47 protein-coding genes (1 of these 47 running past the window's edge) are annotated in these 57,671 nt (G+C 41.2%); 30 read left to right on the top strand and 17 right to left on the bottom strand.

What is annotated here, in order from left to right:
* Both QM629_RS05495 and QM629_RS05490 read left to right on the top strand, forming a co-directional pair.
* A protein-coding gene (locus QM629_RS05495) for a TIGR00266 family protein (RefSeq protein ID WP_415158016.1) crosses the window boundary here: on the top strand, nt 1–58 show its 3' portion. Its footprint begins 737 nt before the window's first position; 58 of the gene's 795 nt are visible here — the last part of the coding sequence; its start codon lies off the left edge, out of view; its stop codon occupies nt 56–58.
* Between the two features lie 83 nt (nt 59–141).
* The gene (locus tag QM629_RS05490) at nt 142–423 is read left to right on the top strand and encodes an acylphosphatase (RefSeq protein WP_415158014.1); all 282 of its coding nucleotides are present in this window, start codon (nt 142–144) and stop codon (nt 421–423) included.
* 57 nt (nt 424–480) lie between these two features.
* Here QM629_RS05490 and mnmA read toward each other — a convergent pair whose 3' ends face one another.
* Nucleotides 481–1,611, bottom strand: a complete 1,131-nt coding sequence (gene mnmA, locus QM629_RS05485) for a tRNA 2-thiouridine(34) synthase MnmA (RefSeq protein WP_415158012.1) — start codon at nt 1,609–1,611, stop codon at nt 481–483.
* A 181-nt stretch (nt 1,612–1,792) separates the two neighbouring features.
* Between mnmA and QM629_RS05480 the strand changes: the two genes are divergently transcribed.
* The 3 genes from QM629_RS05480 (at nt 1,793) to QM629_RS05470 (ending at nt 3,085) form a co-directional block, all read left to right on the top strand.
* Complete coding sequence (locus QM629_RS05480; protein WP_415158010.1) at nt 1,793–2,017, top strand: hypothetical protein; 225 nt, start codon at nt 1,793–1,795, stop codon at nt 2,015–2,017.
* Entirely contained in the window at nt 2,004–2,174 is a 171-nt protein-coding gene (locus QM629_RS05475) for a hypothetical protein (protein ID WP_415158008.1), read from the top strand. Before QM629_RS05480 ends, QM629_RS05475 begins: the two co-directional genes overlap by 14 nt.
* Nucleotides 2,175–2,455: 281 nt before the next feature.
* Nucleotides 2,456–3,085 carry a hypothetical protein gene (locus QM629_RS05470; protein WP_415158006.1) on the top strand — a complete coding sequence of 210 codons (630 nt, stop codon included), beginning with the start codon at nt 2,456–2,458 and terminating at the stop codon, nt 3,083–3,085.
* On the opposite strand, the gene QM629_RS05465 is transcribed toward QM629_RS05470, so the two are convergent.
* The gene (locus QM629_RS05465) at nt 3,042–3,578 is read right to left on the bottom strand and encodes a TIGR00730 family Rossman fold protein (protein ID WP_415158004.1); all 537 of its coding nucleotides are present in this window, start codon (nt 3,576–3,578) and stop codon (nt 3,042–3,044) included. The two genes, QM629_RS05470 and QM629_RS05465, sit on opposite strands and share 44 nt — an antisense overlap.
* Before the next feature lie 285 nt (nt 3,579–3,863).
* Here QM629_RS05465 and QM629_RS05460 point away from each other — a divergent pair, with 285 nt between their 5' ends.
* Entirely contained in the window at nt 3,864–6,446 is a 2,583-nt protein-coding gene (locus tag QM629_RS05460; RefSeq protein WP_415158002.1) for a hypothetical protein, read from the top strand.
* Nucleotides 6,447–6,652: 206 nt separating this feature from the next.
* Here QM629_RS05460 and QM629_RS05455 read toward each other — a convergent pair whose 3' ends face one another.
* Both QM629_RS05455 and QM629_RS05450 read right to left on the bottom strand, forming a co-directional pair.
* A complete protein-coding gene (locus QM629_RS05455) occupies nt 6,653–6,874 on the bottom strand; it encodes a type II toxin-antitoxin system HicA family toxin (RefSeq protein ID WP_415158000.1) in 222 nt (73 codons plus the stop codon).
* Entirely contained in the window at nt 6,861–7,094 is a 234-nt protein-coding gene (locus QM629_RS05450) for a type II toxin-antitoxin system HicB family antitoxin (RefSeq protein ID WP_415157998.1), read from the bottom strand. The genes QM629_RS05455 and QM629_RS05450 overlap by 14 nt, the downstream gene beginning before the upstream one ends.
* A 113-nt stretch (nt 7,095–7,207) precedes the next feature.
* On the opposite strand from QM629_RS05450, the gene QM629_RS05445 reads away from it, so the two are divergent.
* Both QM629_RS05445 and QM629_RS05440 read left to right on the top strand, forming a co-directional pair.
* Complete coding sequence (locus QM629_RS05445; RefSeq protein WP_415157996.1) at nt 7,208–8,605, top strand: dihydroorotase; 1,398 nt, start codon at nt 7,208–7,210, stop codon at nt 8,603–8,605.
* Between the two features lie 180 nt (nt 8,606–8,785).
* Nucleotides 8,786–10,105: a MutS-related protein gene (locus tag QM629_RS05440; RefSeq protein ID WP_415157994.1), complete on the top strand. Its 1,320-nt coding sequence runs from the start codon at nt 8,786–8,788 to the stop codon at nt 10,103–10,105.
* Nucleotides 10,106–10,500: 395 nt separating this feature from the next.
* On the opposite strand, the gene bshC is transcribed toward QM629_RS05440, so the two are convergent.
* From bshC to QM629_RS05425, 3 genes are all read right to left on the bottom strand, one after another.
* Nucleotides 10,501–12,090 (bottom strand): bacillithiol biosynthesis cysteine-adding enzyme BshC, encoded by a 1,590-nt coding sequence (gene bshC / locus QM629_RS05435; RefSeq protein ID WP_415157992.1) that lies wholly within the window; start codon nt 12,088–12,090, stop codon nt 10,501–10,503.
* Between the two features lie 19 nt (nt 12,091–12,109).
* A complete protein-coding gene (gene rimO, locus QM629_RS05430) occupies nt 12,110–13,441 on the bottom strand; it encodes a 30S ribosomal protein S12 methylthiotransferase RimO (protein WP_415157990.1) in 1,332 nt (443 codons plus the stop codon).
* A gap of 142 nt (nt 13,442–13,583) precedes the next feature.
* The gene (locus QM629_RS05425) at nt 13,584–16,142 is read right to left on the bottom strand and encodes a glycoside hydrolase family 38 C-terminal domain-containing protein (RefSeq protein WP_415157988.1); all 2,559 of its coding nucleotides are present in this window, start codon (nt 16,140–16,142) and stop codon (nt 13,584–13,586) included.
* A gap of 199 nt (nt 16,143–16,341) precedes the next feature.
* On the opposite strand from QM629_RS05425, the gene QM629_RS05420 reads away from it, so the two are divergent.
* A complete protein-coding gene (locus QM629_RS05420) occupies nt 16,342–17,457 on the top strand; it encodes a glycoside hydrolase family 130 protein (protein WP_415157986.1) in 1,116 nt (371 codons plus the stop codon).
* A 227-nt stretch (nt 17,458–17,684) separates the two neighbouring features.
* Here the strand turns inward: QM629_RS05420 and QM629_RS05415 are convergent, their stop codons facing one another.
* A complete protein-coding gene (locus QM629_RS05415; protein ID WP_415157984.1) occupies nt 17,685–18,575 on the bottom strand; it encodes a cyanophycinase in 891 nt (296 codons plus the stop codon).
* Nucleotides 18,576–19,063: 488 nt separating this feature from the next.
* Here QM629_RS05415 and QM629_RS05410 point away from each other — a divergent pair, with 488 nt between their 5' ends.
* The 5 genes from QM629_RS05410 (at nt 19,064) to QM629_RS05390 (ending at nt 23,384) form a co-directional block, all read left to right on the top strand.
* Complete coding sequence (locus tag QM629_RS05410) at nt 19,064–20,062, top strand: AAA family ATPase (RefSeq protein ID WP_415157982.1); 999 nt, start codon at nt 19,064–19,066, stop codon at nt 20,060–20,062.
* Nucleotides 20,063–20,123: 61 nt separating this feature from the next.
* Entirely contained in the window at nt 20,124–20,492 is a 369-nt protein-coding gene (locus QM629_RS05405; protein ID WP_415157980.1) for a four helix bundle protein, read from the top strand.
* 33 nt (nt 20,493–20,525) lie between these two features.
* On the top strand, nt 20,526–21,392 hold the full coding sequence (locus QM629_RS05400) for a DUF58 domain-containing protein (protein ID WP_415157978.1): 867 nt from the start codon (nt 20,526–20,528) through the stop codon (nt 21,390–21,392).
* Nucleotides 21,393–21,451: 59 nt separating this feature from the next.
* Nucleotides 21,452–22,405, top strand: a complete 954-nt coding sequence (locus tag QM629_RS05395) for a hypothetical protein (protein WP_415157976.1) — start codon at nt 21,452–21,454, stop codon at nt 22,403–22,405.
* The gene (locus QM629_RS05390; RefSeq protein ID WP_415157974.1) at nt 22,377–23,384 is read left to right on the top strand and encodes a vWA domain-containing protein; all 1,008 of its coding nucleotides are present in this window, start codon (nt 22,377–22,379) and stop codon (nt 23,382–23,384) included. The genes QM629_RS05395 and QM629_RS05390 overlap by 29 nt, the downstream gene beginning before the upstream one ends.
* Here QM629_RS05390 and QM629_RS05385 read toward each other — a convergent pair.
* Nucleotides 23,381–24,118, bottom strand: coding sequence for an SRPBCC family protein (locus QM629_RS05385; protein ID WP_415157972.1), 738 nt, complete (start codon nt 24,116–24,118; stop codon nt 23,381–23,383). The two genes, QM629_RS05390 and QM629_RS05385, sit on opposite strands and share 4 nt — an antisense overlap.
* 77 nt (nt 24,119–24,195) lie before the next feature.
* Here QM629_RS05385 and rsgA point away from each other — a divergent pair, with 77 nt between their 5' ends.
* Nucleotides 24,196–25,122, top strand: coding sequence for a ribosome small subunit-dependent GTPase A (rsgA, locus tag QM629_RS05380; protein ID WP_415157970.1), 927 nt, complete (start codon nt 24,196–24,198; stop codon nt 25,120–25,122).
* On the opposite strand, the gene QM629_RS05375 is transcribed toward rsgA, so the two are convergent.
* From QM629_RS05375 to QM629_RS05365, 3 genes are all read right to left on the bottom strand, one after another.
* Nucleotides 25,119–25,394 carry a hypothetical protein gene (locus QM629_RS05375; protein ID WP_415157968.1) on the bottom strand — a complete coding sequence of 92 codons (276 nt, stop codon included), beginning with the start codon at nt 25,392–25,394 and terminating at the stop codon, nt 25,119–25,121. The two genes, rsgA and QM629_RS05375, sit on opposite strands and share 4 nt — an antisense overlap.
* A 208-nt stretch (nt 25,395–25,602) precedes the next feature.
* Nucleotides 25,603–26,133, bottom strand: coding sequence for a gamma carbonic anhydrase family protein (locus QM629_RS05370; RefSeq protein WP_415157966.1), 531 nt, complete (start codon nt 26,131–26,133; stop codon nt 25,603–25,605).
* Between the two features lie 51 nt (nt 26,134–26,184).
* Nucleotides 26,185–26,562, bottom strand: a complete 378-nt coding sequence (locus tag QM629_RS05365) for a GtrA family protein (RefSeq protein WP_415157964.1) — start codon at nt 26,560–26,562, stop codon at nt 26,185–26,187.
* A gap of 99 nt (nt 26,563–26,661) precedes the next feature.
* Here QM629_RS05365 and map point away from each other — a divergent pair, with 99 nt between their 5' ends.
* The gene (map, locus tag QM629_RS05360) at nt 26,662–27,489 is read left to right on the top strand and encodes a type I methionyl aminopeptidase (RefSeq protein ID WP_415157962.1); all 828 of its coding nucleotides are present in this window, start codon (nt 26,662–26,664) and stop codon (nt 27,487–27,489) included.
* 172 nt (nt 27,490–27,661) lie between these two features.
* Nucleotides 27,662–29,770: a polyphosphate kinase 1 gene (ppk1, locus tag QM629_RS05355; RefSeq protein WP_415157960.1), complete on the top strand. Its 2,109-nt coding sequence runs from the start codon at nt 27,662–27,664 to the stop codon at nt 29,768–29,770.
* Between the two features lie 8 nt (nt 29,771–29,778).
* Here ppk1 and QM629_RS05350 read toward each other — a convergent pair whose 3' ends face one another.
* Nucleotides 29,779–31,197 (bottom strand): exopolysaccharide biosynthesis polyprenyl glycosylphosphotransferase, encoded by a 1,419-nt coding sequence (locus QM629_RS05350; protein WP_415157958.1) that lies wholly within the window; start codon nt 31,195–31,197, stop codon nt 29,779–29,781.
* A 324-nt stretch (nt 31,198–31,521) separates the two neighbouring features.
* Between QM629_RS05350 and QM629_RS05345 the strand changes: the two genes are divergently transcribed.
* The 13 genes from QM629_RS05345 (at nt 31,522) to QM629_RS05285 (ending at nt 48,270) form a co-directional block, all read left to right on the top strand.
* Nucleotides 31,522–32,322, top strand: coding sequence for a polysaccharide biosynthesis/export family protein (locus tag QM629_RS05345; protein WP_415157956.1), 801 nt, complete (start codon nt 31,522–31,524; stop codon nt 32,320–32,322).
* A 39-nt stretch (nt 32,323–32,361) separates the two neighbouring features.
* On the top strand, nt 32,362–34,755 hold the full coding sequence (locus QM629_RS05340; RefSeq protein WP_415157954.1) for a GumC family protein: 2,394 nt from the start codon (nt 32,362–32,364) through the stop codon (nt 34,753–34,755).
* 97 nt (nt 34,756–34,852) lie between these two features.
* Nucleotides 34,853–36,304, top strand: coding sequence for an oligosaccharide flippase family protein (locus QM629_RS05335; protein WP_415157952.1), 1,452 nt, complete (start codon nt 34,853–34,855; stop codon nt 36,302–36,304).
* A gap of 61 nt (nt 36,305–36,365) precedes the next feature.
* On the top strand, nt 36,366–37,595 hold the full coding sequence (locus QM629_RS05330; RefSeq protein WP_415157951.1) for an O-antigen ligase family protein: 1,230 nt from the start codon (nt 36,366–36,368) through the stop codon (nt 37,593–37,595).
* Nucleotides 37,596–38,696 (top strand): acyltransferase family protein, encoded by a 1,101-nt coding sequence (locus QM629_RS05325; RefSeq protein ID WP_415157949.1) that lies wholly within the window; start codon nt 37,596–37,598, stop codon nt 38,694–38,696. It begins immediately after the preceding gene.
* Nucleotides 38,697–38,754: 58 nt separating this feature from the next.
* Nucleotides 38,755–39,789, top strand: a complete 1,035-nt coding sequence (locus tag QM629_RS05320; protein ID WP_415157947.1) for a glycosyltransferase — start codon at nt 38,755–38,757, stop codon at nt 39,787–39,789.
* Nucleotides 39,790–39,803: 14 nt separating this feature from the next.
* Nucleotides 39,804–41,066 (top strand): nucleotide sugar dehydrogenase, encoded by a 1,263-nt coding sequence (locus QM629_RS05315; RefSeq protein WP_415157945.1) that lies wholly within the window; start codon nt 39,804–39,806, stop codon nt 41,064–41,066.
* A gap of 91 nt (nt 41,067–41,157) precedes the next feature.
* Nucleotides 41,158–42,210: an NAD-dependent epimerase gene (locus QM629_RS05310; RefSeq protein WP_415157943.1), complete on the top strand. Its 1,053-nt coding sequence runs from the start codon at nt 41,158–41,160 to the stop codon at nt 42,208–42,210.
* 126 nt (nt 42,211–42,336) lie between these two features.
* Nucleotides 42,337–43,434 carry a glycosyltransferase gene (locus QM629_RS05305; protein ID WP_415157941.1) on the top strand — a complete coding sequence of 366 codons (1,098 nt, stop codon included), beginning with the start codon at nt 42,337–42,339 and terminating at the stop codon, nt 43,432–43,434.
* A 136-nt stretch (nt 43,435–43,570) separates the two neighbouring features.
* On the top strand, nt 43,571–44,746 hold the full coding sequence (locus tag QM629_RS05300; protein WP_415157939.1) for a glycosyltransferase family 4 protein: 1,176 nt from the start codon (nt 43,571–43,573) through the stop codon (nt 44,744–44,746).
* Between the two features lie 130 nt (nt 44,747–44,876).
* Nucleotides 44,877–45,641: a WecB/TagA/CpsF family glycosyltransferase gene (locus tag QM629_RS05295; RefSeq protein ID WP_415157937.1), complete on the top strand. Its 765-nt coding sequence runs from the start codon at nt 44,877–44,879 to the stop codon at nt 45,639–45,641.
* Nucleotides 45,641–46,897, top strand: coding sequence for a hypothetical protein (locus tag QM629_RS05290; RefSeq protein WP_415157935.1), 1,257 nt, complete (start codon nt 45,641–45,643; stop codon nt 46,895–46,897). The genes QM629_RS05295 and QM629_RS05290 overlap by 1 nt, the downstream gene beginning before the upstream one ends.
* A complete protein-coding gene (locus QM629_RS05285; RefSeq protein ID WP_415157933.1) occupies nt 46,894–48,270 on the top strand; it encodes an endo-1,4-beta-xylanase in 1,377 nt (458 codons plus the stop codon). Before QM629_RS05290 ends, QM629_RS05285 begins: the two co-directional genes overlap by 4 nt.
* 25 nt (nt 48,271–48,295) lie before the next feature.
* Here QM629_RS05285 and QM629_RS05280 read toward each other — a convergent pair whose 3' ends face one another.
* The 4 genes from QM629_RS05280 to QM629_RS05265 all read right to left on the bottom strand — a co-directional run bounded on the left by QM629_RS05280 (nt 48,296) and on the right by QM629_RS05265 (nt 57,452).
* Complete coding sequence (locus QM629_RS05280; protein WP_415157931.1) at nt 48,296–49,642, bottom strand: alpha-L-fucosidase; 1,347 nt, start codon at nt 49,640–49,642, stop codon at nt 48,296–48,298.
* Nucleotides 49,643–50,350: 708 nt separating this feature from the next.
* A complete protein-coding gene (gene smc, locus QM629_RS05275) occupies nt 50,351–53,872 on the bottom strand; it encodes a chromosome segregation protein SMC (protein WP_415157929.1) in 3,522 nt (1,173 codons plus the stop codon).
* Nucleotides 53,873–54,377: 505 nt separating this feature from the next.
* Nucleotides 54,378–55,892, bottom strand: coding sequence for an O-antigen ligase family protein (locus QM629_RS05270; RefSeq protein ID WP_415157927.1), 1,515 nt, complete (start codon nt 55,890–55,892; stop codon nt 54,378–54,380).
* A gap of 69 nt (nt 55,893–55,961) precedes the next feature.
* Nucleotides 55,962–57,452 carry an oligosaccharide flippase family protein gene (locus QM629_RS05265; protein WP_415157925.1) on the bottom strand — a complete coding sequence of 497 codons (1,491 nt, stop codon included), beginning with the start codon at nt 57,450–57,452 and terminating at the stop codon, nt 55,962–55,964.
* Between the last annotated feature and the right edge of the window lie 219 nt (nt 57,453–57,671).

Genomic DNA, 57,671 nt, shown 5'->3' with positions numbered 1-57,671 from the left:
GGAAGAAGGCAGCATCCTGGGAAGGTTTGGCAATATGCTTGATGGTGATGGATATTGATCAGGCGTCCGAAAGTCCGGAAGAAAATCATCTTTACTGACCTTCGGGACTTTACTGGCTTTCCCGTTTAAATTCACTCTACTATGAGCGCAACGGCAAAACATATTACGGTTAAGGGCAAAGTACAGGGTGTATTCTTCAGAAAATACACCAAACAAAAAGCAACGGAGCTCGGTTTGAAGGGCTGGGTAAAAAACACAAAAGAAGGCAGTGTTGAAATATTAGCCCAAGGAGATGCAAATGCCGTTAATGCATTAATTGAATGGTGCTATCAAGGCTCTCCAAAATCCAGTGTAGAAAAAGTGGAAAGCTGTAATGCGGAAGCTGACACAAACCTTACAGGTTTTTCAGTGCATTACTACTAACCCTGTTGCACAGCAAATAGTATTATCGTGTACGCTCTTTCTAAAAAAGCAGCGGCGTTAAATAACTCCCTTCAGGGCCTGGGCTTTTCCGTCCCAACCTCCTTGTATAATCCCGCCGCCAATCACATCATCGCCTTCATAGAAAACGGCGCTCTGGCCGGGCGCAATGCTCTTTACATGATCGTAAAAACGAACGCGGATGCGGCTGCCATCGTTATACAAATTACTCAGCGCGCCTTTATCCTTATAACGGATTTTGGTAAAGGCTTCCCTCCCATCTTCAATGCCATCGTATTTAAGCCAGTTCATGTTAGCCACCGTCATTTCGGTTTGCTGCAAATCTTCTTCCTCACCCAGCACCACTGTATTGGTCGCAGGTTCAATCGCTGTTACGTAAACGGGCCTGCCCAGTGCAATATCCAAACCTTTGCGCTGCCCGATGGTATAAAAAGGATAACCCTTATGCTTGCCTAGTTTCAAACCATTCTTATCAACAAACCAGCCGCCGCTCACTTCTGCTTCAAGGCCCTGAACGCGGTGTTTTAAAAAGCCCCGGTAGTCGTTATCCGGCACAAAACAAATTTCATAGCTCTCGGTTTTTTTGGCCAGTTCAGGATAGCCATAATCATGCGCCATCTGCCGTATTTCTGTTTTACGATATTTTCCCAATGGAAGAATGGTGCGGCTTAATAAATCCTGCTGCAAACCCCATAGCACATAGCTCTGGTCTTTCCCTTCATCCAAACCTTTGCTTATATAAAACCTGCCGTTTTCATGCTGATGAATATTGGCATAATGGCCGGTGGCAATAAAATCACATCCCAGTGCATCGGCGCGCTTCAGTAAAGCGCGCCACTTAATATGCGTATTGCACATTACACAAGGATTGGGCGTTCGGCCGGCGAGGTATTCTTCCACAAAATTGTCAATAACAAAATCGCCGAACTCTTCGCGTATATCCAAAATAAAATGCGGAAAACCATTTTGCACGGCCGCAGCGCGGGCATCGTTAAAACTGTCGAGGTTACAGCAACCTGTTTCTTTGCTGCTGGCGCCGCTGCTGGCATAATCCCATGTTTTCATGGTGATGCCCACCACTTCATATCCTTCACTATGAAGCATCAGCGCTGTAACGGTACTGTCAATACCGCCGCTCATTGCAACTAAAACTTTTCCTTTCCTGCTCATATTGCCCCCATCCCCGCCGCGGCGGGAGTTTTACAAAATTTAAAAGACCGCAAATATACGATGGTTTAAAAAGATGCAACGGATTTTGGAGGATGCAGGTTTGATTGCCGGGTTTTTAGGAATTTGCTGAATAACATCACGAAAAAATACATACAAAAACATAACTTTGATAAAATAATTTATGGCTGATTCAATATATCATATCAAAATAAAAAAAGAATATGCATCTGCTATTATTGAAGATTTAAAACAAGTTGATGCAATAGAAATTTTTGAAGAACCAATTGCCGATTGGCAAAAGAAAGAATCTTTAAAAAGATTAAAAGAAATGAAACAAGATCCTTCAACAGCTATTTCAGAAGAAGCGTTTTTTAATGCCATTGAAAAGTTAGATGAAGAAGTATAAAATACTTTTTTCTCGCGGTGCACTTAATGACCTTAAGGAAGCAAAATACTGGTACAACACTCAACAAAAAGGTTTAGGCAAACGTCTGGTAAATGATGTAAAAGAAGCTGCCTCAGCAATTAAACGCGCAACCCATACCATTCTTCCATTAGCTTGAAAATATAAGAGCTTCTGCCTTCCTGCCAATAAAATCTTAAAGCATATCAAAATTCTTAATGTTTAAAATTTCTGTTTCATCTTTACGTTTTACATCAAACAAAGCAATGAAACCGAGCATGATAATTTTTCTCACACAGGGGAATGTGCATAGCGAGGTTCCATGAGACAACTGAAAAAACAAATATGCACGAATGAAACGCCCATGTAAAATATATTCTTCACACAGGGGAATGTACATCAGGGCGTTCCATGAGGCCATTGAAAATCAAACTTGTACGAATGAAAAAGACGGTTTTAATTACAATCGCCCTGGCAAGCCTTACTGCAGTAAAGGCACAATACAACAGGTATAACAACGATAATGATTACAGCGATAATGGCGGCGGTTTTAAAAAAGAAAACGTGTTTATTGGGGGAAGCCTTTCGCTGGGTTTTGGCTCTGGCAGCTTTGCCGTGGGCGGCAATCCTGAAATAGGTTATTCATTTAATAAATGGCTTGATGCAGGCGTTGTTCTTAATTTAAATTATGCATCTCAGAAAGATTACTATTACGATGTAAGATATTCCAGCTTTAACTACGGCGCCGGGGTTTTTGCCAGGGCATGGTTTCTGCCTTTTTTATTTGCACAGGCCCAGCCGGAATTAAACTGGATATCTTATAACACTAAATACAGCGACCTGGTTGATAAACAAACTGTAAATGCGCCAAGTTTAATTGGCGGGATAGGATATGGGCAGAGAATTGTGGGGCAGGGAAGTTATTTTTTAATGCTGGGCGTAGATTTAATTTCTGATAAAAATTCTCCTTATGTTGATTATTACGGCCATGCACAACCCATCATTCGCGGCGGCTTTGATATTTATCTCAAGCCATCAAGGAAACCAGCTCATTCGGGCCCGATATTGTAAAGAAGCTTTCCTGCCAGGGCAAATATAAAAAACCTTCCTGCTGCATCCGTTCCAGATGCGCCAGCAGGTTGTTATAGTAACCATCTGAATTAAGCAGGATGATGGCTTTATCATGAATGCTCAGGTTGTTCCAGGTTATCATTTCAAACAATTCATCCAGCGTACCAAAACCACCGGGCAGTATTATAGCGGCCTCGCATAATTCAAACATCTTTTTCTTGCGTTCATGCATGGTTTCTACAATATGCAGGGTTTCAAGTTCCGTATGTATATCTTCCTTTTCATTCAATAAAGCAGGAATAACGCCAACCACCTTTCCATTATTTTTTATAGCTGAATTAGCTACCATCCCCATCAGTCCTTTCCTCCCGCCGCCATAAACCAATTGTATATTTTTTTGGGCGAGCAGCAAGCCAACCTGTTCTGCATGCTGTGCAAACAGGTTATTATTTCCAAACTTGGAGCCGCAGAAAACGGCAACAGATTTCCACATAATTCATTTTTTACATTGTTCCCCGGATAAAATATTTTCTCTTGGGCTAAAGCCCTTTATGGACTTTCTTTTCGCTAACCCCAGGCTTAAGCCTGGGGTTATATATCTGAAACCTTACACGATGGGCTTTAGCCCAGGTTATCCGGACAACAATAATTTTTTTAACTTAAAAAGCCTATGTAGGTAAACTAAATTTTTAGTTTTAATTTTGTTTGACTGATCCTAAAATTATATTTTTAAAATTGATGCTTCCCGACAAACACACATCTCTTAAAACAATTTACAATGCCTGAAAAAATAACAATCCGCTTCCACACTGCATTGCTTGTATCCTTCCTTGTTTTTTTGTGCGGCAAGGTAACGAATGCGCAGCATGCTGATTTTAATTCAGCCAATATTTACCAGAAACTTAATGCGCTGAATACATTCGGCAGCATCCTGTACATAGGCGTAACGCCTGCTGATAAGAACATTCCGCTGCTTAATTATTTTTCCAGACAAAAAAATTACAGAACAGGTTTTATAAGTCTTACAAGGGGAGAAAACCTGAAAAATAAATATGGAACGGAAGATGGTTTTGAATTAGGGCTGATACATGTTGCGGAAGGCATTCAGCAATATAAATTTGATGGCATTGAAAACTTCTACACTACGGCTTATGATGCCGGCACTTCGGGTAATGAAGAACAATTATACCGCGGTTGGGACACGCTGAAAATATTGAGCGATATTGTTTGGATAATAAGAAACTTTAAACCGGATATTATCATTACCCCGTTTTCATCAAATGATACCACGCTAAATGCGGAACAAAAAATAACGGCATCTTTAATACAAAGCGCCTTTATTATGGCTGCAGATGCCGCCGCATTTACCGACCAGCTTGCGTACGGCGCAACGCGCTGGAAAACGCTGAGGTTATTCTGCGATAATTCCAACAACGAAAACAACAATAATAATATCACCTCAATCAATACCAATACTTTTAATGCGCTAACGGGCCAAACAACAACTGAAATAGCAAATGCATCTTTACAATACCAGAAAAGTATTTACGGCAACAATTATACAATAGATGCTGCAGGCATACAACTAAAGCTGCTGGCCGGGGATAATACTTTTACAGATATTATGGACGGTGTTGAACAAAATCATCTATACTTAAATGACACGATCATTAACCTGCTGCAGCCACTTGTTAAAAACATAATTGCCGGCTATAATTTTCCTGAGCCGGAACAATCTGTTACACATCTGGTTAAACTGTATGAAACATTATTAAATGCCAATTCAAACAACAACTGGAAAAGCAGGAAGCTGAATGAAATACAAAACTTAATTCTTTTATGCAGCGGCATTTCGCTTAAAGCTTACAGCAACCAGCCATTTGCCGTGCCAGGCGATAGCTTAAATGTTCAGTTATCTGTGAATAAACGGTCGCCGGTTGATGTGCAGTTAAGTGAAATAATATATCCAGGCTACGACGTTCAAAAAACCAATCTTGCAATCCCGTTTTTAACAGATACAGTTTTTAACAGAATGGTTGTTGTCAATAAAAACAAAGAAGCAACACAGCCTTACTGGTTAAGAAATTCGGCAGGCAGTGAATACATGTATAATGTGAACGACCAGTATTTAATTGGAGAAGATGAAGACGAACCTGATTATAAATTAAGCGCATTGCTTAAAATTGATACTACTTATTTAGATGTTACAATGCCCGTGGAATATGTTGCAGCAAAAGGTAACGGGGCAAATAAGCCTTCTCAAAATGTATTCACTAACCTGCCGGTTATCGTATCCTTATCGCCCAATATTATTTTAACCAATGTAAAGCCAGGCAATGATTTTACAAACAACCTGCAGATAGCTGTAAAATTCAGGTCAAATATTTCAAGGGATTCTGTAAAACTGAAGCTGAAGATTTATGAGCCCGGGTTTACCATAGCGGCGGGGGATGAAACTGTAAAACAGGTTCCCCGCAAAACTGTTTTTGAAACAGACAGTATAATGAATTTATATGCAGGTGAATCTTATTCCATAAATATTCCGTTGAACGACCTTGATCTTAATAAAGATTCTGCCGCCACTTTAAATGTTATCATCAATGCGAATATAAACGGAACGGAGAATGCCTATTCATCTACGCTGAAAACAATCAGGTATGAATATTTGCCTGATATAACTTATTTCTACAGCGACCGTACTAAAATAATTCCCGATGAAATTAAAACAACGGGTGGGGAAATCGGGTATTTATCCGGCGGCAGCGATTGGATACCTTACAGTTTAAAACAACTGGGATATAAAGTGAAGCTGTTAACAGCCGGTGATTTTTATGCTGATAGTTTAAACAAGCTGGCGGCAATAGTTATAAGCCCATACATGCAGGATGTACAACATGCGTTAATGAACAAATACGACAGCATGGTTGCTTATGTGAACAAGGGTGGCAAACTGGTATTTCTAAACAGCCGCAATGAAATGAATTTAAACGGGCCTTTCAAATTAGTTTCAACTTCGTTGAAGCTGCCTTCTTTAAATTCGGAAATAACCTTTACGCAGCAGGCGCCGGGCTTATTCCTCTTTCCAAACAAAATCGAAACAACGGATTTCAGGTTATGGCAAAGTAATTTAACCGAATTTGCTTTTTATACAGATGATACAGGTTTTCAAATGCCGCTATCCATTAATTATGATAACAAATACACTGCAAATAATTCAATCGCTATAAAAAAATACGGCAAAGGCTATTTTATTTTTTCGGGGCTTTCATTGCCGTCGCAATTATCATCGGGCGTTGCAAGCGCTTACAAATTATTGCCCAATATGATTACGTTTTCAGAGAACCAGTCAGGAGCCTTTTAGTGGCGGGCCAGTGTCAGACAAGGTTGTATCAGCGCTTTTTTTTAATGCTGCCTGGCGCTGCATCTGTTGCCACATTTTAAACATGGCATCATTGTCCAAAACAGTTCGCTCCAATCGTTCAGAGATTGGTTTTGAAAGCCATATCTCCAATTGTAATTGTTTTATATGTTCGGGAGTATTCTGCATTATAGCTGACAAACCGGCTGTTAATTTTCAAATTCCCCTCTTGCAATTTCTGATTGCCTGATGATTGATTGCAATGTTCCTATCCTGATTTCAGCGTGATTAGGAACAGGCACTGTAATGGTTCTGTTATCAACTATCCTTTGCATAATTATATGGCTTCCTTTTTGACGCACTTGCATAAAACCATGCGCCAAAAGTATCTTGCAAACTTCTTTCCCGGAAAGTATTTTAAGCCTGCCCAACTGCTATTTGCATATTAGTGATAAAAACATCAGTTTTCAATCTTAAGGCAATCTCTTCTTTAGACGCATGTTCTAAAAATAATTCAATCGCTTCCTTCAAATTCGATTTTGCATCTTCTACCGTATCACCCTGGCTTGCAATATCCAATTCCGGGCATGACGCCACAAAACCATCATTCTCTTTTTCTATGATTGCCGTAAAATTTTGAATATTATTCATTGTGGATTCATTTTTATAAAAATACAAAATCCTGAACGTTGCAGAATGAAATATGATTTTTCACAATCAATCAACCCAGGGATGTTTAATTTGCAGCAAACATTCATCACACAATGAATTATCTTATTAAGAACGCAACGGTTGTAAACGAAAACAAAATATTCCAAAGCGATCTATTAATTAAAGACGGGAGAATTGAAAAGATAGCCCCATCCATCAGCCTTAAACATATCATAAAGGAAATTGACGCCACCGGCCTGCATGTATTGCCCGGCGCTATTGATGATCAGGTGCATTTTCGCGAACCGGGATTAACACATAAAGCAACTATTTACACAGAATCGAGGGCTGCAGTAGCCGGCGGTGTTACCAGCTTTATGGAAATGCCCAACACACAGCCGCCTGCTTTTACGCAACAGCTATTAGAAGACAAGTACAACACCGCCAAACATACGTCGCTTGCCAACTATTCTTTTTTCATGGGCACCAGCAATGATAATTATGATGAAGTGATGCGCTGCAATGAAAAGCGAAAAAACATTTGCGGCGTAAAAATTTTCATGGGCTCATCCACCGGGAATTTACTGGTGGACAGTCCGATTGCCCTCGACAAAATATTCGGTAATTCAGAACTATTAATCGCCACGCATTGCGAAGATGAAAAGATTATTAAAGAAAACTATGCAAGGCTGAAAGCGGAAAAAGGCACACTTCAACCTCTCGATCACCCCATCATAAGAAATGAAGAAGCCTGTTTTGAATCGTCGTTCCGGGCTATACAGTTTGCCAAAAAATACGGCAGCCGTTTGCATATCCTGCATATAAGCACCGAAAAAGAATTGCAGTTATTTACCAATCTTATTCCTTTAAAAGAGAAGAAAATAACAGCAGAAGTTTGTGTGCACCACCTGCATTTTACAAGCGATGATTACGAACGGCTCGGCAATCAAATCAAGTGTAATCCCGCTATAAAATCATCCAACAATAAAGCAGCATTATGGCCTGCCTTGCTGGATGACAGGCTTGATGTAATTGCCACCGATCACGCCCCGCATACATTAGAAGAAAAAGGCTTTTACAGAAATGATGAAGGGCTGTTGGCTCCCTCTCCTTTGGAGAGGGCTGGGGTGAGGTCTTATTACGAAAAAGCGCATGCCGGCCTGCCATTGGTACAGCATTCATCAATGCTGATGCTGCATTATTATAAAGAAGGAAAAATAAAGCTGGAAAAAATCGTTGAAAAGATGAGCCATGCCGTGGCCACCTGTTTTCAAATTGAAGACAGGGGCTTTATACGCGAAGGTTATTTTGCAGACCTTGTGCTGGTTGACCTGAACAAGCCTTTCACCATAAGTAAAGAAAACATTTTATACAAATGCGGCTGGAGCCCGCTGGAAGGCTTTACATTTCCATCATTAGTTACGCATACTTTTATAAATGGCAACTTAATTTATGAAAATGGTGTGTTTGATGAATCTAATAAGGGAATGAGATTAAGATTTATTCGTTAGTTGATAAGTTGATTGGTTCCTTATGATTAATTGCTTGCCAGTCAAACTATTCAACGAATCAACTTCTCAACATGCTAAGCGGCTGATTTAGCGTGAGGTGGATATGAACTTTCGGGTTAAATAATATTGAAGACTAAAAATATTTTTTTAATTATAAATAACTCCCTTTAGGGCCGGGGCATGCAGATAGACAAAACAACACGCTACGATCTCTCTATATTTGATCATAATGAGGAACAATCTTTATTACATCATCTTAATTTCTGCAAAACCAGCAATGGCAGGATATGGCTGGAACATTACCTTAAGACAACGCTTTCATCTATCAAAGAAATTGAAGAACGCCAGCAGGTGCTGCAACAGATAATTTCCGTGCACAACCAATGGCCTGAAACCATAACAAATGGTTCTGTATTGATGATTGAAAAATTTTATGAATCGCGTATTGATAATATTCCTAAAAGCACCGATATAATCAGCAGTAATTTTTACAAGATTGTTAATGCGCAGGATTTTTCATTGCTTCGCTATTCGGTTTCGCATTTCATAGATTTTCTGCAGGGCATGCATGCCATTTATAACCTGCTCAATAAACCAAACAATCCTGCAAGCCTTTCCGTGCTGATGGAAAGAACAAGAATGCTGCTGTCAAAACCCGTAACACAGGAAATTATTCAATATAAAAAAGAAAAAAAGCTATCCTTATCCACCATTCTTAAATTCGGTCATTTTATACGTTTTCATTACAAGCAGGATGCACAGGAGCTTATCGAGATATACAGCAGGCTCGATGCTTTATACAGCCTTGCCACTGCCTGCATACAATATCAATTTACTTTTCCGCAGTTTACACAGGATATTGCCCCGCATTTTGAAGCCACGCAATTATATCACCCGTTATTGCCCAACCCGGTTGCATATAATATTGCTTTAACGCAGCAGCAAAATTTTTTATTTCTCACCGGCGCTAACATGGCCGGCAAAAGCACCTTCATAAAAGCGGTTGGTATAAGCGTTTACCTGGCGCATATTGGCATGGGCGTGCCGGCAAAACAGTTGCAGCTTAATTTCTTTGACGGGCTTATCAGCAATATTCATGTGATTGATAACATTATAAAAGGCGAGAGCTATTTCTTTAACGAAGTGCAGCGCATCCGCAAGACCATTGAACAAATAACCGACGGCAAAAACTGGCTGGTGCTGATTGATGAATTGTTTAAAGGCACCAATGTGCAGGACGCCATGAAATGCAGCACTACGGTGATTGAAGGGTTGCTTAAAATTCATAATGCTTTATTTATTCTCTCTACGCATTTATACGAAATTGGCGATGGGTTGAAACAATATCCGAATATACTTTTCCGCTATTTTGAAACAGAAGTAAAGGATGAACAGCTTTACTTTAATTATAAGTTGAAGGAAGGCATCAGCAACGACCGTCTCGGTTATTTAATATTGAAAAAAGAAGGCGTGGTGGATAGGCTGAAAAACCTTTCCTAAAGAGAAGACATTGAAATAAAAATATAAATAATTTTTTAAAATAAGAAACCGTCCACTGGGCGCATTTCAAATTTCACTTCATACGCGGCACTCCGGTCGGTGAGACACCGACCGGTAGCGGGTTCTACAGGTGGGTGGACACCCACCTGAGAAAATTTAAAATTCACCCATTGGAAATGTGTAGCCTTTTACTGTACTTGCATAACCGATGAGGTAAGATGCATCCAAATTCACTTATTTAGGTGAAATAACAAAAAGCTTCTAATCCATATTTGTGGCTTTTTAGAGGCTTTTTTAATTTTTAGTTTGCGAATTTGGGGGTTTTTAAGCCCCGGCTGTTTTTTCTTTAATCCTGAACCTGGTTTCCTTCACTGCCATTTAAATTGTATCCTGCATTATCGCACCAGTATGGTAAACTGCGCATCAAAACTTTTGGAAGCGTCATACACATCTTTAAAGAAAGATTTTGACACCGCATAGAACCCGGAAAAATTTTCCACGCGCTCCTGAAGGTTGTTGCTTGGAAAAAGCAGCTTTTTTATTTTCTGCAGTTGCGCCTGGTCTGTTACATATTTCCGCTTTTCTGACCGCAACATTTTCTTTTCAAGCCCGGCGAGCCCTTTAAGCGATTTGGCCTTTAATGCCGTAATATGTTGCATAAGGGTGCTGTCTATTTTAGAGGCAATTCCTGAAATTTCATTATACAAGAGGTCGGTTTGCGTAAACTCTGCCTCGAGACTGGTAACATTGCTGCTGTGCTCCTGCACAAAACGTTTCATTAAAGCATGCTCGTCTGAGAAGAGGTCTTCCATAACAAAATTCATCCTGCTTATTTTACCGGCTGTTTTTTCATCAGCCAATAAAAATGAATTGCGCAGCGCCAGCATGGGGTATGGAATAGCTGCCGCTTCAAACACAGCTTTTAATTCAAGCCAGTAAGCCAGCTCACCGCCGCCGCCAGCAAAAATAATATTGGGCAAAATAGTTTCCTGCAATGCGCCGCGCAGGATAACATTGGGGCTGAAGCGCTCAGGATGCTCGTCAAGCTCTTTTAATATTTCTTCCAGCGACCATACTAACCTTAAACCTTCCACCTTAAACCTTTCACCTTCCATCTCAATCCGTTCCCGCTTATCGCCGGTTAAATAAAAAAGATTAATCTCCCTGCCCCTTGCCTGCACTTTATAATGTTCGCTCAGTTTTTTGATGGTTTCCGTAACAGCTTTATGCGAAAACTGTTCTTTCAGCTCTTTTTCAATAACGGGCTGAAACAGTTTCTTGAAAGCCGCATTATCCGGAATTAAAACTACCAGGCCATACCCGCCAAACAAAGCATTTAACAAATGCAGCGTAGCCTGCTGGATGGTTGATTTTTCTTTGTATGCCGCACGGAAAATGCCCATCAATTCCCTGCCATGCGGCAATACGCTCAACTGACCTTCCATTTCATTCAATACCTGCAGCAAAGCTTTATCCACATACATTCTGCCAACAGCGCCGGTTTGTTTGGTTTGCCAGGCATACTTTACCTGATTAATGGTAATATTGTTCAGCTCATCAAGATCGGCGTCTTCACTGCCCATAAAATATACCGGCACAAAATGCTTTCCTTTTTCGGCGGCATTTAATTCTTCCGCGATCTTAATTACATGAAAAATTTTATAGATAACGTATAAAGGCCCGGTAAAAATATTAGGCTGGTGTGCCGTGGTAACCGTAAATGTATTTTCGTTTAACAGCGATTGGATATTGGCCACTGTTTTATCGTCAACCGTTAAGCCTTCGTATTGTTTCTGCAGCTCATTCACCAAAACCTGCCGGTGCCCAAAATCTTTTTTCCGGCTGATGGCAGCCGGAACATTTTCCAGTTGCGGGCGAAGGTTGTAAAAAGGCTGCAGGGCTTCAGCATTGTTTAAATAATCAATAACGAGCTTAGAAAAATATCCTGTGCTTTCGTAAGAAATATAACTACAGTGTGTATCCATTGCCATGCAAATTAAAGCGCTAAACAACATGTTCCGTTACCGGCTGTATAACTTCGCCCTCCAGATCGTAATCAAAGGCATTGGTGATCTTCACCTGCACAAACTGGCCCGGCTGTAATTTCCTGCCTGAATGAATGATCACTTCATTATCCACTTCCACGCTGTCAAATTCTGTGCGGCCCAGGTAGCGGCCGGCTTCTTTTCTGTCTATAATAACCCTGAACGTTTTGTTTACTTTTTCTGCATTCTTTTCATAGCTTATCTCCTGCTGCACCTCCATTATTTCTTCTGCACGGTTTTGTTTTTCGGCAGCCGGCACATCATCCGCCATATTATAACCGGTGGTGCCTTCTTCATGCGAATAGGTAAAAATGCCTACCCTGTCGAAACGCTGTTCCTGCAGGAACGATTTCAGTTCTTCCACATCATCCTTTGTTTCGCCGGGAAAACCGGCAATAAGTGTGGTGCGCAAACAGATACCCGGCACTTTATCGCGAATTGTATTTAGTGTTTCAACAATTTCAGCCTTGGTGCTTTGGCGTTTCATCAGTTGCAGCATGCGGTCGCTGGCATGCTGCAAAGGCATGTCAAGGTAATTGCAGATGTTTTCGCGTTCGCGCATAACATCCAGCACTTCAAACGGGAATTTGTTGGGATAAGCATAATGCAGGCGTATCCATTCCAAACCTTGTACATCGCTTAGTTTTTTCAGCAGGTCGGCCAGCATGCGTTTTTTATAAATATCCAAACCATAATAAGTAAGCTCCTGCGCAATCAGCATAATTTCTTTCACGCCGCGTTTTACCAACCCTTCCGCTTCGGCCACCACTGCTTCCATGGTTTTGCTGATGTGCTTGCCGCGCATTAAAGGAATGGCGCAGAAAGCGCAGGTGCGGTTGCAGCCTTCGCTTATCTTTAAATAGGCATAGTGCCTGGGCGTGCTTAATAAGCGTTCGCCAAGCAATTCCTTTTTATAATCGGCGTTAAATGCTTTTAGGATCAAAGGCAATTCAAGCGTACCGAACCAGGAATCCACCCCGGGAATCTCGGATTCAAGGTCGTTGCGGTAGCGTTCGCTCAGGCAGCCGGTAACATAAACTTTATCAAGCTTGCCGCGTTTTTTTAAATCCACCTGGGCAAGAATGGTATTGATGCTTTCTTCTTTGGCCTTATCAATAAAGCCGCAGGTATTCACCACCACGATATTGTGGTCGAGACGGGCATTTTCATGCACCACGTTTATTGCATTGGCTTTTAGCTGGCCGCTCAATACCTCGCTGTCCACCAGGTTTTTGCTGCAGCCCAGTGTAATAATGTTTACCTTATCGGGTTTTAACGTTCTTGCCTTCATAATAAAGTGTGCAAAGGTAAAGCAGGGAAATTTATGGAGGAGGATATTAACAGGATGGGGCGCCCCCATCCCCTAAAGGGGGAGAAACAAATTTGGAATGCACTCTGTGCATTGAGCCATTACAACCAAGTTTTACTATACATTAGCCCGGCTTAGCATTCACCAGCTTAATTGTTTTAAACCCAAACAAGGGAACATTGCATTCAAAACCAGCCTTCTGGCCCTTTTTAAATTTAACGACTGAAGTTATACTGCCGTTCAATTCCACAAACTGCAGTTCATCAGCATAGCAATTCAGCGTAATGGCATGCTTTGTTTGGCTTGCATGGTTATTCACCAGCCTTACATACAGATCATTGTCTTTATAATACATAGCTGTAATAGCCAGGCCGCTATCCATGCGTTCCACAAAAGCATTGGCTGCCTTATCAGCGCCGGCGGTGGCTGTAATAACAGGCTGGTTCCATTTCATAACTTCATCGTTTAAATCTGCATCATTCCATTTGCCTCTGTGCGGTAGTAATGCATAATGAATATCTGTTGGTTCGTCCACACCATAATTCCTTTCCCATAAGCCAATGCCCGCATATTGAATGGTTAACGCCAAAGGAAAAATTTCGCCATGCGAATAGCTGGTTACATGGTCTGAAAATAAAGCCATGCCGTATTCATTATCGCCATCCGTTACATCAACCCAGTTATCAATAATATTGTTCTTAATGCTGTCCCAGCTATTATAAAATGTATTGGGAAACCGGCTTTCCGTTACATCAAGCGGGGCGTCTTTATATAGTTCCTGATTATGTAAGTTCAATGGAAAAACAGCTATCAGCTTGCTGCTGTCATTATAAAAAGCTTTATGGCGGTCTGTTGAATAATAACCACCAAGCTGCCGGTAATCTTCGCCAATACCAATTCCTTTCTTATAATCTATGTGCAAACTGCAGTCAATCCGTTCCCGGCCTTTTGCCAGTTGTATGGTTTGAACAAAATGGTTTTCGCCTATCATGCCTTTAACCTGCAGTTGTATTTGCAGCGGGCCGTTTTCAAGCATAGTGATCACAGGCGGCTTGCCTGTGCTTTTTTCATATCCGCCGCCGTTATAAAAATGCCCGCGCAACGCATTAAAATCGCCTGCGCCTTCCGCAACAAAATTTTTATTGCCAAGCCTTTTTGCGATGAGCTGCCTGATGTTGCCCTGCCGTGCATCAATCACCAGTTTATACAAATCAGTCTCCATTATAAAGTTCCCTTCTTTATCATTGAATATAGAAGCACCTTTGGCTGATGCCTGGGGCACATCATTAACCAGGGTATAACCTGCATAACCTAATGCAGGCATATTTGCTTCAAACAATATTGTTTTTGATGCATCTGTATTATGCACAATTTGCGAAGAGAGAACCCTGCCTTTATATTTTACACCAACTGTTCCGGAAATACCCGGAGGAAGCTGTGCGCTTATGATTTCATTCCTGTTCAGGGCAGTTGTATTCAATGCCAGTATAGTCTGTTGCCTGTTGTTTGATTGGGTTGCGCTCAGGGCTGAAAGCGACCGCTGAATAATTCTATTGCTGATCATAATGGAGCTGTCTGTCCATTCTTTTACATTACCTGCCCAGGTTTTGCCGTTATGCCAGTTATATGGAACGATCCAGCAGTCGTGATGCTGGGATAGCAATAAAGTTCGCCATGCTTCATTCAATTCTTTCTCCGGGTAAGGCTGGCTGGCATACAGCTTTGCCAGAGCCGCCGTTTTTTCAGCCATGGTTATTTTATTTTCGGCACTGCGCACTTCCTGCGCAATGCGTTGCAAAACCTGCGAGCCCCACACAAGACTTACCTGTATATCTTCCTGCGATAACCGCCAGTCTTCAATGTTCTTTTTATTTTCTATCTGTTTAAAATAATTGCGCCATGTGGTGTATTGCGTTAATGACGACCTGTGGTTATCGAGCCAGGGCCCATTTTTCCAGCCTGCGTCCTGGAAACACATGCCAACAGGATTTTGTATGCCCTGCCGGGCAGCCGCATTGATATAAGCCGTTGAATTATCCCAGGCTGTTGTTTGCCAGGTTGAATTCTTCTGTAAACTTTCAGATGCGTAGCGCGGCACGGCTGTTATGCTGCTGCCATCAGGGCCTGTCCAGTTAAGCGATTCACCGCCATAAGCCCGCACATAGCCTCCCCAGCAGGTGTTTGGATTTTTTAATGAAGCATATTTAAAACCCAGCGATTTCAATATGCCCGGCAAAGCGCTTGTAAAGCATGGTTCTTCTGATGCGTAAGTAGTACATTTTATGGAAGGAAAATGCTGATGCAGCTTTTGCATGCCATACTGAAACTGCCTGATGATGCTTTCTGCAGAAATATTATACAAATAGCTTTGCGCATACGTGGGATTAACGTATTCGATTGAAACATCATCGGCAGAGTCGTTGATGATTTCTTTTATGGCAGCATACCCTGCGGGGTCTTTTAATTCAACCGTATCCCAGGTTTCCGGCTCTATTTCAAGGTTCACTTTCCAGTCTCGGTGAGCTTTTAAGCTGTCTGTAATAAACTTCGTTACCCATAAAGGATAATGGCCATAAATACCCCCATGATAGCCATCTGCAAAATAATTGGTTTGTGCTATAACCGGGTAATACAGGCAACAAAAAACAATCAGCAGGCATAAGCGGCCGGGTAATTTTTTCACAGGTATAAGTAACCTGAACGATTGATTTCCGCTATGTGATCATTATTTTTATTGAGGTGGAATAATGCTTACGTGACTATAGTATTATATTAATGATGAATTGTTGTATTTAAAGTAAGTGGTCAGTTGTGCGTGTGAACGTTTAAAAGATTTTTATGCTGCACACATTTGAATGATATATTGCAATAAAAACTGAAAGATGAATATTAAAACACGATTGTTTGCAATAGCATTTCTATTGGTTACTGCGCCGGCAACAGCACAAAGCAAACTGCCGGATTGGGCCTTGGGGCCTTTCATCCGCCCTGCAAATGTTAACCCGGTTATATCTCCCAATCCGCAAAGCGTTTTTCCCGATCCCATGAGCAGGCAGCAGGTTGCATGGGAGGCCAGCGATGTGTTCAATCCTGCGGCTGCCGTAAAAGCGGGCAAGATATATGTGCTGTACCGTTCAGAAGATAAATCCGGGATAGGGATTGGCGAAAGAACATCGCGTTTGGGCATTGCAGAAAGTACCGATGGCATTACAATGAAAAGGCAGCCCGCGCCTGTATTGTATCCTGCCGAGGACGACCAGAAAGCGTTTGAATGGCCGGGCGGTTGTGAAGACCCGCGCATTGCAGTTACGAAAGATGGCATGTATGTAATGCTATATACGCAGTGGAATAAAAAAGTGCCAAGGCTTGCAGCGGCTACATCAAAAGACCTGGTTACATGGACAAAGTATGGGCCTGTTTTTTACAAAGCCTATAATGGCAGGTTTAAAGATATGGCAAGCAAATCGGCTTCGATTGTTACAAAGGTTGTGAATGGCAAACAGGTAATAGCCAAAGTAAATGGCAAATACATGATGTACTGGGGCGAGCACCTGATGAACATTGCCACTTCTGACGACCTGGTAAACTGGCAGCCAACCATAGATGAGCAGGGTGAGCTAAAAGCCGCCATCAGGCCAAGGCTGCATTATTTTGACAGCGACCTTACCGAATGCGGACCGCCTGCTGTTATTACAAATAAGGGCATACTGGTTTTATATAACGGCAAGAATAAAGGCGGCGCCGACGGGGATACCAATTATACTGCCAATACATACACCGCCGGCCAGGTTTTGTTTGATTTGAATGATCCTTCAAAAGTGATAGCGCGGCTGGATAAACCTTTTTTTGTACCGGCGGAACCATTTGAAAAAAGCGGTCAATATCCTGCAGGAACAGTGTTTGCGGAAGGCCTGGTTTTTTATAAAAGCAAATGGTTTTTGTATTATGGCTGCGCCGACAGCAGGGTGGCCGTGGCGGTGTATGACCCTGCGAAATAAGATATATTCAGATGTTTTGGTTCAGCCGGTGCGCAAAGGCTTGTATTTGTATGCCTGCTTCGTTTTAATGCCACCATGTCAATAAACGTTCCGGCCAGCTTGTTTATATAAAGTGAAGAGGCTGCACATATCGCGCATACAGGCAGCTAAGAAATGATGAATACAACCGAAACTAAAAAAACATCCGGATCCGTTTACCTGTTATGGCAAATAATACATGGATATAATTAAACAATATTGGTCATAACAGGCGTAGTTTCTTTACCCATTTTCTCAACAAATTTTCTTTCATCAATAAAGTAGCCATTGCCCCTGGCGCAAAAATGCACATGCAGGTTTTCTATGCTCATGGGGTTGCCTTCAGGAATATCTGCAATGTTTGTGTGTATCACTTCATGGCCGTCAATAATCACAATAAGGCCGCTACCTATTGCTTCCATTTTGTTGCCGCCGGTAATGATCATGCCTGTGTCTTCACCGAGGCCTACACCAATGCATGCCGGGTTGCCGGCTATGGCCTGCGCAAGCCTTACAAAGCGGCCACGCTTTTCGAAATGGGAATCAATAATAATATTGTCAATCAAACGCAGGCCGGCGGTAAGCCTTACTTCGCCTTTTAAATGAGCGCGAAAGGCGTTGCCTTCATAGATCATGGTACTGCTCATAGCCATGGCGCCTGCCGATGTGCCGGCAACAATAAAGTCTTCTTCCCAATACCTTTCCTGCAGGGTTTTCATAAACGCCGTACCGCCCAGCGTTGCTGTAAGCCGCATTTGATTGCCGCCGCTAAACATTATGCAATCGCATGATTTCAGCCGCTGCAGATATTCAGGCTGCTGCAAATCTTCACGGGTGCGGATGTGCATCAGGTTCACATTCACACAGCCAATCTTTCCAAAGGCATTCAGATAATTTTCGCCCACCTGGTGCGGTATCATGGAAGCGGTGGTAATAACCTCTATACGCTTTTTAATGCCGCCGGCTTCTTCTACGATCCGGCGCAAAATGCCCAGTTCAAAAAAATTTAGATTGTTCTTATGCAATTCGCCCGTTTCCGCTTCTGCACCTTTGTCCTCGGCGCCGCCAATTGCAATCAGTTTTCCTTTTGGTATTTGCATGCTCTTAAAAGTGGTTTCGCAAAAATAAGGCAATCATTTTTTTATGCGCCGTACAGGGTAATTAATAATTTAAGTTATCACGCCATTTCCTCTTAACTTAATGGTAAATTTTTTGTGAACCATATATGCCATGTAAGATGATGTTAGCTGCTTTGCAGTAATGCATTCTTACATCTTCTAACCTGCCTTACATGGTTTATTTATATAGTGCGCAAGGAAATTAGTGAATACCTCACCCCCGGCTCCTCATTTGGAGAGGGAGCTAAAACCGAATAACACAAAATCATTTTTTTACACCCTGCGGAATATATTTAGCCGCCATGTAAAAAATAGCTATAATTATTTGCATAGCATGAGAATAGAACATACGCTGTTCAACCGCAGGTTGCGGCATAATTGTTGGTTAAAGCTGCAACATTATTTTTTGCATTCTTCCATACCGTCTTACTTTGTAACACAGGTATTTTTCTCAATCATAAATTCTATCAATGCAAACAGGAGAAGATATAAAGATTTTAAATGATAAAATTCAGCAGGCTTCATCATTTATAGAAATATTGCGCAGCGCCCTCGGCAAAGTAATAATAGGCCAGCACGAAATGGTTGACCGGCTTATGATCGCTTTGCTAAGCAACGGGCATATTTTGCTGGAAGGTGTGCCTGGCCTTGCAAAAACATTAACCATAAAATCGCTGGCGCAGGCTATACGTGCAAAATTCAGCCGCATACAGTTTACACCAGATTTATTGCCTGCCGATGTTACCGGCACGATGATCTACAACCAGCAGCGCAACGAATTTTTAGTGCGCAAGGGCCCCATTTTCGCCAATTTTATTTTAGCGGATGAAATAAACCGTGCGCCCGCCAAAGTACAAAGCGCCCTGCTGGAAGCCATGCAGGAAAGGCAGGTAACCATTGGAGAACAAACCCATCGCCTGGAAGAACCTTTCCTGGTGCTGGCAACGCAAAACCCGCTGGAACAGGAAGGCACCTATCCCCTGCCTGAAGCGCAGGTTGACCGTTTTATGATGAAAGTGATCGTAAACTATCCCGATAAACAGGAAGAGCAGATGATCATCCGCCACCAGGTGCAGGGCATTCAACTGCCGTCTATAGAACCGGTAGTTAGCCTGGATGAAGTGAATGCAGGCAAAGTATTGACAAGGCAGGTTTATATTGATGAAAAAATTGAAAAATATATTGTTGATATTGTTTTTGCCACCCGGTTCCCTGACCAGTACAATTTATCAAAGCTGCGCAATATTATTAGTTATGGCGCTTCGCCCCGGGCAAGTATTAATCTTGCATTGGCCGCAAAGGCGCATGCCTTTATGCATAAACGCGGTTTTGTAATCCCGGATGATATAAAAACAATCTGCAAAGATGTGATACGCCACCGCATAGGCTTAACTTATGAAGCGGAAGCAGAGAACATAACGGCAGAAACAATTATCTCAGAGATTTTAAGAACGGTGAATGTGCCGTAAGACATAAGAAGACAGTTGATAGTTGGCAGTTGACAGATTATCTCACCCTAAAATATGATTTATGACACACTACAAAAGTCTGGAAGCATGGAGAAAATCCATGATATTAGTAAGGCATGTTTATATTATTGCAAAGCGTTATCCAAAAGAAGAATTATTTGCTTTACCATCCCAAACCAAACGTGCCGCTGTTTCTGTTCCTGCAAACATTGCTGAAGGCATCGGCCGGAATTACAAAAGAGATACGATTCAATTTTTGCATATTGCAAGAGGCTCTTTATATAAACTGGAAACATTACTGAACATTGCAGTAATGGTAGAAATAATGTCAGAAAATAAATTTGAACCTTTTACAAATCTTATTGATGAAACCGTAAGGATTTTAAACAGGCTTATTAAATCGTATGAAACAAATACAGCTTTGAAGTAGCTGTCAACGCTCATCTGTCAACCGTGAACTGAAATGGAAGTAAGCGAACTATTAAAAAAAGTAAGGGCGCTCGAAATAAAAAGCAGACGTTTAACCAATCATCTTTTTACGGGTGAATACCATACTGCTTTTCGCGGGCAGGGCATGGCTTTTAAGGAAGTGCGTGAATACCAGCCGGGCGATGATGTGCGGTTTATTGACTGGAATGTTTCTGCGAGAATGGATCATACTTACAGCAAAATATTTGAAGAAGAAAGAGAGCTGAGTGTTTATTTGCTGATTGATGTAAGCGCAAGCAGCTTGTTTGGCACTTATAAGCAGAGCAAGAAAGATTTAATAACCGAAATGGCGGCGGTGCTTGCCTTTTCGGCCATCAGCAATAATGATAAAGCAGGCGTTATTTTCTTTAGCGATAAAGTGGAAAAATATATTCCTGCAAAAAAAGGCAAAGAACATGTTTTATATATGCTGCGCGAAATGATAACCTTTCAGCCGCGCTCTCTGCAAACCGATATTTCGAAGGCGCTGGCATACCTTAACCGCGTTACAAAACATAAAAGCATTGTATTTATCCTGAGCGATTTTGCCGATGCCGGTTATCAGCAAACCCTTAAAGTTGCGGCAAAACGCCACGATATAATCGGCATACAGGTATATGATAAAAGAGACATTGATCTGCCTAAAATGGGTTTGCTGCAACTGCAAGATGCCGAAACAGGCCGCAGCATTTTATTAAATACCAATGATGTACTGATGCGGGCTGAATATAACAGGCAATTCAATAAAATACAGGAAGACGCCAGGCAGGTTTTCAGGCTTGCCGGCGCAGACCTTGTGCAACTTGCCACTGGCGATGATTATGTAAAAGCCCTGCAACAATTTTTTATAAAGCGTGCATGAGAAACCGGTCAACAGTCAACAGTCAACAGTCAACAGTGGTTGCAACTTTCTTCTGTGCAATGAAGATATTCTTAGTCCTCTTTGCATCAGTTATTTTTTCTACATCTTCTGCACAATCTGTATCTGCATCTGTGGACAGGGATAAGATTTTGCTGGGAGAACAGGTTACGCTTAAAATGATGCTTAACAATGTAGATGAAAGCCGTTTTTTTGTAGCCGCCTGGCCACAGGTAAATGACACGATCCGCCATACGGAAATTATAAAACGTGCAGCTATTGACACCATTAACCTGAATGGCAGTTACACATACCAGCAAAACTTTGTAATTACCTCTTTTGATTCAGGCCGCTGGCAGCTTGGCCCTTTTGATTTTATTATACAGGCAAAAGCATCAGGCAAAAGCATCAGGCTTCAAACCGCGCCATTGTATATAACGGTTTTGCCTGTGGATGTTTCTTCTTTAAACGAATACCATCCCATAAAAGATGTTATTGATGTGCAAACGCGCTTTAACTGGTTACCTGTGCTGCTAACGGCGCTGGCAATTTTGCTTATCATCGTCATCGTCATTATTATCATTATCAAAAGAAAAAAGAGGCCTGTACTTCAAACCAAACCTGAGTTAAAAGGCACGCCGCTGGAAAGGGCGCTGGAAAAGTTTCATGCCCTGCAGCAGGAAAGCTTATCATCTGCCATAGCAATAAAGAAATTTCATTCAGGCATAGATGAAATTACAAGGCAATATCTTGAAGAGGCAACCCATATAAAAGCGCTGCATTTAACAGCCTCCGAATTATTGCCCCGCCTTAAATTTTACATGCAGGATGCATCGGTGAGAAATAATTTCAGCCATATATTCGACCTGAATGCATCGGTAAAGTTTGCCAGGTACTTTCCCGGCGAAGAAGAAAGCCGGAACATGCTGAAGGAAATAACACAAATAATTATAAACATGGATGATAATATAAACAGGGCGAGAACAGATGCTGACAGACTGGTACCAAAATATTGAATTTGCCTGCTCCTGGGTTTTGGGCGCTTTATTGTTACTGCCAATATTAATTTATGAATATGTAAGGCGCAACAAGAAGCAGCAGGCTGCTATGCTGGTTACCACTGCCCATTTTGTGAGAATAACCAAAAGCGTAAAAATTTCATTGCGGCATTTGCCTTTTGTATTAAGATGCCTTGCTTTGATATGCTTGATAATAGCGCTTGCAGGGCCGCGCGTAAAATTTACGGAAACAGAAAACGAAGGCGAAGGAATTGATATTATGCTTTGTTTTGACATAAGCGGAAGCATGACGGAAAAAGACTTCGATCCCAATCGCCTGGAGGCAGCCAAACAGGTGGCTTCTGATTTTGTAGGCAACAGGCCGGGCGATGAGATTGGCATTGTAATTTTCAGTAACCTGAGTTTCACCTTATGCCCGCTTACATCCGATCACAATGCCGTTTTAAACCAGGTAAAAAATATACAAAGCGGCTACCTGCAGGATGAAGGCACTGCCATTGGCAGTGGCATTGCCACCAGCGTTGACAGGTTGCGGAACAGTAAAGTAAAAAACAGAATAATTATATTGCTGACGGACGGGGTTGATTTTGGAGGAACTATTCCGCCGGATATGGCTTTACAAATGGCGAAATATTACGGCATAAAAATCTATACAATCGGCGTGGGCTCAGAAAAAGAAGTGGATGAAGTGGTTGACTCTCCGCTTGGGCCTGTTGTTCAGCATAAAACCCTGCAGTATAATGAAGCTTTATTAAAGAAACTTGCCGATGAAACAGGAGGCCAGTATTTTCATGCCACGGATAAGGCGGCTCTGCAAAAAATTTACAGCAGCATAAACCAGTTGGAAAAATCGAGGATTGAAGTAAAAAACTATAACCGTTATACTGATAAATTCCTGCCGCTTGTTATTGCTGCCATTATTTATCTTTTGATCGGGATTTTGCTGCGCTATACAGTTTTCAGGCAGTTTCCTTAGGCGAAATCGGAGCCTGAATGGCTATAATCTATTGCCTTGGCTTCAATATATTTTTTAAACCGCGCAAGGTCTTCTTTTATAATATCTTTCAGCCAGTGATTAATTATTGTAGCGGCAGCCGATCCTATATAACCGGCAGGCGGGCGGTAACTGATTGTAACATTTACTTCGGTGCCGCCTGTAGTATTGGCAAATGTTATTTTTCCTGATGTTTCAATTTTGGAACCGGACAGTGAGCGCCAGCTTAGTTCACGGCCTTCTTCCTGGTCAATTATCTCCGCCTTCCATGCAACCGTCGGAAGCCGCCGCGGGGTTTTCAATACCCATAATGAATGTAATTCATCAGTAACCTTAATCTTTTTTATGTGCTTTAAAAAACGCGGCAATCTTTCAAGGTTTCGCCAGGATTCATAAACCAGTTGCCTTGGCGCTTTTACAATAAAGTACGTTCTTATGTTTACAGCACGGGTATGCATCTGAAATTCCTCACGCTTAAGCAAAGCCGTTAACAGGCAATTGCCTGAAATACCCCTATACAGGAAATATATGCCGCCATAACGCAAAGCCTTTTTCACGATTTGCTGCTTTCCGCTGGCGGCAATTGAATATAAAACAGCCCCGGCGGCAAGAGAGGCTATGCGCCCTGTTTTTCCCACATTTATAACGCTGCTGCTTTCATATAGTTTCGTTGCACGCGGTTCAAATGCATTACCGCTAAGTTTGTAATTATGCATTGATAAAATTTGTTTTTATGCTGCAAAGCTCATTCCACTTATTCTGTTTATCAAAAGCCTTCCTCTATCTTCGTTAAATGCTTGCGAGAATCTATAAATCAACAGGCAGTTGGTACACAGCAAAAACCGACGACGGTGCAATTTACAATGCACGCATAAAAGGAATTTTTAAAATTGATGACATCACATCAACCAATCCTGTTGCGGTAGGTGATATTGTTGAAATAGAACCGGAAGATGCCGCCGGCAACAATGCAATCGTTCATGCTATTCACGAAAGAAAAAATTATATAGCCCGTAACTCTCCGCGCAATAAAAAGCAGCAGCACATTATTGCCTCCAATATAAGCCAGGCTTTATTGCTCGCCACTTTAAAGGAACCAAGAACATCCCAGGGTTTTATTGACAGATGCCTCGTAGCTGCCGAAGCCTACCACATTTCCTCAATCATTGTTTTTAATAAAACAGATATTTACAGAAAAAAAGAATGGGAAACATTTGAAAAATTAAAAAGGATATATGAAGCTATTGATTACCCGGTTTATACCATGAGCATGAAAACCTGGGAAGGCCTGGATGCTGTAAAGGATATACTGAAAAACAATACAACCCTTGTTTACGGGCATAGCGGTACAGGAAAATCAACGGTTATGAATTACCTGCTTCCGCAATTGGGGCTTCGCACGAAAGAGGTAAGTAACTGGAGCGGCAAAGGCATGCATACAACAACCTTTGCCGAAATGTACGACCTGTCTTTTGGAGGAAAGATAATTGATACACCCGGCATTCGTGAATTTGCCCTCACTAACATGGAGAGGACGGAACTCTCCCATTATTTTCCTGAAATGCGGGTTTTATTGCAGCGGTGCAGGTTTAATAATTGTTTGCATGTGGAGGAGCCGGGCTGTGCTGTTAAGGAGGCTGTGGAGGCGGGCAAAATTACTATGGAACGTTATATAAGTTATTATAACATCCTTGAATCTATTCCTGAAAATGATTATTAGCCATTTTTTAAACGGCCGGCAATTTTATCGGCATTCTTCCTGTCTTTGCCATTGTACAAGAGCGTAACGCCATTGTAAACGCTGTACTGAAGCGACAATGCATCGCCCCGGTATTTGTAGTGCCATTCTACAACCATGGCATCATCTTCCTTCGACATCAGGTGCACATGGCGGGTTTTACTCAATACACCAGCCAGACGATAAAAATCCTGCAGGGTTCCGTCTTCACTAATAACTGTTTCGGTAAAGGTGCTGTACTCAAATGGTTTCATATAATATTAGTTAGCATTGCTTTAAACAATATTTATTCCATAATTGGCATAAGCGTTTCCTCAACTCTTTAAATTGCAATGAATTAACACAGGTGTATTAATCGTTGCGACTTTTAATTGGGGAAACACTCGCTGCCCCGGGTTTTTCAAAAAAACAGTAAGTTTTAATTGCGGCCAACAGTCAACAGTTATTAGACAATAACATAATTTATTTTGCTGCATTATATTCAGAAAACCAGGAAGAATATTTTGTATAATTTTTAGCGATCCGCTCAATTTCGCTGTGTATGCTTTCGGTTGCAATATCTTTTACTTTTTTTGCCGGTATGCCTGCATAAATGGAACCCGATTCCACCACAGTGCCCTCAAGCACTATGGCGCCGGCGGCAACTATAGAATTGCTTTTTATGATACACCTGTCCATTACAATGGCGCCCATGCCTATCAGCACATCGTCTTCTATTATACAGCCATGTACAATGGCATTATGCCCTATAGATACATTGCTCCCTATTTCCGTACCGTTTTTCTGGTAGGTGCAATGAATAATGGCTCCGTCCTGCACATTAACCCTGTTGCCTGTTTTTATATAATTCACATCGCCTCGCACAACGGCATTAAACCACACACTGCATTCATCGCCCATAACCACATCGCCTGCAATTGTAGCATTGGGCGCAACAAAACAATTTGAGCCGAACAAGGGAAATTTATCAAGACAAGGAAGGATGAACGCCATGCTGCGGATTTTTATTTGTACCAAAGGTAACCATTATGTTAAAGGCCGGCATCATGCATGAAAATTAAAATAATTATTGGCAGTAAAATTCCAGGCAAAAACGCAAAGCACAGCCAGCGCCTTAGAAACATAAAAGTTTACGGAGAACCGCTCATTAAACAAATACACAAACATATTGTTCAGTGCCAGGCCCACCACTGAAATAAGTATAAATTTTATGAAAAAAATATTCGTGTTGCCGCTCACCTGGAAGGTCCATTTAAGGTTAAGATAAAAATTATTGATCACGGCACAGGTAAAACCAAGGCTGTTGGCTATGTACTTATTTATTTTGAGTTTTTCTTTCAATAACCAGGTTACGAAGAAGTCAACCAGCATTCCGATAAAGCCAACTATGCCGAACTTCAGTATTTTGTTTAGAAATTCCATGGCGCAAAATAAAGGCTGCCATGAATGACGTAATGAACTTTAATGGTGTAAGGTTGAATTTTTTTCGTGAAATTTGCAAACCTGAGCAGAAGATACAATATGATATTATATAAAACAGATGCAGAGATTGATCTGATGAAACAAAGTGCAAGGCTTGTAAGCCAAACACTTACAGAAGTTGCCGCCATGCTTAAACCTGGCATTACCACCATGCAGGTTGACAGGTTGTGCGCCGAATTTATCCGCGACCATAAAGCTATTCCCTCATTTTTAAATTACCACGGCTATCCATATACCATCTGTGCCTCGGTAAACGATGTGGTGGTACATGGTTTTCCCAATAACATTCCATTAGAGGAAGGAGATATTATTTCCATTGATTTTGGCGTGATATTAAACGGCTGGCACGGCGATCATGCCTATACATTCTTATTAGGTGAGGCAAATGAAGACGTATTGCAGTTAATGCGCGTAACCAAAGAGTCGCTATACAAGGGAATTGAAAAAGCCGTTTCTGGAAACCGTGTGGGAGATATTTCGTATGCCATACAGGAGCATACCGAACGCAGGCATGGTTACGGCGTGGTGCGCGAACTGGTAGGCCACGGCCTTGGCAGAAGCCTGCACGAAGACCCGCAGGTGCCTAATTATGGCAAGCGTGGCAACGGCCCCAGGCTGAAAGAAAATGCGGTACTGGCAATTGAGCCCATGATAAACATGGGAACCAAAGATGTTTATACAGATGCAGACGGATGGACGGTGCGCACCCGCGATGGCAAACCTTCCGTTCATTTTGAACACGATGTTTGCGTGAAAAAAAATAAAGCCCTTATTCTCTCCGATTATTCAATTATTGAAAAAGCCGAACAGGCTAATATTAATTTAAATACATTGCACTACACACAAAGGCTGGCGGAGCCCGTTTAATAAAATTTCCGGTTATAACAACATTTTGGAATAACTTCAGTTGTTCAGTTATAATAACTTAACCATAAAGTTGCTGATTTTAAGGGTGGCAACCTGCTGCAGGAAAATAACAATCAATTCATATAAGCGCCCGCTTCCATCTTAGAGGCATCATTATATTTGAAAATCGTCTATGAAAAATTTAATTCCCAGAGATATAAGCTGGCTTAGTTTTAATGCAAGGGTATTACAGGAAGCCGCAGACCCGTCTGTACCATTGAGAGAACGTATCCGTTTTCTGGGTATCCATTCAAACAATATGGATGAATTTTTCCGTGTGCGCGTTGCCACGCTGAAGCGAATGATAGAACTGGGCGGCAAAAAAAGCAATATGCACCTGGAAGAAAACCCGCAAAGCATTGTGGAACAAATTCAAATGATTGTGCTTGATCAGCAGAATGAGTTTAACCGGATATGGCAGGGTATTTTAAAAGAAATGCAGGAACAGGGTGTTTTTTTGGTTGATGAAAAAAAGCTCAGCCGGCAACAGCAGCAGTTTGTAAAAACTTTTTTTGAAGAAGAAGTACGCTCAAACATTATCCCTTTAATGATTGAAAGCCTTCCCCAGCTGCCTTACCTGCGGGAAAAAAGCATTTACCTCGGTGTGGTTATGCGCAGGCAGGATACGGCGTACCAGCAGAAATATGCTTTGATAGAAGTGCCCAGCCGCATCATCGGACGTTTTATCCAGCTGCCGGCGCCGGATGGCCAGCATCATATTATCTTACTGGAAGACATCATCCGCTTTAACCTGCCCTATATTTTTTCTTACTTTAATTACACAAAATTCGATTCGTATGTTTTTAAGGTTACCAAAGATGCGGAATTGGATATTGACAATGATCTGACTACGTCGCTCGTTCAAAAGATACAGAAAGGCATTAAAAACAGGCGCATAGGCAAGCCCACCCGTTTTGTATTTGATAAAGAAATGGATTCAGGCCTGCTTGAATACCTGATGAAGAAGCTGCACCTGTCGAGGATGGATAATATCATTCCGGGCGGCCGCATTCATAACTTCAGGCATTTCATGGATTTTCCGGATGTGTTTAAGCATAAAAGCCTGCGGCGGGAGCCTTTTACACACCCCGCGTTTGTAAATTCATCAAGGGTTACCGATGTTATATTAAAACATGATGTACTGCTGCACTTCCCCCATCATTCCTTTAACTCCGTTATTGATTTATTGCGTGAAGCTGCAATGGACCCCGAAGTAATTTCAATAAAAATAACAGCTTACCGGCTCGCATCCAATTCAAAAGTGATCAATGCGCTTATTAATGCTGTTCGCAATGGTAAAGCAGTAACGGTAATGCTTGAGCTGCGTGCCCGCTTTAATGAGGAAGATAACCTGGAATGGAAAGAGCGCCTGGAAGAGGAAGGCGTTAAGGTATTATTGGGCATACCGAATATGAAAGTGCATGCCAAGCTTTGTATGATTACCAAGCGCAGCAATAAAAAAACAATTCAGTATGGTTTTGTAAGCACAGGCAACCTGAATGAAAAAACAGCAAAAGTGTATGCAGACGCCTGTGTGCTTACCGGCAACAGGAATGTAATGGCTGATATCAACCGTATTTTCAAATACCTGGAGAATGCTTCCAGGATTAAATACCTGGACGCCTGTAAAACACTCATGGTTTGCCCAACATCCATGCGCCAACAGCTTACGCAATTGATAAACACAGAAATAAAAAATGCAAAAGCCAAAAGAAAAGCCTCCATTACCTTAAAAGTAAATTCCCTCAGCGACCCTCAACTGATATGGAAACTATATGAAGCTGCTGATGCGGGCGTAAGCCTTAACCTTATCATCCGCGGTATATGCTGTGCTAAGCTGAAACATAAGAAATGGCACCATCATGTAAAGTCTATAAGCATTGTAGATGAGTACCTTGAACATTCCCGTGTGATCATATTTGAAAACGGTGGCAGGGAAAAAATCTTTATATCTTCTGCCGACTGGATGATTCGCAATCTCGACCATCGCATTGAAGCTGCCTTACCGGTAAAAAACAAAATCCTTTGCCAGGAAATAAAAGATATTCTCGGCATTCAATTAAGAGATAATATAAAGGCACGCATTCTTGATAATAATTTAGATAACAATTATGTGCGCACACCCGGCAAAAAAATACGGTCGCAGATTGAAACCTATAATTACCTGTACAAAAAAGCATGGCCTGCAAAACCTGCAATGCAGCCCGATATGCCCGAAATACCGGATGTGGTGGTTGTGTAGTAAAACTTTTAATAGGCGTTTTTATCGCCCTTAACAAAGTTGATGACTGTAAGAAATAATATTTTTATATCCAGCATCAAAGACCAGTTTTCAATATACCACAGGTCGTATTCAATTCTTCTCTGCATTATTTCCATTGTTTCAGTTTCGCCCCTGTAGCCATTTGCCTGGGCCCAGCCGGTAATGCCTGGTTTTACAAAATGCCTTGCCATATAACTCTGTATTGTATCCATGTACTCATCATTTAATTTAAGCGGATGCGGGCGTGGCCCTGTAAAGCTCATGTTGCCCAGGAATACATTAATGAATTGCGGCATTTCGTCAATGCTCGTTTTTCTTAAAAATCCGCCCACTTTGGTTACCCTGGGGTCATTTTTTACCGCCTGTTTATAATCCGTCCCTGACTCTGAAACCATGGTTCGGAATTTAAAAATATTGAAGCTCCTGTTATTCCTGCCGGCTCTTTTTTGGATAAAAAAAACAGGCCCCCTGGAATCGAGCTTAATCAGTATGGCTACTATAGGTATAAGCCATGAGAGTATTGTAATGATAACAATAGAACTGATAATTATATCTGCAAGCCTTTTTTTAATGCGATTGCCTAACTGCTCAAGCGGTTCCCTGCGTGTTTGAACGATCGTATAATCCTGAAAGAAGGCAACCGGGTGATACATCACTGAATAAGTATGTGAATTTGATTTTAATTCAAAAGATTTTATATCAGCCTCCTTAATAAAGCGTATGCGCACACAATTTTTTTCTGCGTCATGCAGTACCGTTTCAATTTGTGAGGGTGACAGCGTGGAATATATTTCCGTAATATTATTTTCAACGGCATAATTAATACAATTATCAATGGGGCCAATTATTTCCCCTTTGGCATTAACGGTAAAATTGGAATGATCTTCAAAATAACCCGAAAAAGAATAACTCTTGTCATCCCTGTTAAAATAGCTGGCCAGCATTTGAGCCCTTTCATCATAACCTATGATTGCAACATTTTTTTTAAATTTAAGCAGCCCAAATACAAACTCTGATAAATAAGTAAGAAAGAACCTGCTTATAACAAACAAAAAGAAAAGCACAAGAGAATAGATAAAAAGAAACTTCTGCTCCGGAAAAGAAGAAAAAAAGATAACTGTAAACAATATGCCCCCGTAAACAGCCGCTGCTTTAATAGATGCCATATATACACCTTCTATTTTATAAAAAGTCCGGGTGGCATACAGCTTTGAAAACCAGCCGCACGCTATCCAAATGCCAATTGCAGCAAGGCAAACCAGCACAGAATCAATGGAAAAAAAGGGCAGATTTTCCGGGTGGCTGATAACATAAGCAATAACCAGAGATAATTGAATAACTACAAAATCACTGGTGTTGGTGATGACTTTTAAACTTGCTGCTTTTTTAAAATCTATAAAATCCATAGAAAGTAGAGTATTGAGAATTCTGCGTAAAGATATTATCTTTGCTGCATGCCAACATAAAAATTTCATAAATTTTTTATCAATGCAGGCAAGTTCATAAAAGTTATAAAAAACATATTTAATATTGATATTAATGCAAATTCAAAGGCCTTATCAACACCATTACTGCTACTATAAAGGTTCCGGTTATAGCATTACTTTACTATCGTTTCGTTATGATCCACGTGTAAAAGATTTTGCTTTATTGCTCAATCAATGATCTTTGTAATTTCGGAACGCTGCTTAACTACATTTTTTCCGGCATGTTATAAACACAAAAAATTCATGATAAATTTTAAATCAGGGTTGATACTTTTAGCTACCGCTGTAGTTTTATTTACTTCGTGCGTAGCGCCTAAAAACATCACTTATTTTGAAGACCTTCCCGATTCGCTGAAGGAAGCCGAAACCGTTTCTGTGCCGTTCAAAAACCCGTTAATAAAGCCAGATGACCTCCTGTTTATAAACATCCAAACATTAGACCCCGAAGCAAATGTGCTTTTTTCTGCCGTGAACACTACGGTTGCCGCCGTAGGGGCAAACAGTAATTCAATGGCAGGCAACCAGGTAACTTCCGGCTTATTGGTTGATAAAGACGGGTGCATAATTTTACCTGTAGTGGGCAAGATAAAGGTAGAAGGATATACCACACAGCAGGCCAGGGATAGCATTAAAAGCCGTATTGATAAATATTATACCCAGTCAACAGTTGATGTGCGGTATAATAATTTTAAAATAACGGTGATCGGGGAAGTAAACCATCCCTCTACATTCGTGGTGCCTAATGAAGAAGTTACGGTTTTGGATGCTTTGGGCATGGCAGGCGACCTAACAATTTATGGCAGGCGGGAGAATGTATTGTTAATTAGGAAAGACACGGGCGATATAAGAAAATTTATCAGGCTTAACCTTAATTCCAAAGACCTCGTCAGCTCACCTTATTATTTCCTCAAACAAGGCGATGTATTATATGTAGAGCCTAATAAAGCCAAGGCTTATACATTGGATTCTTACCGAACAAGAAATTATGCAATTGCAGCATCCGTGTTGTCATTATTAATAGTGATTGCAACAAGGGTTAAATAAAATCAATCCGTTTTAATTAACAATCATCCTGTAAAGACTATGGATACAAATCTTAATACAAATCCCAATACGGAAACAACAGAAAGCGGTTTTGATATTAAAAACATCATCGGCCTTTTTGTGAATAACTGGAAACTGATCCTTATATCTGTTATTATAGCGCTTTCAGCCACTTTTCTTTTTTTGCTGATCGTTCCTTCAAAGTACCATGTGCACTCACAAATACTAATCCAGGACGATTCAAAAAACAGTTCTTCCGCCAATAGCATGTTCAGCGGGGTATCTGCTTTGGTGCCTGACCTTTCCGGCATATTTGGCGGGCAAAGCAATGTGAACAACGAAATGGCCATACTGGAAAGCCGCGATCTGATTAAGGCCGTGGTAGATACGATGCATTTAAATATCACCTATTATGCGCCCGGTATTATTGCCAGCAAAGAGACCTACCAGGCCCATCCATACCAGGTAAATTTCCTTAACCTGTCTGATACGCTTACTTCGGCTATTGATTTTAAAATTGAATTTGATTCTTCCTTCAATACTTTCAGCATAAGCAGCACGGATATTGACACTTCTTTTACAGGAAAATTCAATGATGTTTTTAAAACCGCAATAGGCAGTTTTTATGTAACAAAAACCGGGCAGCCCTTTCTTACCTCCGATGGAGAGTTTAAGGTGAGCTCTGTGGATGCAACCATAGAAAAATTTTTAACGAATATTCAAATTACACAGCCTGATCAACTGGCCACTGTAATAAATATAGTGTATAATTCAGACATACAGCAGAAAGGAGAAGATATATTGAGCACATTGATTGATGAATACATTCAGAATAACCTGAATGAAAAGAACCGGATATCAGACAGTACAATAAGCTTTATTGACAGCCGGCTGCAGATAGTGAACGGCGACCTGAGCCAGGTGGAAGGAAATATACAAGGCTTTAAACAGGCAAATAACATTACAGATATACAAACACAATCGCAGGCGCTGGTGGAAAATGCCACCGACTATAACAGGAAACTGGTGGATGCAGAAGTGCAGATTAATGTGGTGGATGCGGCTTTGCAATATGTAATGGATGAAAAAAACATTTACCGCCCGGCGCCTGCAATTACCGTGTCGCAGGACCCGAATTTCCTGGCCCTTCTGCAGAATTATAATTCCCTGCAAATGCAAAGAGACAGGCTGTCGCTGTCATCAACAGAAGACAACCCTAAAAGGCTTAACATAGAAACACAGATCAAAAACACACGCAGGGACCTTATTAATAACCTGCAAAATCAAAAGAAGGCCCTTACTATTGGCCGGGATAAGATTGTGGGAGAAAACAGGCAGATAGAAAGCTATGTAAAAAAAGTGCCCGGGCAGGAAAGGGTTTACCTTGATCTTGACAGGCAGCAAAAAGTTAAGGAAGGGCTTTTGCTGTTCTTAATGCAGCAGCGGGAACAAACAGCTATCACAAAAGCATCAAATATAGCGGGTGCAAGAGTGATAGAAACGCCCAAATCTGAGTTCCTCCCCTATTTTCCCAAAAAAATTATTTTCCTGGCGGGCGCTTTTGTGGTGGGCGTAGCCCTGCCGTTTGTTTACCTGCTTTTGAAAAATGCCATCTCCAACAAAATATTTACGAGAAAAGATATTGAAGAAGGCGCGAACGGCGCCACCATTTTAGCTGAAATAAGCCATAGTAACGAAACCGGCGTAATAGCAATTAAAGAAAATGCACGCTCGGTTGTTTCCGAGCAATTCCGCTCATTCAAAACAAACCTTCAGTTTGTAGTGGGCAACATTTCCCACCCTGTTATACTGGTTACTTCCAGCATGAGCGCCGAAGGAAAATCTTTTATTGCCTTAAATCTGTCAACAACATACGCGCTTTCCGGAAAAAAAGTACTGCTGATGGAATTTGACCTGAGGAAGCCTAAAATATCATCTTATCTGCAGCTGGACAATACGAAAGGCATTACCAATTATGCTATATCCAATATCAGTATTGAAGAGATAATTAAACCTTCAGGAATTGATCCTAATTTATTCCTGTTAAGTTCGGGCCCCATACCGCCAAACCCGGTAGAGCTTTTGGTAACGCCTAAAATAAGCGAGCTGTTTAATGAAGTAAAACAATTGTTTGACATTGTGATTATAGATGCTCCGCCTATTGGTCTTGTAACAGATGCACAAATACTTGCCAAATATGCTGATACCAACCTGTATGTAATAAGGCAGGGATATACCTTTAAAACCCAGTTAAACATCATAAGCGAACTGAGGAAAACAGATAAGCTTAAGAATATGTACATCATTATTAATGATGTATCAAAAAGCACTTCCTATGGTTATGGCTACGGCTATGGTTATGGTTATGGAGGCGACGCTTATGGTTACGGTAATAGCAAGGAAAAAAAAGGCCTTTTAAAAAAAATGCGGTAAATATATTGTGAATTATATATTCCGCGTATTACCGATTGCTTGCCATGGAGGCAATTTAAAATGTGCCGGTTTTTATAATTAAATTAAGTTGATATTAATGAAGCAAGGCAAGCATAGTTTAATTTATTTTTTAGGCAGGGGATTAACGGGTCTTGTAAACTTTTTCGCAATTACCATTTACACAAGGCTGCTGGTACCTTCAGAGTATGGCGTGTATGCTTTGGTGTCTGCAAGCGTTACTTTATTCAATACGGTATTATACCAGTGGTTACGGTTGGTTTTATTGCGGTTTTTGCCCAAAAGCAAAACAGAGGAAGACCAGGGAAGATTGTACGCAAGCATAAGCTTAGGGTTTGTTTTATCAAGCCTGCTTTCCGTTATTATAGCTGCGGTATATTATTTTTTTAACAGGGAAGATAAAACACTCTCGCAATTGCTTTTGTTTGGCGTAATCCTTTTATGGTTTGAAGCCTTTTTTGAAATAAGCCTTGAATATTTCCGCTCTAATCTTAAACCAACCAAATATGCTGCTGCATTCATTGTAAAATCCGTTGCCGCCATTTTGCTGGGCAGCACACTTGCTTATTTTCACATGGGTGCATGGGGACTGATTGTAGGGATATTATCTGCAGACATTATTGTATCATTGATATTTTTCAGGCCCTTCATCAGCAGGCTGGCATCTAATTTCAGGAACATTGATAACGCTTATTTTAAAACATCCCTCCGGTTCGGTTTGCCAATAACGTTGTCTTATGCCATGACCTTCATTATCAACAGTTCCGACCGCTATTTTATTAAATACTACATGGGCGATTCCGCTACCGGCATGTATGCTGTTGGCTACGATTTGGCAAGGCAAAGCCTCTGGGTAATAATGACCTCTATGAACCTGGCAAGTTATCCGCTTGCCGTGCGCGCCCTGGAACAGCATGGCGTGGAAGAAGCCAATGTGCAGCTATCAGACAATTTTATTTTGCTTATTGCGGTATCGTTGCCGGCAGCCATTGGCATGGCTGTGCTGGCGGATCGCATTGCTGAAGTATTTGTGGGCAGGCTTTTTATTAAAGAAGTTACCGTTATCGTTCCTATGATCGCAATCGGCTCATTTGTAGCCGGCTTAAAGAATTTTTATATTGACCAAAGCTTTCAGTTGGGCAAAAAAACCCATTTGCAGATATGGTCAGTTATTGCAGCAGCAGCAGTCAATGTAATATTGAATATTGTTTTAATCCCTTCAATAGGTATCATGGGCGCCATTTATTCCACGCTGGCAAGCTTTGCAATTGCATTGGTGGTTAGCTGCATGGTAAGCAGGTTTTCTTATACAATGCCATTTCCAAAAACGGGCAGTATAAAAATTTTGATTGCCTCGGTTTTAATGGGCGCAGGCATCTATTTCCTGAAAGCATATATACCCGGCAAAACAGGATTGTTTGTGCTTGTTTTTATCGGGCTGATAATTTATTGTTTAATCCTTTCGGTTTCAGGGATTTTAAAAGTTGATTTAACCAATAAAAAAGTAAGTTTTAATTACTCCGGTAATTAATAGCGAATTATTAATTTTTTTACCAATTAGAACATTGCAAAATATAACCAGAAATAGGATTATGATTTACCCCAAAAAGCTATTCCTTATAATAGTTTTTATCTTTCTTTCCGGGGCTTTTTTAACCGTTCTTAATGGAGGTTCTATTACAGACTCCGGCACAGCCGATGTGGATGCAGAAGCTGGCAACTTAGGCGCTCAAATTTTTTGGATATTGGTTTATGTAACTGTTATTATTCTTTCTGCTAAGCAGATAGGCTCCATGTTAGCGCTGCTTAATGAAAATAAAATACTGCTTTTTTTTATTTTACTAATGTTGCTTTCTTCCTTATGGAGCGATGTGCCTTTAGTAACATTGCGAAAAACAATATCGCTTTATGGCTCAACCCTTTTAGGTTTGTATTTAGTTCAAAATTATTCTTTAACCGGTGTATTGAGAATAATAAGCATTGCTTTAAATATTACCGGAATATTCTCCCTGCTGGCTGCGCTGTTGCTGCCATCTTATGGAATAATGCATGATTTGCATGAAGGTGCATGGAGAGGTGTTTTTATTCATAAAAATCATTTGGGGAGAATGATGGTTATTAATATCGTATGCACGCTTGTTTTAGTGCGCTATGATAAGAAAGTAAGGAAAAGGGCACTCTATATTATTTTATTTTCAGTTTTTTTAATTATTAAGTCCCAGTCAATGGGAGCGCTTATCATATCATTTGTAACAGTCTTTATAAACCAGGTCTTCCGGTCGCTAAAATTAAAAGCAAATTTATTTGCAGTGTCTGTGCTGGTTTTTATATTAACAGGATCAGTGATTGTATATTATTTACTAAACAATTACCAGCAAATTTTAATAGGCTTAGGCAAGGACCCAACCCTGACAGGGCGTACCATTTTGTGGTCGCAACTTTCAATTGCTATTGCCAGGAAACCTTTTTTGGGATATGGGTTAGGTGGATTTTGGTTAGGTAATAGCGGCCCTTCTGCATTGGTGTGGGCCGCAGTGGGATGGGAGCCAATACAATCTCATAACGGTTATTTTGATATTGCCTTAGACTTGGGCCTGCTTGGGTTGGCCCTGTTTATAATTCTCTTTCTCAAGTATTATGCAAGATTCATTTACCGGTATGCCCTGTTGAAACAGGAGATTTATAGCTGGGGGCTTATGTTTAGCACAGTGCTCCTCATTTACAATTTTGAGGAAAGCTGTGTTTTAAAAGCAAATAATATATTCTGGGTATTAATAGTCTTTACTTTTTGTTTTTATAATCAAAAAAAGATGAGGGTATAAATGGTAAAATCACTTACAGGCCAGCAGGTTGCACACAAATATTATATCCCGGCGCTCGATGGTATCCGGGGCCTGGCAATTTTGATGGTTTTATTAGGGCATTATGGCGTTAAAATAACTTTTGGAGGCAGGTTTGGCGTAACATTATTTTTTTTCATAAGCGGGTTATTAATATGCAGGCTATTGATTGTTGAGTTCAACAAAACCAGAACTGTTAACCTGAAAAAGTTTTATATAAGGAGGATATTAAGGCTTTATCCTGCTTTAATAACCATGATATGCCTTAGTTTGTTAACCATGTATCTTATTGGGTGCAGGATTAATTTAATAGACCCTTTGTCAGTGCTTTTATATTTCAGGAATTACTATGCCGTTTTTTTTGGGCCTCCATCAGACGGATCTGCCTGCTCAAAATTTTTTGATATTGTTTGGTCTCTGGCTGTAGAAGAACATTTTTATATCTTTTTCCCGGTTCTTTTTTTGGCGCTGTACAATAGAAGAAAAAATTTATTAATTGTAATGCTGGTTATCATACTGCTTTCTCTTTTGTGGCGTATTTATTTAGCATTAAATTATGCAGGCAATATAGATTTTTTAGACCATAGAATTTATTCATTGAGCGATACAAGATTAGATGCCATCATGTTCGGCTGTCTGGCCTCATTATGCCTGGATATGGATAAGTCGGGCAGCTTTTTACGGTTTGTTGGTATGCCGGTAGTATTTATAGCTGCCTGTATTATTTTAATATGCAGCTTAAGATTTCAAAACGAGTTTTTTTCACTCACATTTATTTACTCTTTGCAAGGCATAGCTTTATTTATAACAATACCCGCCGTATTGTATCATTCGCGATATGCTTTATTAATGAAGGCCTTGTCAAATAAAATATTAGTTTATATTGGAAAACTCAGTTATTCCGTTTATCTGTTTCATTGGTTAGGTGTGTGCATAGCGTTGCACTTTATTTCACAAGACAGGTTTAGATTAGACTGGCTAAGTGTTGCTATTCCCATAGGCATAATACTAAGTTTAATAAGTTATAATTTTATTGAACTGCCAATAAATAATTTGAGAAGGAAATTTGGTTCGAACGTGTAGCAGCCTGTTATAGCTGTTTTTACTATATCCATATTTAAAACCATATATCATATTTTAAATGAAAATCGCAGCATTCCCCGCATTTAAAAATAAGGACAAAAATCCCCATCAGTATTTATTATACACAGCCATAATTGCTGAAGGAAATGTGGTGCAGGAGTTTTCCACTGCTAATATTTTAAAGAACAGATATGATATTGTACATGTGCATTGGCCCGAAAGCAATAAGCTGAGAAAAGGCTTTTCCAGGGCGGTTGGATACGTAGCCGTTTTTAATTTTCTTATCCGGCTCTCAAAAATGAAAGGTTCCAAAATAGTATGGACGGTGCACAATCTTGCATCGCACGAAAAGAAAATGCCCGGGCTTGAAGCCTTTCATTTTAAGCTGTTCACAAAAATGCTGGATGGTATTATTGTCATGAACAGTAAAACATCAGATAAAGCGGTGGAAAAATATCCCGCTTTAAAAAACACCAGGCGTGCACTTATTCCGCGTGGCCATTATAAAACTTCTTATGAAAACACAATGAGCTTTTATGATGCAAGGCAAAAGCTGAATTTAAATGAAGAGGCGAAAGTGTTTTTATTTCTTGGCCAGATAAGGTCTTACAAAGGGATTGAAGAATTTTTAAAGGTGTTTGAGCAAACAACGGATGAACAATACAGGTTTATAATAGCCGGTTCAGTTGGCAAAGCAAATGAAAGCTATGGCGAATACCTGCATGGGCTGGTAAAAGATAAAAGAGTGCAACTGCATATCAGGTTTATACCTGATGATGAACTGCAGGTTTACTTCAATGCGGCCGATTTAGTAGTGCTTCCATATAAAGATATTCTTAATTCCGGCAGCCTGCTGCTGGCTTTATCTTTTAATAAGCCGGTAATAGTTCCTGCACATGAAAGCATACAGGAAATTGTAACGGAATACGGCAGCGACTGGTTGTTCAGCTATCCGGATTTATCTGCTTCGTTTATTGAAGATGCCATGGCAAAGGCTTTGCTTAAACGCGGAAAGACACTGGATATGTCAAACAGGGACTGGAAAAATGTAGCGCTTAAAACACTTTCATTTTATAAATTATTAATCAGTTAAAATCTATTAGTTCTATGGATATCAGCGTATTTGGATTAGGATATGTAGGCGCCGTCTCCATCGCCTGTTTGGCAAAAGATGGCCACCGCGTTATTGGTGTTGACCCCAATGAAGAAAAGGTAAATTTTGTAAACGAAGGCCGGTCGCCAATTATTGAACCCGGCCTTGAGGAGCTTTTAATTGAATACAAGGGCAAAAGCATCCGGGCAACATCCGCAAGCTTTGAAGCCGTATCTGAAACGGATATTGCTTTTATAAGCGTAGGCACGCCAACCGCCGAAAACGGCGAGCCGAACCTGAATTATGTTTATGGCGTTTGCCGCCAGATTGCAAATGATGTGGTAAAAAGCAATAAAGACAAATTTGTTATCATACTGCGCAGCACGGTGCCGCCCGGCACCGCTGAGGCATGTACAAAAATTACCAGTGAGGTTACAGGCGATTCGCGCATTAAGATTGGCTTTAACCCTGAATTTCTGCGGGAAGGCACAGCCGTAAAAGATTATTATAATCCGGCCTATACAATCATCGGTTCAGATGATGAATACGTGATTCAGTTAATGAAACAGGTATATCATAATGTACCGGCGCCGGTTTACGCCACATCGGTTAAAGTGGCCGAAATGGTAAAATATGTTGCCAATACATGGCATGCCGCAAAAATTGTATTTGCCAATGAAATAGGAAGGCTTTCCCATGCGCTCGGTATTTCAGGCAGTGAAGTGATGGATATAATTGTGAAAGACACGAAGCTTAATGTATCGCCTGTATATATGAAACCGGGTTTTGCTTATGGCGGCTCCTGCCTGCCAAAAGATGTGCGGGGCATGATGTACCTGAAGTCAAAATCGCAGGCCGATTTACCCATGATTGAGTCCATTGAAAGAAGCAATGAGGGCCATATTGATGCCGCCTTTAAACAGGTGCTGAAAGTACAGCGAAACCGCAGGGTTATATTGCTTGGCCTTGCCTTCAAGCCCAATACAGATGATTTAAGGGAAAGCCCTTCTGTAAAACTTGCAAAAAAACTGATAGGCGAAGGCGTGCAACTAAGGGTATATGATCCCTATGTTAAAGAAGCTTTTTTGTTAGGTACAAACCTGCAATACATAAGAAATACGCTTCCTCATTTTGAAAGCTTATTAATAACGCACACCAATCTGGAGATTCAGCCCGATGATGTGCTGGTGGTTACTTACAAATGTGCTGAGTTTACTGAAATACTTGATAACCATGCAGGCAACACCAGGATTGATTTATCCGGCGCTTTCCAGTAAAATTGTTTATAGTTTTAAATAAACCACATAGATGCACGTCTAAAAAATTATGTTGCTTGTGGTTTACAATATGGATAAATATAATTAAGATATGCGCATACTAATTACGGGAACAGCCGGCTTTATAGGCTTTCATACCGCAGAAAGATTATTGAAAGACGGCCATACGGTTGTAGGGTTCGACAGTATTAATGATTATTATGACCCTTCTTTAAAGATGGCCCGCTTAAAAGCAGGCGGCATTGAAGCAGCGAATGCACCAGCCTATACTAAAATTGCAAGCACCAAATATTCTTCCAGTTCTTTTTATAAAGGAGAGCTGGAAAATAAAGCTGAACTGGAACGCATATTTAAAGAAGAAGGAATAGAAGCCGTGGTAAACCTGGCAGCCCAGGCTGGCGTAAGGTATAGCCTCATTAACCCGGAGGTTTATATAAGAAGCAATATAAATGGGTTTGGGAATATTTTAGAATGCTGCAGGCTGTGCAATATAAAGCACCTTGTATATGCAAGCAGCTCCAGTGTTTACGGGTTAAACGATTCCATTCCTTTTAAAACATCAGACTATACAGACCACCCGGTATCGCTATATGCCGCCAGTAAAAAAAGCAATGAGTTAATGGCGCATGTATATAGCCATTTATTTAACCTGCCTGCTACAGGCCTTCGCTTTTTTACGGTATATGGCCCCTGGGGAAGGCCGGATATGGCTTTGTTTCTTTTTACTGACGCTATTATAAAAGGCAAACCGGTGCATGTGTACAATGAAGGCAAAATGCTCAGGGACTTTACTTATATAGATGATATTACCGACGGCATTGTGCGGGCTGTTAATACCATGCCACAAAAAAATGCTTTATGGAAGCAGTCTGACTCGGATAATTCATCTTCGTCAGCACCGTATAAGGTATATAACATTGGCAATAATAAACCGGTTAACCTGCTTGATTTTATAGAGGCTATTGAGCAGGAATTAGGCATACCTGCCCGGAAAGAGTTTTTACCCCTGCAGCCCGGGGATGTGCTTACTACGTTCGCCGATATTGACGACATTAAAAGAGATCTCGGCTATCATCCAAAAACTTCTATCAAGGAGGGCATAAAAAAGTTTATTGACTGGTATAAAGAATATTATAAAATATAAAGGGCTGTTCTTTAAAAGTGCATTCACGTTTGCCGGCAGTAAAACAACGGCTTTAAATGCGCTTGAATAAAAATGGCTGAAGCAAAAAAATCTGTTATCCTGAATAAAATAATAAAAGCAAAAACAATGAAAAAAGTTATAAATCTTGTTACGCACATGGAAGCAGGCGGCGCCCAGGGAGCGGCCATACGCATGTCGAAAGAAATGCGTAACAGGGGCATTGATGCCGAGACCTGGTTTATATATAAGAAGTCTGATACTTATACGGATGAAGAAAAAGTTGAAGTAATCTACAAATCTGCACCCACCAATATATACCATGCCCTGAAAATAGTTTCTATTCTTCTAAAAAAGTTTAAAGAAGTAAAACCTGACGGCGTAATAAGCTATACGCACTATGCAAGCACGCTTGGGCATATAGCAAGCTTTATGGCGGGCGTTAAAAACCGTGTTGCCACTATGAGAAACCCGGCCTGGTCTTATCCCAGATTAGCAAAGCTGCTCAACAAATACATGGGCGGGAAAAATTACTATACTAAAATAATAGCCGTTTCAGAAACAGTTAAGGAATCATGCAATTCCTATTCTCAGAAATATAAAGACAATATTGTTGTTGTTTATAACGGCGTGCCTGCCCGCATATCAGCGCTCACTAAAGAAGCAGCAAGAAAGAAGTTTAATTTTAATACAGGCTCGTCAAAACTGCTCATCAATCTCGGAAGGCTGCACCCGCAAAAAAACCAGCAACTGCTCATTAAAATGATGCCTTATCTGCCGGGATACCGCCTGGCAATTGCAGGGCAGGGCGAACTGTTTCAGGATTTATCCAAACTGATTAATGATCTGAATGTCGCTGACCGTGTACACCTGCTTGGAGAAATTAAACCGAACGATGTACCGGATTTCCTGCGCTGCGGCGATGTGTTTTTGTTCTCATCAATTTTCGAGGCATTTGGTTTTGCCATATTCGAAGCGGCATATAATGGACTGCCGATTATTGCAAGCAATATACCTTCCAACGTGGAAGTGTTAACCGATGGCGGCAATAAAGCAGGCATCATTGTGCCGGATATGGAAGTGGCGTCATGGGTAAGCGCCGTTAAAAGTCTGGAAGACCCTGCGTTATATCAATCGTATAAAGATGCCATCGAAAAAAAATCAAAATCGTTCGATTTTGATTCCATGGTTAAAGCATACACACATTATTCCACTGTAAATATTTAATACATGCCTTACAAACTTTTAGGAACAGAAGTAAACCCGTATAGCCTTGTAAAATGGATGAGAGCAGACTGAACCGAACGGATCTTAAAACAGCACAACATATTATAAAAACATATAAACAAAAAAGGGTTAAAATATGAATTTATTATACCTATCAGGCGCACCCAGAGTTTCCACATTGCCCAATGCAGGAACAAGTGGCCCTCGCGCACATATATTAGGTGTAATAAAAGGGTTTGAAACGAACGGGTATAATGTACATAAAGCTATTGCCGGCGATGTAATTAATATTAATAAGCAAGGCAATCGCAACATGGCAAAACAGCTTAGTGATAGCGCCACAAAGAGAATGGTTGCAGATGTTTTCAGGCTTATATACAGGTATTATTTCCGACTGAAGTTTAAAAGGCAAAACAAAGAAAAATATGATATTGTTTATGAACGCCTTGCCGCTATGCAGGCGTTAGGCCAGGCATTTAAAAGCAAAAATACTTTATGGGTTTTGGAAACCAATGCCCCGCTTTTCTATGAAGCAAACGAAGCAAGAAAGAGCACTTTTTTGCCCAGGCTAATAAAATATTTTGAAATAAAAGCCTATAAAGAATGCGATTATCTTGTGTGCATCAGCAATAAATTAAAGGAGATAATATTAGCTGAAGCCAATATTCCCGAAGGCAAGACAATTGTAATGCCTAACGGCGTAGATATTGATAAGTTTAACACACAGGAAATACAGCCCAAATACAATTTCCCTGAGTTAACTATTGGTTTTGTTGGCACCATCCAGCCCTGGCAAAAGCTTGATTTTTTATTTACTGCCGCCGCTGAATTAATTAAAGAGGGCTTTCAGCTAAAGTTGCTGATTGTGGGTGACGGCATTGACTCAGACAGGCTTAAAGAAACACCCCAAACATTGAACATTGAAAACAATGTTGTTTTTACCGGTCGTGTGCCCTGGAATGAGGTGCCCGCTTATATAAAATCCTTCCATGTAGGCTATTCAGCGCCGGAGGCTATGGAAATAGGCTTGTATGTATCTCCGTTAAAGCTTTATGAATACATGGCTTCAGGCGTGCCCGCCTTGGCTTCCGCAACAGAAGACTCAAAAAATTTAATAACTCATAGAAAAAATGGCTTTCTTTTTCAGCACGGAAACATTAACGATTTAAAGCAAACAATTAAAGATATAATTAATCATAAAAATGAGCTAGCTGACATTGGCGCTGCAGCGAAAACAGAAATATTAAATAACCATACATGGGAGCACAGGGTAAAATTTTTATTAACTCAAATTAATAATTCGATGCATTGATTTAAAGCAAATATTCAAATATCGGCACACAATCATCCCGTGTGTCGAAAGAGTAAGAATGCCCTTTGCAGCACTTCTGAAAAACTGAAAATTGAATAATTAAATAACATTTCTTACAAAAACTTATAATATGCCTTACAAACTTTTAGGAACAGAAGTAAACCCGTATAGCCTTGCAGGTTTATTGCAGGTTATAAAAAAGAGCATTGACAATCATGAACAGCTTATAGTGGCCAGCCAGAACCTGCACAGCATTTATCTTCTGCATAAAAGCAAAGACCTGCAGGCACTGCAATCGCTGGCCATAAAACGGGTGGATGGCATGCCTATCGTATATATGGGCAGGCTGCTGGGCTATCCTTTGGAAAAAGATCACCGCATCACCTGGGTTGATTTAATTCATCCGCTTATGAAAACGGCTGCCGAAAATGGCTGGCGTGTTTTTTACCTTGGCGCAGATGAAAAGAGTGTATCTAAAGGGATGGAGGCCTTAAGGATTGAATATCCCTCATTGAAAATTGATTACCGGAACGGCTTCTTTGATGCGGCTGTAACATCACCCGATAATAACGAAGTAATTATTAAGATCAATGCTTTTAACCCGGATATATTGATTGTAGGGATGGGCATGCCGCGACAGGAAAAATGGATATATGAAAACAGGAGCTCCATTCATGCAAATGTGATCATGACCTGCGGCGCCGCTATTGAATATGTGGCAGGCACTGTAAAAATCCCGCCCAGGTGGATGGGACGGGCCGGCCTGGAATGGTTCTTCAGGCTAACGGAAAATCCCAAACGGTTTTGGTATAGATATATGGTAGAGCCCTGGTATGTATTCGGCCTGTTTGTAAAAGACTTTACTAAAAAAAGAATTTTAAATAAACCCATCTGATGGCACAGTACTCCGGATTTGAAAGAAGAATAGCCCGCCTGCTTGAATCGCAGCCCTGGCTAAGGGATTTGATAAGGAAAAGCTATAAGAGGGCAGTGTATTTTACAGCGCTGCCCAAACAAAAATTACAGCTTTCTCCCCGGGTGCAGCTTATTGATGTTGCAGCCCTTTGCGGCATTACAGCTATGGATGCTTTCTATTTTGGTTATTATGATAAATGCCCGTGGAATAAAGATGGCAGCTTGTACTTAGGGCATGTTTTGCGCAACAATAAATGCTATATAGCTGTTTGCAATATAGATGAAGCAAAGCATGAAATAACCGGAGAAACGGATGCCTGGAATTATCAGCAGGGCGCCATGGCGCAGTGGTTAAACAATTCAACAATTATTTATAATGCTTACAGGGAAAATATACTGGGCAGTGTTTTAAAGGATCTTGAAAAAAACGAAGCATTATTTTATCCCTTTCCCGTGCAGGTTGTAAACCCCGTTAAACAGGAATATTTATCGCTTAATTACCGCCGCCTATCCTGGCTGCGGCCGGATTACGGGTATTTTAAAGAATGCGCCAACTTTAAAGTAAAGCAGGATTATGATGAAGACGGGATATGGAAAATTGATTATTTGGCAAGACAACATCAGTTAATAATAAAGATAAGCGACCTGGTGAAAGAAGCGCCGGCTGAGTTTGCTGAAGCCAGTCATAAAGTAAACCATTGCTATTATTCGCCGGATGGAAAATTGTTTGTTTTCCTGCACAGGTGGATAGATAAAAGCGGTAAATATTCCCGCCTTATCTGCGCAGATGCAGACGGCAATAACCGGAAAACATTGCTGGACTTCCGCATGATATCCCATTATTCATGGATAAATAATACAGAGCTCATCGTGTGGGCAAGAACGCCCGAATATGGCGATGCTTACATCACTATAAATGCCCTTACCGGAAAATATGCAAAGCTGGATGATGGAAATTTAAGCAGGTATGGCGACGGGCATCCTACCATAAGCAATGATAAAAATTATATCATAACAGATACTTATCCTGATAAATCAAGATTAAGGACCCTGTTATTATTTAACATGAATACTAAAACCCCGGCTGCTTTGGGTACTTTTTTTGCTCCCTGGAAATTTGATGACGAAAAAAGATGCGACCTGCACCCGCGCTGGAATAACGGCAGCAATGCTGTTTCGATTGACGCTGCGCATGAAGGCATAAGAAAAAATTACATTATTAAACCAGGAATATGAATACAATAAAATTTGGTAACCTGCTGCCGGGCTTTTTATTGTTTCTGTACAGCATTACATCATGCGCCCAAAAGCCGCCTGTATATAACCCTGCAGACAGAAGCTGGGTTAAAGCTGCAAATGACCGGATTGAAAAGTATAGAAAAGCTGATTTGAACATTAAGGTTATTGATAAAAACGGGAAACCGGTCAGCAACGCTTCCGTAACCATACACCAGGAAAGCAGCGCTTTTATTTTCGGCTCTGCTGTAGCTTCCAAATGGTTATTGTCACAAAACGCAGATGGTGAAAAATACAGGGATATTGTAAAGTCACATTATAATGAAGTAGTGCTGGAAAACGATTTGAAATGGAATGCCTGGAATAATAACCCGAAATCTTCGGCTAATATGCAGCGAACGCTAAAAGCGTTGCATTGGCTGAATGACAATAACATAAAAGTGCGTGGGCATTACCTGGCATGGGCGCCAATTAAATCTTTTTCCTATTATGGCTCATCCCTTACACAACAACAATATGATAACCCTGCTGAATATAAAACACAGTTGCTTGATCATATAAGGGATATAATTACGCAAACAAAAGGTCTTATAACTGAGTGGGATGCAATTAATCACATTGTGACAACACACCAGGAAGGACAGATAAACATTCCATTTTCATCAAAAAAAATGCTGCTGCCCGATTATGTAGGCAATGATATTTATTCTCAGGTATTCCGGGTAGCGCGGGAAGCGGCTCCTGATGAAACTTTATTTGTAAATGAACAAATACTGCCTTCGGATGTAACCCAATCATTTAATGATACATATTTTCAGAAAATAAAAGAACTGCAAACGCAGGGCCTTAAGGTAGGAGGCATTGGATTTATGGGACATTTTAAAAATACGACCCTTCCATCTATAAATAATCTCCACGGAATATTTGAACAGTTCGCCCGGCTTAACATTCCAATAAAAGTAACAGAATTTGATGTTCGTTTCGGAAACAAAAACCAGGCATACAAACAAAGCGCTGCCGAATTGAATTTGCAGGCGCAGTTTACGGAAGATTTTTTACGGCTGGCATTTTCAGAGCCTGCTGTAACCGGCGTTGTTATGTGGGGCTTTTGGGAAGGAAGCGACTGGTATCCTTCTGCAGCATTGTACAATAAAGACTGGTCCGTTAAACCTAACGGGGAGTCGTGGGACAAACTCGTTTTGCATGAATGGCGTACAAACCTTACGGCAAATACAAATGAAAACGGGCAGGTAAATGCCAGTGGCTTTTTAGGTAATTATACGGTTAGTGTGAAAACAAGTGACGGCAAAGAAATTAAAAAAAATATTTCCCTTGATAACAAGGGATTAGTTGTTACAGTAACAACTAACTAATGTCAACATTTAATTCCTGCTGCTCTCATTCTTTTTCAACCAACCCTTCATCAATTAAATAAGCTGCTATTTCATTTAACAGTGGGGTTGCCTTGGCATCGTCAATCTTTACGGTAAAAGTATCAGCTTCTGTGGCAGTAAAACTGAGTATCCTTTTTTTACCAACCGTATGGCCGTGCAATTCATTTACCGTTTTGCCATTTTGTAAAAGCTGAACCGTGAATGCCTTTATTTTTTGCCCTGTGGCAATATCTTCCTGTAAAATAATGCAATTTATCTTTTGCTTTCTGCCCAATGGTATGGTATAAGTGGATGAAGCCGCTTTAAATTTTTTATCTGCTATTGCTTTAGTAAAGCTCTCATCCCTTAATGCCTTAAAACCAACCAGCGCAGCAGAATCGTGGGCATTAATCACACCATTCCTGTCAGGCGGCACATTCAATAAAAGGTTTGCTCCTCTCCCAACGGATTTTAAATACAATTGAAACAATTCTTCGGGCGGCTTTACTTTTTCATCTTCTTCTATGTGATAAAACCAGCCCGGCCTTATGCTTACATCGCATTCCGCAGGTATCCAAACCTTACCATATACATTGCCATGATTCAACGTATCCTGCGACGGAGCGCCGAGTCCAGGTGTAAAACCAGCCGTATCCAGTGTATTCCAGTCAGGATCGCCGGCAAAACCTTTCTCATTTCCTACCCAGCGTGCATCAGGGCCAATATCGCTGAACACCACTGTATTGGGCGCTATGCTGCGCATGGTTTGTTTAAACCGCTGCCAGTCATATACCTGTTTTTTTCCATTTGGGCCTTCGCCATTGGCGCCATCCCACCAAAACTCAAAGAAAGGCCCGTAATTGCTTACCACTTCTTTCATCATATTTACAAACACATCATTATAAGCAGGCGTTCCGTATTGCGGGTGGTTCCTGTCCCAGGGCGATAGATATACGCCCATCTTCAGGCCGTATTTTTTACAACTATCACTCAGTTCGCGCAGCACATCGCCTTTTCCATCTTTCCATTTGCTTTGCGCTACTGTATGCGTTGAATATTTGCTTGGCCAGAGGCAAAACCCATCATGGTGTTTTGCCGTAATAATGATGCCTTTTGCGCCGGCCGCTTTGGCTATGCGGCACCATTGCCCGCAATCGAGATTGGTTGGGTTGAATACATCTTCCGGCTCTGTGCCTTTCCCCCATTCGAGATCAGTGAAAGTATTCGGGCCAAAATGAACAAAGAAATAATAATCCATTTTTTGCCATGCCAACTGGCGTGGCGATGGTATGGGCTGATTAACGGCAGGCTTTTGAGCCTGCAATCCTGTATAAAAAAAATAAGCTGCAGCGAAAAACAGTAGTTTCTTCATCGCAGCAATATAGTGACTGTTGTTTGAAAAGTTTCTGAATTATATTTTTTGTAACCAATAAATGCGCTTCTGATATACTTCTTACCTGGGAATGTACGGCCATTTATTTGCATTGCACAAATTATACGCCTGCCATTATTCCTCCATAGCAACCAGGCATTCGTTTTAATGCTGAAGCATTATTATTTCGACTTCGCTCAATAATAATGTCCTCGGCTCCGCTCGGACAAAAACGTAGCAGCCTTCATATATCTAATCACGCCATTACCACCTGCCGTCATGCCCGGCTGCGACCAGGCACCTCATAATAAAATTGAGTTGGATAAGTTACAGGCATTTGCTTACAGCGCACTGCCATATTCATTTGTCATGATATAAACAGTGCCGCCATATTGCATGCAGTAAAATTAGGAGATTCCCGCTTTCGCGGGAAAGACGGACGGTGTTGTTGATTGAATGTAATAAACTTAAACAGGCAGGAACGAAATAGCAGCCTGTTACACTGAGTTGCATTGCAAAAATTGTATGCACTTGCCATTATTCCTTACATCCAGACAAAGCCAGGGGCATAAACACAACCACCTGCTCGTTATGCCCGGCTAGGGCACCTCATAATAAAGCTGGGTGAATAAGCTTACAGGCATTTTGCTTAAAGCATATCAAATAAATCTTTCCAGGCAGGAACGAAATAGAATTAACAACTACCCTCTAATTCAGGCTCCTGAAATCAACCGGCACCAGTTTGCTTACACCAGGCTCCTGCATGGTAACGCCATAAATAACGTCAACTGTGCTCATGGTGGATTTGTTGTGCGTTACAATAATGAACTGCGAGTTATCGCTGAACTGCTGTATCATATTGTTGAATTTGCCCACATTGGCATCATCAAGCGGTGCATCCACTTCGTCTAAAATACAGAACGGCGCAGGCTTAATTAAATAAATGGCAAACAACAATGCAATAGCAGTTAAGGTTTTTTCACCGCCGCTCAGCTGTGTTATGCTCGATGGTTTTTTGCCCTTGGGCTTTGCTACCACATCAATACCTGTTTCGGCGAGGTTATCCGGGTTTTCCAGGATCATATCGGCTGTATCTTCTTCTGTAAACAGGGCTTTAAACACACGCTGGAAATTCTCCCGCACTTTATCAAACGTTTCGCGAAACTGCTGGTTGGCGGTGGCTTCCACTTCTTCAATGGTTTGCAGTAAGCTTTCCTTTGCGCTTACCAGATCCTGCTTTTGTTCAAGAATAAATTCATACCGTTTTTTCATTTCCACAAAGGCTTCAATGGCTGTGGGATTTACTTCGCCAATGTTTTCAAGGCGCTTACGCATACGGTCTGATGCCGCCTGCAATTCTTCCGTTGAAGCATCAGATGTTCTTGGCTCGTCCAGTATATCATCCAGGTCAATCTTAAACTCTACATGCAGGCGCTCGCGCATGCCGGCAAGGTTCAGTTTTAATTCACTCAGCTTATCTTTTATTTCCGTTAAAAGCTGGTCTATTATTTCACGGCTTTTTATTTTATGGCGCAAGGCGCTTTCCTTTTCCTGCAAAGCATTGCGGTGGTTATAGTATGCCGCATCCGCCTCATTCAGTTTCTTTTCCTCCGCTTCTTTTGTTTGCAGCAAAGTATATAAAGTATCTTCTGCTGATGCGAGCATTTCGGTGCTTTCCGTTATTTGCCCGCTCACTTCTTCCAACTGGGATTTGTTCTGTTCTATTTGTACATGCAGTTCCTTTAACTGGTTTTGCTTATAGCCCACTTCCTGCTGTAATGCGCCCAGTTTGCTTTGCAAACGTGTAAATGCAATATTCGTTTCATTAAACAGGCCGGATACCGTGCGGTATGCCTGGTCTGCAGCCTTGTAAGCGTCCTCCGCTTCTTTTATGGCAGCCGTTGTTGCATTCAATTCTTCGTTCAGCACAGCAAATTCGCTGCGCAAAGCGTCAATAATATCCTGTTCATTCTCCAGGCGCTCCTGCATATCTTCAAGCTGGCCGGCTGCATGCTGCTGCGTGTTTTGCAGGTTCTCCATTTTGTTCCGCGTAGCGAAAAGGCTGTTGGTAAGCTGGTTTATTTCGCCTTCGGTTTGTTTAATAAGATTTTCTTTCAACTGCTCGTTATAACCAATTACCTCGTTATGTTTTTGCTGAATGGCGGCCTTTAATTCCTGCACGGCTTTTTCCTGCGCGGCAATTTCTTCCCGCAGTTTCTCCAGGTTCTTGGCGCGGCCTATTCTTTTACCTTCAAACAAACCAACGCTGCCGCCGCTTAAAGTATATTCGCCTTTTACATATTTGCCTGTGCGTTCCAGCAATACCACGCCATCACCGGCATTATTCACCGCTTCTTCATTTTCTGCAATAAATACATTGCCCAATAAATATTCGGCCAGCTTTTTATATTGTTCATCCACTTCAATCACATCAATTGCCTTAATGGTATTTTGCGGCTGCGGCGCTTGTATGTTAATGCCGGCTATCTTATCAAGCAATAAAAAGTTGGCTTTGCCTTTCTGGTTTTTACCGAGCAATTCTACGGCCTGCAGGCCTTCTTCAAGATTGTTTACAATATAATAGTTAAGATAAGGCGACAATACATTTTCCAATGCAGTCCTGTATTCCTGCTGCACATAAATTATATCTGAAAGAATGGGCGCTTTTGAATTCCATTGATTGTTATTGTGCAAAAATTTCACGCTTTCCGGATAGCCTTCCATTGAATCAACCAGGCTTTTCAGGAGGTCGTGCTCATTGCGCTTTGCATCATACTTACGGTTTTCTTCGGTAAGCTTTGCACGCAGCACTTCCAGTTCGCTTTGCGATTGCAATATCTGCTGCCTTGTTAATTCATGCTGTTCTTTCAGTTGCTGCAAAGTGAGCTGCTTCTCCTCAAGCGCCTTAGCTTTTTCCGCCACTTCTGCATCCAACTGCTGAATTTGATAAGAACGGTTTTGCTGCTCCTGTTCTATCTGCGCTTTGCTTCGCTGCAGGTTATGCACTGATGTTTCCGCTACGGCAACTTTCTTTTCTGCATCAAACTGTTTGCGCTGTGTTTGCAGGTGAGCGCTGCGCACTTTATCGGTTGATGAGCGCTTTTCATCAAGCAAGATTCGCTTTGCATCTGTTTCTTCACGGCTTGCATCCAGCTTATCTTTTAATTGCTGTAAAGCATCTTCCTCTTTTTCATGCTGCAGTTGTGTATATTGAATGGAGTCTTCAATATGCTTCAACTGGCCTGTTGCCCGTTCCAGAAATTCTTTCAGCGAGGCATCTTTTTCTTTCAGGTAATGCAAACGCTGCGATGCAAGGTTCTTTTCATTTTCTTTAGCGCGCAGTTGCTGAACAAGCTCATTAAAATCATGCTGCTGTTCCTGCAAAGCTTTTTCCTGTTCCAGAAAATCAACGCGGTCTTTTTCCAGTTCCGCTTCGCCGGTTGCTATTGCTGCATCCAGTGCGTGCTTTTTATCGGTTTCATCTTCCTGCTGTTTATTCAGGTCTTTATACGTAAGATTAAACCCTTCCAAAGCAGCTTTGGCCAGCTCAACGGAAACCTGCCTGTATTCTTTTTTTATTTCGTGATATTTCTCTGCCTTCTTCGCCTGGCTTTCCACAACCTTTAGCTGGTTTTGAATTTCGAATAATAAGTCTTCAATCCTGTTCAAATCGCCTTCGGTAGCATCCAGCTTTTGTTTGGCTTCTTTTTTTCTTGTTTTATAAATGGTGATGCCGGCAGCCTGCTCCAGCATGCGGCGGCGGCTGTTGTCTTTATCGCGAATAATATCGTCCACCATTCCCAGTTCTATAATAGCATAGCTGTCGTTGCTTACGCCGGTATCCAGAAAAAGGTTATGGATGTCTTTTAAGCGGCAGGAAACATCGTTCAAACGATATTCACTTTCGCCGTTTTTAAAGAACCGGCGGGTTACCGTTACTTCATTAAACTCTGTAGGCAGGAGGTTTTTCGTGTTCTCAAAAGTGAGGCTTACTTCCGCAAGGCCGCTGGCAGATCGGGTTTTGGAACCATTGAATACCAGGGCTTCCAGGTTTTCGCTTCTAAGCTGGGATATTTTCTGCTCGCCTATCACCCAGCGAATAGAATCTATGATATTGCTTTTGCCGCAACCATTCGGGCCAATAATGCCTGTTATGCCTTCATCAAAATTCAGAATGGTTTTATCGGCAAAGCTTTTAAAACCTTTTATCTCAAGCTGCTTAAGTTTCATGCGTTCCGAGTTTACTTACTAATAACGAATTAAAATAAAATACCGTATCTGCCCAAAATGTGCCTGCGAACATAAGTATAATTACAGAGGCTGAAATTCACACAATTTGCACTGTGGAGAAATAGTGGAAAGAAGAAAAAACAGTTACCGGTTGCAGGGTTTTTATTATATAGAAGTTGTTTAGGCTTATTTTAAACATATAAGAAACATAATAATTACTTAAGAAGCTGTTTAAAAGTTTAATCCTTTACAGGGTTTTAACGATTTTTCGCACAGAGCAAAGGAGTCAACAGAGGATAAAGCGACTCTGTCAGCTCTGTGTTCTCTGTGCGAAAGAAATTCAAACAGCTTCTTAAGGAAAATGTATTCAGTATCAAGAGCAGTACAAAGTGAATCATCGTATTTTCATCGAAGATGAAAATCTTTGTATCGCTTTTGCCCTTGTGTTTGCTAAGAAGCTATGTATCTGTGTGGTTTATTTCAAAAGTTCAAACGGGTTCATAAACTATAAACTGCCCAGCTTAGCAGTGGCTTTCATTTGTTCAAACGAAAGCCTTGTATGGATGCGCCGCTTATCCGACCATTGCGGGTAAACCAGCCGTATGGCGAGCGCAAATATTATGCTTACGGTGTACCAGATGCTGGTATCCCAGAGATTGCTTACGAACATGGCTGCTATCATCATGATTAAATAGCTTAGTCCCGGCGCTGCCAGCACTATTTCCTGCCGGTTAAGCGCCAGTTTGTATAACCGGTAAGACCATTGCAGGGTAAACCATACAAAAGCGATATACAAAACTGCCGCTACCAAACCGTATTCAACGGCGGCCTCAAGATACGTGTTATGCATAACCCTGTCCTGCACCATCGAAGGCGCATATCGCGCCACTGCTGCAATGGAAGCCGTTTCATCGCCGCCCATGCCAAACACCGGCGAAGCGCTGAGGGCATGGGCGCCGGCTTCCCAATAATAGGTACGGTCGCCGCCCCCGGCCTGGTCGGTCATATAGACGGCCCGCTGCAAGGTGGGGGAATTAAGCGATAACAGCAAAGCTATTACAGCGCCCGCAAAACATACGGAAACAATTACAAACTGGTAGTCAATTGTACGCCTTACAAGGTGAATGTAAACGCCCAGGCAGCAAAGTATCATAAAAGAAAGCAAACCGTTTCTTGAGCCCATCATCATAATCATTACGCCTACCAGCGCAATGGTGCCAAACGCAAAAAAACGGGTAAAGAGGCCAACGCCGGGCTTGCGGCTGAACAGCGTAATAAAAACATAAATTGATAAGGCGCACAACGTGGAGGTAAAGGTGCCATGGTGCACATCGCCCAGTTGCAAAGTGCCGGAATAGCCTACCCCGCTCTGCACTCTTCCGTTCAGCAATAAGTTAAGGCCCAGGGGAATGATAATAAAGGGCATGCAACGCCGCGTATATTCCGGTATTTTATGCAGTATTTCTTCCGGGTAGTTAATAAGCACCCTTAAAAAAAACAGGTAAAAAACCAGTTTTATTGCTTTAACGATGCTATGAAAAGCCGGCGCGGCCTTACCTGTGCCGGCAGGAAGTCCGGCAAAATTCTGAGGATGCTGGTAGTACACAAAAATGCCTGTAATAACAAAAACGATAAAGAACAAATAAATGATGGAAAACCGCAGCGGCACTATTTTGCTTTTTTGTGTAAGCAGGTCCCAGGCAAGTATGGGTGTTATGGCAGCTATGGTAAGGCTTTCGGCATAAGAGGCATCGGCCGTTCCCACGCCCGAAGTGGCGGTGTCGGTAAATGCGCCCTGCGATAACGAAATGGTCATAAGCATAGGGTACATAAATGCCCGGTCGTATAATACCAAAGGAACAGTGAGCAGTACGAGCGGCGCTGATGTTAGACTGATCAAAGAAAGGTAAAGGGTAAGGCCGATGGTGCACAATATCACGGGAAATAATAACTCCTTAGCGCCTATATAAATGCCGCTGCCCTTTGATTGCTGTAAATTATTTGGATACCCTCCCTGCATGCTGCAATAAAATTATTTAATTATGATTATACTAACCTTCTGATTTTTGCTGATCGTTTTTGCGAACAATCACCGGCTTTTCTTTAACCTTTTTTTCCCTGCAAACATCTGCATAAAATCTTTCTGAATATAAACTATATCGCTGCCCAATAACTTTGGTTTTTTGATGAATGCGAGCGTCGCCGCCCCGCCCGTTATGGCGCATAAAACAGCAAATGCAATTATTTCATCCGCAATAAACAGGTGCAATAACCGGTACAAAAAATAAGCCGGCGCCACCCAGTATATACTCAGCATTACGCCATTATAATAGGGCTTATATACCAGCGATCTCCAATCGTTCTGAAAAATCCTTGTGCGCACTATGGCCATCATCATGATATAAGAAATTAAAGTGGAAACAAAGATGCTCCAGCTAATACCGGTTAAGCCTGCAAGCAAATAACCAATATAAATAAACACACAAATGATGATTGAATTCTGCACTTTTCTTATGAGGTTCAGCTTTATGAGGCCATGCACCCGCATTAAGGTGTCGCCAAGGCTGGCTGTTGTGCGTAAAGGCAGGTTGAGAAAAAATACCTGCAGCAGCGGAACGGCATCCATCCATTTTTTCCCAAGCAGAACAAGCACGATCTGCCTGCTGAAAACGATAAGGAAAACGGTGAGCGGAACAAGCGCCGAATTAATCAGGGAAAGTGATTTTGAAAACACCTTGTATGTTCCTTTTGCATTGTCGTTTTTCTTTACCATGGCGGGCATCATAACGCGCTGCACCATATCGTATATAAAACGCTGTGGAATGTTCATGATGCGGAAGCTCCTGTCGAAAACACCCAATACCGATGCCGTTACCAGCTTGCCCACTTCCAGTATAATACCGAAATTAACGATATAGTTATTTACGCGGATAAGCGTGAGCCCGGAACCATAGCCAGCCAGGTCTTTCCAGTGCTTTTTTGTACAGCCTGCCTTTAGCGGCAAGGGATAATACAACAGCAGGGTGAGCAGTTCGGCCCCGAAATAAAATATCTGCGACCAGACAAGCGACATGACGCCATAGCCGCAATATGCGAGCGCAATACCCAAAACGTTTGACAAAAGCAGCATTACGCCATCTGCAATAAATATTTTTTTGAACCTGAAATTTTTTTGCAGCATGGCAAATGAGGGAGCATACATGGCGGCAAACCAGAAAATAATGCTGAATATGCGCAGAGAAGATGTTAGCTGCGGCTCTTTATAAAATGCTGCCGCAAAAGGGGCAATGATGAAGATAGCAATATAAATAATGGCCGCCAGCAGCATGCCTGAAAAAAATGCAGCATTTACATGTTGTTTATCCGTTTCTTTTCGCTGCAGCAAGGCATCGCCCATGCCGCCATCGCCAATCATGTTGCCAAAGTTCATAAAGGAGTTAAGCAGGGCAAACACGCCAAGCTCGGATTTATGCAGCAGCCTTGCCATTACTGCATAATACCCAAACTGCGAAAACACCTTAATGCTTACATTAAGCATTTGCCAGGCGCCGGATTGTATTACCTGCTTTTTTTTAACCATAGGCCAATTGCTGCCTTAAGAACTAATATGCCATAAGCCTGTATAAGCGGGCTTATGGCAATGTATAAGTCAATGTTGTTTATTTATTAGTGCGCAATGCAATGTCATTAACTTAAGAAAACTCAATATTCAATACACAATAATCAATGCTCAGTTGTAAATCTCCGCAAAATAATTAGTAAATATTTAGAAGATGTGCCTGCCTTAAGTTAATGACAT

This window comes from Parafilimonas sp. (assembly GCF_047606085.1).
Taxonomy (GTDB): Bacteria; Bacteroidota; Bacteroidia; order Chitinophagales; family Chitinophagaceae; genus Parafilimonas.
This window is presented reverse-complemented; position numbering and strand designations above follow the sequence as displayed.

What these genes read in the sequence shown, in the direction of transcription:
- QM629_RS05490 (WP_415158014.1), top strand. Translation starts at nt 142, where the DNA reads ATGAGCGCAACGGCAAAACATATTACGGTTAAGGGCAAAGTACAGGGT.
- mnmA (WP_415158012.1), bottom strand. Translation starts at nt 1,611, where the DNA reads ATGAGCAGGAAAGGAAAAGTTTTAGTTGCAATGAGCGGCGGTATTGAC.
- QM629_RS05480 (WP_415158010.1), top strand. Translation starts at nt 1,793, where the DNA reads ATGGCTGATTCAATATATCATATCAAAATAAAAAAAGAATATGCATCT.
- QM629_RS05475 (WP_415158008.1), top strand. Translation starts at nt 2,004, where the DNA reads ATGAAGAAGTATAAAATACTTTTTTCTCGCGGTGCACTTAATGACCTT.
- QM629_RS05470 (WP_415158006.1), top strand. Translation starts at nt 2,456, where the DNA reads ATGAAAAAGACGGTTTTAATTACAATCGCCCTGGCAAGCCTTACTGCA.
- QM629_RS05465 (WP_415158004.1), bottom strand. Translation starts at nt 3,578, where the DNA reads ATGTGGAAATCTGTTGCCGTTTTCTGCGGCTCCAAGTTTGGAAATAAT.
- QM629_RS05460 (WP_415158002.1), top strand. Translation starts at nt 3,864, where the DNA reads ATGCCTGAAAAAATAACAATCCGCTTCCACACTGCATTGCTTGTATCC.
- QM629_RS05450 (WP_415157998.1), bottom strand. Translation starts at nt 7,094, where the DNA reads ATGAATAATATTCAAAATTTTACGGCAATCATAGAAAAAGAGAATGAT.
- QM629_RS05445 (WP_415157996.1), top strand. Translation starts at nt 7,208, where the DNA reads ATGAATTATCTTATTAAGAACGCAACGGTTGTAAACGAAAACAAAATA.
- QM629_RS05440 (WP_415157994.1), top strand. Translation starts at nt 8,786, where the DNA reads ATGCAGATAGACAAAACAACACGCTACGATCTCTCTATATTTGATCAT.
- bshC (WP_415157992.1), bottom strand. Translation starts at nt 12,090, where the DNA reads ATGGATACACACTGTAGTTATATTTCTTACGAAAGCACAGGATATTTT.
- rimO (WP_415157990.1), bottom strand. Translation starts at nt 13,441, where the DNA reads ATGAAGGCAAGAACGTTAAAACCCGATAAGGTAAACATTATTACACTG.
- QM629_RS05420 (WP_415157986.1), top strand. Translation starts at nt 16,342, where the DNA reads ATGAATATTAAAACACGATTGTTTGCAATAGCATTTCTATTGGTTACT.
- QM629_RS05415 (WP_415157984.1), bottom strand. Translation starts at nt 18,575, where the DNA reads ATGCAAATACCAAAAGGAAAACTGATTGCAATTGGCGGCGCCGAGGAC.
- QM629_RS05410 (WP_415157982.1), top strand. Translation starts at nt 19,064, where the DNA reads ATGCAAACAGGAGAAGATATAAAGATTTTAAATGATAAAATTCAGCAG.
- QM629_RS05405 (WP_415157980.1), top strand. Translation starts at nt 20,124, where the DNA reads ATGACACACTACAAAAGTCTGGAAGCATGGAGAAAATCCATGATATTA.
- QM629_RS05400 (WP_415157978.1), top strand. Translation starts at nt 20,526, where the DNA reads ATGGAAGTAAGCGAACTATTAAAAAAAGTAAGGGCGCTCGAAATAAAA.
- QM629_RS05395 (WP_415157976.1), top strand. Translation starts at nt 21,452, where the DNA reads ATGAAGATATTCTTAGTCCTCTTTGCATCAGTTATTTTTTCTACATCT.
- QM629_RS05390 (WP_415157974.1), top strand. Translation starts at nt 22,377, where the DNA reads ATGCTGACAGACTGGTACCAAAATATTGAATTTGCCTGCTCCTGGGTT.
- QM629_RS05385 (WP_415157972.1), bottom strand. Translation starts at nt 24,118, where the DNA reads ATGCATAATTACAAACTTAGCGGTAATGCATTTGAACCGCGTGCAACG.
- rsgA (WP_415157970.1), top strand. Translation starts at nt 24,196, where the DNA reads ATGCTTGCGAGAATCTATAAATCAACAGGCAGTTGGTACACAGCAAAA.
- QM629_RS05375 (WP_415157968.1), bottom strand. Translation starts at nt 25,394, where the DNA reads ATGAAACCATTTGAGTACAGCACCTTTACCGAAACAGTTATTAGTGAA.
- QM629_RS05370 (WP_415157966.1), bottom strand. Translation starts at nt 26,133, where the DNA reads ATGGCGTTCATCCTTCCTTGTCTTGATAAATTTCCCTTGTTCGGCTCA.
- QM629_RS05365 (WP_415157964.1), bottom strand. Translation starts at nt 26,562, where the DNA reads ATGGAATTTCTAAACAAAATACTGAAGTTCGGCATAGTTGGCTTTATC.
- map (WP_415157962.1), top strand. Translation starts at nt 26,662, where the DNA reads ATGATATTATATAAAACAGATGCAGAGATTGATCTGATGAAACAAAGT.
- ppk1 (WP_415157960.1), top strand. Translation starts at nt 27,662, where the DNA reads ATGAAAAATTTAATTCCCAGAGATATAAGCTGGCTTAGTTTTAATGCA.
- QM629_RS05350 (WP_415157958.1), bottom strand. Translation starts at nt 31,197, where the DNA reads ATGGATTTTATAGATTTTAAAAAAGCAGCAAGTTTAAAAGTCATCACC.
- QM629_RS05345 (WP_415157956.1), top strand. Translation starts at nt 31,522, where the DNA reads ATGATAAATTTTAAATCAGGGTTGATACTTTTAGCTACCGCTGTAGTT.
- QM629_RS05340 (WP_415157954.1), top strand. Translation starts at nt 32,362, where the DNA reads ATGGATACAAATCTTAATACAAATCCCAATACGGAAACAACAGAAAGC.
- QM629_RS05335 (WP_415157952.1), top strand. Translation starts at nt 34,853, where the DNA reads ATGAAGCAAGGCAAGCATAGTTTAATTTATTTTTTAGGCAGGGGATTA.
- QM629_RS05330 (WP_415157951.1), top strand. Translation starts at nt 36,366, where the DNA reads ATGATTTACCCCAAAAAGCTATTCCTTATAATAGTTTTTATCTTTCTT.
- QM629_RS05325 (WP_415157949.1), top strand. Translation starts at nt 37,596, where the DNA reads ATGGTAAAATCACTTACAGGCCAGCAGGTTGCACACAAATATTATATC.
- QM629_RS05320 (WP_415157947.1), top strand. Translation starts at nt 38,755, where the DNA reads ATGAAAATCGCAGCATTCCCCGCATTTAAAAATAAGGACAAAAATCCC.
- QM629_RS05315 (WP_415157945.1), top strand. Translation starts at nt 39,804, where the DNA reads ATGGATATCAGCGTATTTGGATTAGGATATGTAGGCGCCGTCTCCATC.
- QM629_RS05310 (WP_415157943.1), top strand. Translation starts at nt 41,158, where the DNA reads ATGCGCATACTAATTACGGGAACAGCCGGCTTTATAGGCTTTCATACC.
- QM629_RS05305 (WP_415157941.1), top strand. Translation starts at nt 42,337, where the DNA reads ATGAAAAAAGTTATAAATCTTGTTACGCACATGGAAGCAGGCGGCGCC.
- QM629_RS05300 (WP_415157939.1), top strand. Translation starts at nt 43,571, where the DNA reads ATGAATTTATTATACCTATCAGGCGCACCCAGAGTTTCCACATTGCCC.
- QM629_RS05295 (WP_415157937.1), top strand. Translation starts at nt 44,877, where the DNA reads ATGCCTTACAAACTTTTAGGAACAGAAGTAAACCCGTATAGCCTTGCA.
- QM629_RS05290 (WP_415157935.1), top strand. Translation starts at nt 45,641, where the DNA reads ATGGCACAGTACTCCGGATTTGAAAGAAGAATAGCCCGCCTGCTTGAA.
- QM629_RS05285 (WP_415157933.1), top strand. Translation starts at nt 46,894, where the DNA reads ATGAATACAATAAAATTTGGTAACCTGCTGCCGGGCTTTTTATTGTTT.
- QM629_RS05280 (WP_415157931.1), bottom strand. Translation starts at nt 49,642, where the DNA reads ATGAAGAAACTACTGTTTTTCGCTGCAGCTTATTTTTTTTATACAGGA.
- smc (WP_415157929.1), bottom strand. Translation starts at nt 53,872, where the DNA reads ATGAAACTTAAGCAGCTTGAGATAAAAGGTTTTAAAAGCTTTGCCGAT.
- QM629_RS05270 (WP_415157927.1), bottom strand. Translation starts at nt 55,892, where the DNA reads ATGCAGGGAGGGTATCCAAATAATTTACAGCAATCAAAGGGCAGCGGC.
- QM629_RS05265 (WP_415157925.1), bottom strand. Translation starts at nt 57,452, where the DNA reads ATGGTTAAAAAAAAGCAGGTAATACAATCCGGCGCCTGGCAAATGCTT.